The organism is Clostridium sp. CM036 (assembly GCF_055081135.1).
This window is the reverse complement of sequence record NZ_CM143652.1, coordinates 3,057,672-3,115,342: the sequence shown is the minus strand read 5'-3', so window position 1 is coordinate 3,115,342 and position 57,671 is coordinate 3,057,672. Positions and strand designations below refer to the sequence as shown.

At 32.0% G+C, this 57,671-nt stretch carries 51 protein-coding genes, 1 pseudogene, 4 riboswitches and 1 other annotated feature (2 of these 57 cut by a window edge); of the genes and pseudogenes, 11 read left to right on the top strand and 41 right to left on the bottom strand.

The window, feature by feature from the left end; translation table 11 throughout:
* The 3 genes from ACWJKE_RS14780 to ACWJKE_RS14770 form a co-directional block, all read right to left on the bottom strand.
* Positions 1-336, bottom strand: the start of a protein-coding gene (locus ACWJKE_RS14780) for a sensor histidine kinase (protein WP_462958916.1). 1,068 nt of this gene lie to the left of the window's left edge; 336 of the gene's 1,404 nt are visible here — the first part of the coding sequence; its start codon is at positions 334-336; its stop codon lies beyond the left edge, outside the window.
* A gap of 3 nt (positions 337-339) precedes the next feature.
* Entirely contained in the window at positions 340-1,020 is a 681-nt protein-coding gene (locus ACWJKE_RS14775; RefSeq protein WP_165413827.1) for a response regulator transcription factor, read from the bottom strand.
* A gap of 635 nt (positions 1,021-1,655) precedes the next feature.
* Positions 1,656-2,723 carry a C40 family peptidase gene (locus ACWJKE_RS14770; protein WP_216302410.1) on the bottom strand — a complete coding sequence of 356 codons (1,068 nt, stop codon included), beginning with the start codon at positions 2,721-2,723 and terminating at the stop codon, positions 1,656-1,658.
* 310 nt (positions 2,724-3,033) lie between these two features.
* Between ACWJKE_RS14770 and ACWJKE_RS14765 the strand changes: the two genes are divergently transcribed.
* From ACWJKE_RS14765 to thrS, 3 genes are all read left to right on the top strand, one after another.
* Positions 3,034-3,288, top strand: a complete 255-nt coding sequence (locus ACWJKE_RS14765; RefSeq protein ID WP_165413829.1) for a hypothetical protein — start codon at positions 3,034-3,036, stop codon at positions 3,286-3,288.
* A gap of 138 nt (positions 3,289-3,426) precedes the next feature.
* On the top strand, positions 3,427-4,350 hold the full coding sequence (locus ACWJKE_RS14760) for a polysaccharide deacetylase family protein (RefSeq protein WP_462958915.1): 924 nt from the start codon (positions 3,427-3,429) through the stop codon (positions 4,348-4,350).
* A gap of 102 nt (positions 4,351-4,452) precedes the next feature.
* Positions 4,453-4,655, top strand: a binding site (T-box leader).
* Positions 4,656-4,789: 134 nt separating this feature from the next.
* Positions 4,790-6,727, top strand: a complete 1,938-nt coding sequence (thrS, locus tag ACWJKE_RS14755; protein ID WP_165413831.1) for a threonine--tRNA ligase — start codon at positions 4,790-4,792, stop codon at positions 6,725-6,727.
* 53 nt (positions 6,728-6,780) lie between these two features.
* On the opposite strand, the gene ACWJKE_RS14750 is transcribed toward thrS, so the two are convergent.
* The 12 genes from ACWJKE_RS14750 to ACWJKE_RS14695 form a co-directional block, all read right to left on the bottom strand.
* Positions 6,781-8,439: a glutamine--tRNA ligase/YqeY domain fusion protein gene (locus tag ACWJKE_RS14750; RefSeq protein ID WP_216302407.1), complete on the bottom strand. Its 1,659-nt coding sequence runs from the start codon at positions 8,437-8,439 to the stop codon at positions 6,781-6,783.
* Between the two features lie 201 nt (positions 8,440-8,640).
* On the bottom strand, positions 8,641-9,678 hold the full coding sequence (locus ACWJKE_RS14745; RefSeq protein WP_216302406.1) for a Gfo/Idh/MocA family protein: 1,038 nt from the start codon (positions 9,676-9,678) through the stop codon (positions 8,641-8,643).
* A gap of 117 nt (positions 9,679-9,795) precedes the next feature.
* The gene (locus ACWJKE_RS14740; protein ID WP_216302405.1) at positions 9,796-10,026 is read right to left on the bottom strand and encodes an HAD family hydrolase; all 231 of its coding nucleotides are present in this window, start codon (positions 10,024-10,026) and stop codon (positions 9,796-9,798) included.
* Between the two features lie 197 nt (positions 10,027-10,223).
* Positions 10,224-11,129, bottom strand: coding sequence for a metal ABC transporter substrate-binding protein (locus ACWJKE_RS14735; RefSeq protein WP_258280779.1), 906 nt, complete (start codon positions 11,127-11,129; stop codon positions 10,224-10,226).
* Between the two features lie 324 nt (positions 11,130-11,453).
* The gene (locus tag ACWJKE_RS14730; RefSeq protein WP_165413835.1) at positions 11,454-13,136 is read right to left on the bottom strand and encodes a ribonuclease J; all 1,683 of its coding nucleotides are present in this window, start codon (positions 13,134-13,136) and stop codon (positions 11,454-11,456) included.
* 607 nt (positions 13,137-13,743) lie between these two features.
* Positions 13,744-14,175 (bottom strand): arsenate reductase/protein-tyrosine-phosphatase family protein, encoded by a 432-nt coding sequence (locus tag ACWJKE_RS14725; RefSeq protein ID WP_220286312.1) that lies wholly within the window; start codon positions 14,173-14,175, stop codon positions 13,744-13,746.
* Between the two features lie 96 nt (positions 14,176-14,271).
* Complete coding sequence (locus ACWJKE_RS14720) at positions 14,272-14,514, bottom strand: hypothetical protein (RefSeq protein ID WP_165413837.1); 243 nt, start codon at positions 14,512-14,514, stop codon at positions 14,272-14,274.
* A 421-nt stretch (positions 14,515-14,935) separates the two neighbouring features.
* A complete protein-coding gene (locus ACWJKE_RS14715; RefSeq protein ID WP_462958914.1) occupies positions 14,936-16,117 on the bottom strand; it encodes a cation:proton antiporter in 1,182 nt (393 codons plus the stop codon).
* A 64-nt stretch (positions 16,118-16,181) separates the two neighbouring features.
* Positions 16,182-16,247, bottom strand: a riboswitch (Fluoride riboswitch).
* Between the two features lie 89 nt (positions 16,248-16,336).
* Positions 16,337-18,079: an arsenical pump-driving ATPase gene (gene arsA / locus ACWJKE_RS14710; RefSeq protein ID WP_216302402.1), complete on the bottom strand. Its 1,743-nt coding sequence runs from the start codon at positions 18,077-18,079 to the stop codon at positions 16,337-16,339.
* 204 nt (positions 18,080-18,283) lie between these two features.
* The gene (arsD, locus tag ACWJKE_RS14705; RefSeq protein WP_216302401.1) at positions 18,284-18,679 is read right to left on the bottom strand and encodes an arsenite efflux transporter metallochaperone ArsD; all 396 of its coding nucleotides are present in this window, start codon (positions 18,677-18,679) and stop codon (positions 18,284-18,286) included.
* A 93-nt stretch (positions 18,680-18,772) separates the two neighbouring features.
* A complete protein-coding gene (arsB, locus tag ACWJKE_RS14700; RefSeq protein ID WP_216302400.1) occupies positions 18,773-19,837 on the bottom strand; it encodes an ACR3 family arsenite efflux transporter in 1,065 nt (354 codons plus the stop codon).
* 47 nt (positions 19,838-19,884) lie between these two features.
* Positions 19,885-20,229: an ArsR/SmtB family transcription factor gene (locus tag ACWJKE_RS14695; RefSeq protein ID WP_216302399.1), complete on the bottom strand. Its 345-nt coding sequence runs from the start codon at positions 20,227-20,229 to the stop codon at positions 19,885-19,887.
* Between the two features lie 317 nt (positions 20,230-20,546).
* On the opposite strand from ACWJKE_RS14695, the gene ACWJKE_RS14690 reads away from it, so the two are divergent.
* Both ACWJKE_RS14690 and ACWJKE_RS14685 read left to right on the top strand, forming a co-directional pair.
* On the top strand, positions 20,547-21,488 hold the full coding sequence (locus ACWJKE_RS14690) for a YncE family protein (RefSeq protein WP_462958913.1): 942 nt from the start codon (positions 20,547-20,549) through the stop codon (positions 21,486-21,488).
* A 73-nt stretch (positions 21,489-21,561) separates the two neighbouring features.
* Entirely contained in the window at positions 21,562-22,104 is a 543-nt protein-coding gene (locus ACWJKE_RS14685) for a DUF1003 domain-containing protein (protein ID WP_462958912.1), read from the top strand.
* 105 nt (positions 22,105-22,209) lie between these two features.
* On the opposite strand, the gene ACWJKE_RS14680 is transcribed toward ACWJKE_RS14685, so the two are convergent.
* From ACWJKE_RS14680 to ACWJKE_RS14655, 6 genes are all read right to left on the bottom strand, one after another.
* Positions 22,210-22,533 (bottom strand): hypothetical protein, encoded by a 324-nt coding sequence (locus tag ACWJKE_RS14680; RefSeq protein WP_216302396.1) that lies wholly within the window; start codon positions 22,531-22,533, stop codon positions 22,210-22,212.
* A gap of 200 nt (positions 22,534-22,733) precedes the next feature.
* A complete protein-coding gene (rbr, locus tag ACWJKE_RS14675) occupies positions 22,734-23,318 on the bottom strand; it encodes a rubrerythrin (RefSeq protein ID WP_165414776.1) in 585 nt (194 codons plus the stop codon).
* 148 nt (positions 23,319-23,466) lie between these two features.
* The gene (locus tag ACWJKE_RS14670; protein ID WP_220286307.1) at positions 23,467-24,996 is read right to left on the bottom strand and encodes an alanine/glycine:cation symporter family protein; all 1,530 of its coding nucleotides are present in this window, start codon (positions 24,994-24,996) and stop codon (positions 23,467-23,469) included.
* Positions 24,997-25,219: 223 nt separating this feature from the next.
* Positions 25,220-26,023 (bottom strand): MetQ/NlpA family ABC transporter substrate-binding protein, encoded by an 804-nt coding sequence (locus ACWJKE_RS14665; RefSeq protein WP_216302394.1) that lies wholly within the window; start codon positions 26,021-26,023, stop codon positions 25,220-25,222.
* Between the two features lie 50 nt (positions 26,024-26,073).
* Positions 26,074-26,718, bottom strand: a complete 645-nt coding sequence (locus ACWJKE_RS14660; protein ID WP_216302393.1) for a methionine ABC transporter permease — start codon at positions 26,716-26,718, stop codon at positions 26,074-26,076.
* Positions 26,708-27,715, bottom strand: coding sequence for a methionine ABC transporter ATP-binding protein (locus ACWJKE_RS14655; protein WP_220286305.1), 1,008 nt, complete (start codon positions 27,713-27,715; stop codon positions 26,708-26,710). Before ACWJKE_RS14655 ends, ACWJKE_RS14660 begins: the two co-directional genes overlap by 11 nt.
* A gap of 117 nt (positions 27,716-27,832) precedes the next feature.
* Positions 27,833-27,936: riboswitch (SAM riboswitch) on the bottom strand.
* A gap of 93 nt (positions 27,937-28,029) precedes the next feature.
* Positions 28,030-28,149: riboswitch (SAM riboswitch) on the bottom strand.
* 543 nt (positions 28,150-28,692) lie between these two features.
* On the opposite strand from ACWJKE_RS14655, the gene ACWJKE_RS14650 reads away from it, so the two are divergent.
* Positions 28,693-31,134: a transglycosylase domain-containing protein gene (locus tag ACWJKE_RS14650; protein WP_462958911.1), complete on the top strand. Its 2,442-nt coding sequence runs from the start codon at positions 28,693-28,695 to the stop codon at positions 31,132-31,134.
* A gap of 248 nt (positions 31,135-31,382) precedes the next feature.
* Here the strand turns inward: ACWJKE_RS14650 and ACWJKE_RS14645 are convergent, their stop codons facing one another.
* Complete coding sequence (locus ACWJKE_RS14645; protein WP_462958910.1) at positions 31,383-32,729, bottom strand: B12-binding domain-containing radical SAM protein; 1,347 nt, start codon at positions 32,727-32,729, stop codon at positions 31,383-31,385.
* A 350-nt stretch (positions 32,730-33,079) separates the two neighbouring features.
* On the opposite strand from ACWJKE_RS14645, the pseudogene ACWJKE_RS14640 reads away from it, so the two are divergent.
* Positions 33,080-33,901, top strand: a pseudogene (locus ACWJKE_RS14640) (sensor histidine kinase); the annotation flags it as partial.
* Positions 33,902-34,276: 375 nt separating this feature from the next.
* Here the strand turns inward: ACWJKE_RS14640 and glmS are convergent.
* From glmS to cdaA, 7 genes are all read right to left on the bottom strand, one after another.
* The gene (gene glmS / locus ACWJKE_RS14635) at positions 34,277-36,103 is read right to left on the bottom strand and encodes a glutamine--fructose-6-phosphate transaminase (isomerizing) (RefSeq protein ID WP_220286301.1); all 1,827 of its coding nucleotides are present in this window, start codon (positions 36,101-36,103) and stop codon (positions 34,277-34,279) included.
* Positions 36,104-36,582: 479 nt separating this feature from the next.
* On the bottom strand, positions 36,583-37,932 hold the full coding sequence (gene glmM / locus ACWJKE_RS14630) for a phosphoglucosamine mutase (protein WP_220286300.1): 1,350 nt from the start codon (positions 37,930-37,932) through the stop codon (positions 36,583-36,585).
* 381 nt (positions 37,933-38,313) lie between these two features.
* On the bottom strand, positions 38,314-38,727 hold the full coding sequence (locus tag ACWJKE_RS14625; RefSeq protein ID WP_165414278.1) for an SHOCT-like domain-containing protein: 414 nt from the start codon (positions 38,725-38,727) through the stop codon (positions 38,314-38,316).
* Positions 38,727-39,113 carry a DUF2089 domain-containing protein gene (locus ACWJKE_RS14620; protein ID WP_220319776.1) on the bottom strand — a complete coding sequence of 129 codons (387 nt, stop codon included), beginning with the start codon at positions 39,111-39,113 and terminating at the stop codon, positions 38,727-38,729. Before ACWJKE_RS14620 ends, ACWJKE_RS14625 begins: the two co-directional genes overlap by 1 nt.
* A 358-nt stretch (positions 39,114-39,471) precedes the next feature.
* Entirely contained in the window at positions 39,472-41,070 is a 1,599-nt protein-coding gene (locus ACWJKE_RS14615; RefSeq protein WP_216302386.1) for an NAD(P)/FAD-dependent oxidoreductase, read from the bottom strand.
* Positions 41,051-42,325 carry a CdaR family protein gene (locus tag ACWJKE_RS14610; protein ID WP_462958909.1) on the bottom strand — a complete coding sequence of 425 codons (1,275 nt, stop codon included), beginning with the start codon at positions 42,323-42,325 and terminating at the stop codon, positions 41,051-41,053. Before ACWJKE_RS14610 ends, ACWJKE_RS14615 begins: the two co-directional genes overlap by 20 nt.
* Positions 42,295-43,143, bottom strand: a complete 849-nt coding sequence (gene cdaA / locus ACWJKE_RS14605; protein WP_165414282.1) for a diadenylate cyclase CdaA — start codon at positions 43,141-43,143, stop codon at positions 42,295-42,297. The genes ACWJKE_RS14610 and cdaA overlap by 31 nt, the downstream gene beginning before the upstream one ends.
* A 271-nt stretch (positions 43,144-43,414) precedes the next feature.
* Here cdaA and ACWJKE_RS14600 point away from each other — a divergent pair, with 271 nt between their 5' ends.
* Positions 43,415-44,449: a hypothetical protein gene (locus ACWJKE_RS14600; RefSeq protein WP_216302384.1), complete on the top strand. Its 1,035-nt coding sequence runs from the start codon at positions 43,415-43,417 to the stop codon at positions 44,447-44,449.
* 78 nt (positions 44,450-44,527) lie between these two features.
* A riboswitch (cyclic di-AMP (ydaO/yuaA leader) is annotated at positions 44,528-44,649 on the top strand.
* Positions 44,650-45,204 carry a cell wall hydrolase gene (locus tag ACWJKE_RS14595; protein ID WP_216302383.1) on the top strand — a complete coding sequence of 185 codons (555 nt, stop codon included), beginning with the start codon at positions 44,650-44,652 and terminating at the stop codon, positions 45,202-45,204. It begins immediately after the preceding riboswitch.
* Between the two features lie 130 nt (positions 45,205-45,334).
* On the opposite strand, the gene ACWJKE_RS14590 is transcribed toward ACWJKE_RS14595, so the two are convergent.
* Both ACWJKE_RS14590 and trxA read right to left on the bottom strand, forming a co-directional pair.
* Positions 45,335-46,204, bottom strand: a complete 870-nt coding sequence (locus ACWJKE_RS14590) for an NAD(P)/FAD-dependent oxidoreductase (RefSeq protein ID WP_216302382.1) — start codon at positions 46,202-46,204, stop codon at positions 45,335-45,337.
* Between the two features lie 210 nt (positions 46,205-46,414).
* Entirely contained in the window at positions 46,415-46,732 is a 318-nt protein-coding gene (gene trxA / locus ACWJKE_RS14585) for a thioredoxin (RefSeq protein WP_216302381.1), read from the bottom strand.
* Between the two features lie 558 nt (positions 46,733-47,290).
* Here trxA and ACWJKE_RS14580 point away from each other — a divergent pair.
* Complete coding sequence (locus ACWJKE_RS14580) at positions 47,291-48,070, top strand: DUF3048 C-terminal domain-containing protein (protein WP_462958908.1); 780 nt, start codon at positions 47,291-47,293, stop codon at positions 48,068-48,070.
* Positions 48,071-48,244: 174 nt separating this feature from the next.
* On the opposite strand, the gene cwlD is transcribed toward ACWJKE_RS14580, so the two are convergent.
* Together cwlD and ACWJKE_RS14570 are read right to left on the bottom strand one after the other, a co-directional pair.
* Complete coding sequence (cwlD, locus tag ACWJKE_RS14575) at positions 48,245-48,958, bottom strand: N-acetylmuramoyl-L-alanine amidase CwlD (RefSeq protein ID WP_220286298.1); 714 nt, start codon at positions 48,956-48,958, stop codon at positions 48,245-48,247.
* Positions 48,959-49,182: 224 nt separating this feature from the next.
* A complete protein-coding gene (locus ACWJKE_RS14570; RefSeq protein ID WP_216302378.1) occupies positions 49,183-50,799 on the bottom strand; it encodes a Na/Pi cotransporter family protein in 1,617 nt (538 codons plus the stop codon).
* A 393-nt stretch (positions 50,800-51,192) separates the two neighbouring features.
* Between ACWJKE_RS14570 and ACWJKE_RS14565 the strand changes: the two genes are divergently transcribed.
* A complete protein-coding gene (locus ACWJKE_RS14565; RefSeq protein ID WP_220286296.1) occupies positions 51,193-51,837 on the top strand; it encodes a superoxide dismutase in 645 nt (214 codons plus the stop codon).
* A 115-nt stretch (positions 51,838-51,952) separates the two neighbouring features.
* On the opposite strand, the gene rpsI is transcribed toward ACWJKE_RS14565, so the two are convergent.
* The 8 genes from rpsI to ACWJKE_RS14525 all read right to left on the bottom strand — a co-directional run.
* Positions 51,953-52,345, bottom strand: a complete 393-nt coding sequence (gene rpsI / locus ACWJKE_RS14560) for a 30S ribosomal protein S9 (RefSeq protein ID WP_165414269.1) — start codon at positions 52,343-52,345, stop codon at positions 51,953-51,955.
* Positions 52,346-52,369: 24 nt separating this feature from the next.
* The gene (gene rplM, locus ACWJKE_RS14555) at positions 52,370-52,804 is read right to left on the bottom strand and encodes a 50S ribosomal protein L13 (protein WP_165414268.1); all 435 of its coding nucleotides are present in this window, start codon (positions 52,802-52,804) and stop codon (positions 52,370-52,372) included.
* Positions 52,805-52,968: 164 nt separating this feature from the next.
* Complete coding sequence (gene truA, locus ACWJKE_RS14550) at positions 52,969-53,709, bottom strand: tRNA pseudouridine(38-40) synthase TruA (protein WP_165414267.1); 741 nt, start codon at positions 53,707-53,709, stop codon at positions 52,969-52,971.
* A 62-nt stretch (positions 53,710-53,771) separates the two neighbouring features.
* Positions 53,772-54,575, bottom strand: coding sequence for an energy-coupling factor transporter transmembrane component T family protein (locus ACWJKE_RS14545; RefSeq protein ID WP_216302376.1), 804 nt, complete (start codon positions 54,573-54,575; stop codon positions 53,772-53,774).
* A 78-nt stretch (positions 54,576-54,653) separates the two neighbouring features.
* Complete coding sequence (locus ACWJKE_RS14540) at positions 54,654-55,508, bottom strand: energy-coupling factor transporter ATPase (RefSeq protein ID WP_165414265.1); 855 nt, start codon at positions 55,506-55,508, stop codon at positions 54,654-54,656.
* Complete coding sequence (locus ACWJKE_RS14535) at positions 55,493-56,338, bottom strand: energy-coupling factor transporter ATPase (protein WP_220319772.1); 846 nt, start codon at positions 56,336-56,338, stop codon at positions 55,493-55,495. Before ACWJKE_RS14535 ends, ACWJKE_RS14540 begins: the two co-directional genes overlap by 16 nt.
* An 80-nt stretch (positions 56,339-56,418) precedes the next feature.
* Entirely contained in the window at positions 56,419-56,760 is a 342-nt protein-coding gene (gene rplQ / locus ACWJKE_RS14530) for a 50S ribosomal protein L17 (RefSeq protein ID WP_165414263.1), read from the bottom strand.
* A 12-nt stretch (positions 56,761-56,772) separates the two neighbouring features.
* A protein-coding gene (locus tag ACWJKE_RS14525) for a DNA-directed RNA polymerase subunit alpha (RefSeq protein WP_216302374.1) crosses the window boundary here: on the bottom strand, positions 56,773-57,671 show its 3' portion. 49 nt of this gene lie beyond the right edge of the window; 899 of the gene's 948 nt are visible here — the last part of the coding sequence; its start codon lies beyond the right edge, outside the window — the gene reads right to left on this strand; its stop codon occupies positions 56,773-56,775.

Here is a 57,671-nt window from a genome sequence, read left to right as displayed (position 1 = left end):
GTCATTAGCGTTCATTCCCCAAACGGCTTTTTTATTTTCATCCTTAAGAGTAAGGCAGTATCTACTCATATAGGCTTCATGCATAATTTCTATTCCTGAAGTTTCTGACCACTTACCATTTTTTTTATATACTTCTTCTAAATATTTTACTATTCTAATATCCCTCTTATTTTGTATTTCGACTAAGTACCTGTTGAAGGTTCTTGATATTGTTATATTCACTAAAAGTGTAGATAAAAAAAGTGCTAATATAGAGGTGCATACCAAAATAATACTTAACCTTTTTCTTATGCTTTGCGTAAATTTTATACTTCGCATAAAGTTTATGATTCTCATAAATTAATCACCACCAAATTTATAACCAATTCTAGTTACGGTTATTACATATTTAGGATTTCTACTGTCTTCTTCTATTTTTTTACGTATATTTTTAATGTGTACATCTATCGTTCTATCAAAACCTTGAAAATCTATTCCCATTATTCTCTCAATAAGCTGCTCTCTTGTGAATACTTTTCCCCTGTTAGATGAAAGAATATGCACTATGTCAAATTCATTTGGTGTAAGAGCTATTTCTGTCCCGCGTACCTTAATTATTCTTTTGTCATAATTAATTTCTAAATCTCCATTATTATAAACTTTTGTTTCAAACTTATTTACATTAATCCTTCTAAATAAAGCATTTACTCTTGCTGTTAGTTCTCGCGGGCTGAAAGGCTTAACAAGATACTCATCTGCTCCAAGGTTTAATCCTTGTATTCTATCTTCTAATGTACCCTTTGCCGTAAGCATAAATATATGCACTTCAGAAATTTTTCTTAGCACACCGCACACCTCTTCGCCAGATATGTCCGGTAGCATTAGATCCAAAATAACTAATCTGAATTCAATTTTTTCGAAAAGTTTTATGCCTTCCAGTCCCTTTGTGGTGCAATGTACTCTATAGCCTTCTTTTTCAAGATATGCTTTTAATATTTCTGAAACCTTTTCTTCATCTTCAATAATCAATATATTATCCATGTTTAATTACCCCTTCTTTAATCCTAATAGTTGATAGTTACACATTTTTATATTATAAAAGCTAAAAGGTTGTTAACCGTCCCCACTTATTTCTTCTATTAAAAGACAAATGATTGTTAACCGTCCCTACTTGTTTCAATTAAATTCCGACCATTATTATATTCCCCTAAGGTTTAGCATAATCGATATATACAGGAATTGATAACATGAAAGTGAAATTCTGCAAGAAAAATCAATTGTCTAATGCTGTTATTACTATGATAACCGAAACTCATCCTAATATAAAGATATCCAAATAAAATGCGTTTAAAAATACCATAAATTCAATATTCATCCTATTTCAAAGGTTAATAAAGAGCTATTAGTAATCATGGATACTAAGATTTGTAATATGATAAAGTAAATTATAATCATAGAAAAAATTTATCAAAAACTTATGTAGTTGTTATGAAGATTATCAATTTGGAATTATTTTGTGAAAATAAACTCCTCGTAAAACTTCAAAAACGGTTAACAATTATAACTAATAATTGTTAACCGTCCCCACTATGTTGTATGGTAAACATAAAATTCTCTTTCGTTTGCACGTCACAAAGTAGAAATTTTATGCTTTACTATTTTTAATTATGTATTTTCTATTTCACTCGTCTAGCTGATATAAAATCTGATCTTGTCATAGCTGAAACTTTAACCACATCTCCTGTACTAGGAGCATGTATATATGTATTATTCCCTACATATATACCTACATGATGGGGATTACCAACGCTTCCAAACAGCACCAAATCTCCAGATTGAAGGCTATTTCTAGACACTTGTACGCCATCCTTTATCTGATCAAAGGTTGTCCTTCCTATAGATACCCCAAAATGTGCATATACATATTGCGTAAATCCTGAGCAATCAAATCCCGCTGGCGATGAACCGCCCCATAAATATGGTGTGCCAAGAAAGTTAGAGGCATAGGCTATTACAGCATTACTTGATGGAGTAACTGCGCCTCTTGAAGGTGTAAATTTAGGTGATGCTTCATTTGCTTTTGTTATGTTTTTAGTTGCTAATATTTGTGGATTGCTTGTCCCTCCTGGAAGAAGATTTTCCTTGCTATTTCGCTCAGCCAGTAATTTGTTTTGTGATTCTTTAGTTGCAATCATCTTATTTAACTTCTGCTTATTTTCTACTTGTAAACTCAATAATACCTTCTTTGTCTTGTTTAAATTTTGCTGTTTTTCATTTAATTCTTTTCTGGTATCTTCAAACTCATCCATTACTTTTTTATCATATTCTATAACGGTTTTTATATTTTCTACTCTTGATACAAAATCACCGAAACTCTCTGAATCAAGTATTATGCTCGCATATCCATTAAACCCGTTTATGTACATGGTTCTCATCCTACTATTAAATACCTTCTGTTCTTTTTCAGCCTCTTTTTCAACCTGATTAATCTCCACTGCGGCACTTTCAATTGCCTTTTCAGTTTTAGATATTTTATCTTTATTCTCTTCTGTTTTAGCCATGTTTTGTTGAATTTCATTATCAAATTCTTCTATTTTCATTTCGATTTTTTCTCTTTGTCCTTCAATTTTAGATAATGAGTCATTCTTCTGCACCTCTGCATTTGGTCCAACAGCTAATACAGTTACGTTTGAATTAAAAATTAATATCATCATAACTGCAAGATTTCTTAATGCATTCTTCATTAGTACATCCCCTTCATTTGTTTAGAATTTATAACTTCCTAAGAAATATACCACAGTTTTATGTATTTGTTATGAAAATTGTCCATTTTTATGCAATTGGGAAACATTACATAAAATAAACTTCTCGTGAAACCTGACAAAACGGTTAACAATTATATTAATAATTGTTAACCGTCCCCCACTTTGTCTGCAAAAACATTACCTTATTTATTAAAAAAATCCATTATTTATTAATGCAGAAGTTGAGTTATAACACATTGCAGTGTATAATATTGTCGATTGGTAAGTTTTACAAGGAAGGAGAGTAAGAATGAAAAAGAAAAATATTATTTCCATAATGCTTGTTAGTGCCCTATTTTTAAATTCAATATTTTTTTATTTCTTTAATAACAGTAAAATAAATGCTAATAAACTCAAAATTGAATCTTTAAGAATCGAATTTGATTCTCTAAAAGGTGAAAATCAGACTTTAACAAAGACAAATTATCAATTGATTGAAACAGCTTCTAGCGTTTCAGAAAAAGTTAATAGGTTTAAATCATCTCCTTCGGAGCTGAAGTATTAACGACTTCAGAAGGAGCTTTATACTTCCACTGAAGTCCTCTGTTTGTTCGGGGGGTGTAACTCCCACTTATAGAAGTTGGAGACTTCCTTCTGAAATGTCGTTAAACCTATTACAAACTGATATAGATAATATATGTACATGAATATAAAAAAGGAAGGTATTACTATGAGAATTTCAATCATAGAAAAAAAGCACTCATTAAAATTCCTAATAGTAAAAATTTCTATTTTTACTTTATGCATTACTTCGTTTTTAGGAGTCGCAGTTAGCCAAGTAACCGTAGTTTCAAGTGAACATCAACATAGTTTATTGTCGCATCAAATAGCTCAGATTCATGAGGACAATAAGAAGTTAAAATCACAAAATAAGATCCTCGAAAGTACTATCAAAAAGGATGAAGTCTTATATAAATCCAAATTAGATAATACTAAAATAGCTTATTTAACCTTCGATGACGGGGTATCTAGCAACACTTTACAAATTTTAAAAGTCCTAAAAAAATATAATATTAAGGCTACTTTTTTTGTAAATGGTCACCCTGAATCAAGATTTTTGTATAAACAAATTTCTGACGATGGGCACACTTTAGCTAATCACACTTACAGTCATGATTATAATAGTATTTATGCATCGCCAGATAATTTTAAAAAAGACGTAAAAAAATTAGATTCGTTCCTTACTGAAATTACAGGTAAAAAGCCTAGTCATATTTTAAGATATCCTGGTGGCTCTAATAATACTATTAGTCACAGTTACGGTGGCATGGAAATAATGAACTCTGTAATTAGTGAAATGAATAAGGATGGTTATAAATACTTTGATTGGAATGTTGATTCTAGTGATGCTTCCGCTTTTTGTCAGCACAAACATAAGATTATAGAATCAGTTTTAACTCAATCTAGTCGGACTAAACACGCCATTATATTAATGCATGATTTAAATCCAAAAACCACAACAGTTGAAGCCTTACCTGAAATTATTGAGGGTCTTACAAATCAAGGTTTCATCTTTGATGTACTCTCTGAAAATACTTATCCACCACAATTTAAAGTAGTAAAATAGAAAATCTTACCTACTATTTATTTTGTTGAAAACGCCTAAATAACTTTATTTGCTACCTTGACATCTTTAGTGCAAGTGCTATAATTAATATAAATATAATAATTTAATTCTACGAAGAGAAAAGTAAGCCATGGCACATTTACAGAGAAAGGATACCTTAGCTGGAAGTATTCTTAAATGAAATTGGCTGAAGACTGCCTCTGAGTGACTTCAATAAAGTCCGGTAATTCCGTTATAATTATTAAGTGGTTTATTTTATAAACAATTTGGGTGGAACCGCGGGAAATTATAATCTCGTCCCAATTCTATAATTAGAATTGGGACGGGTTTTTTTTGTTTTATAAAAATATAGGTTTAAAGAATTGCGCATAATATTTATGCTAGTGTTATTTCTCAAATATGACTTAACCCTATAAGATAAAAGAAAGGAGCAATACATATGATAAACATTAAATTAAAAGATGGTTCAATTAAAACTTATGAATCTGAAATGACTGTAATTGAAATTGCGAAAGATATTAGTGAGGGCCTTGCACGAGTTGCTTGTGCTGGAATGGTGAATGATGAAATCGTAGATTTACGTTATAAAATCACTAAGGACTGCGATGTTAGTATATTAACTTTTGATAGCGAAGAAGGTAAAAAAGCCTTTAGGCATAGTGCTACTCATATTTTAGCTCAAGCAGTAAAGAGATTGTTCCCTAGTACAAAACTTGCCATCGGACCTGCTATAGATGGGGGTTTCTACTATGATTTTGATAAACAAGATTCTTTCTCAGCAGATGAAATTAAACAAATCGAAGTAGAAATGAAAAAGATTGTTAAAGAAGATCTTCCAATAGAAAGATTCGAGCTTGAAAGAGATGAAGCTATTGCTTTTATGGAAGAAAGAGATGAAAATTTCAAAGTTCAATTAATTGAAGACCTACCAGTTGACGCAAAATTATCATTCTACAAACATGGCGAATTTACAGATCTTTGTGCGGGACCACATTTAATGTCTACAAAGTATGTAAAGGCATTTAAACTTACTCAAGTTGCAGGAGCTTACTGGAGAGGTAACGAGAAAAACAAAATGCTTAGCCGTATATACGGAACTGCCTTCACTAAAAAATCCGATTTAGATGCTCATATAGAGAAGATGGAAGATGCTAAAAAAAGAGACCATAACAAGCTTGGCCGTGAACTAAAATTCTTTACAACATCAGATGTTATAGGTCAAGGTTTGCCTCTACTTATGCCTAATGGCGCAAGGGTAATCCAATTATTACAACGTTTTGTTGAAGATGAGGAAGAAAAAAGAGGTTATGTTTTAACTAAGACTCCTCTTATGGCTAAGAGCGATTTATATAAAATGTCTGGTCACTGGGATCATTATAAAGATGGAATGTTTGTCCTTGGTGATGAATCTAAAAATGAAGAAGTCATGGCACTTCGCCCAATGACATGCCCATTCCAATTTACAATTTATAATGCAGATCAAAAGAGTTATCGTGACCTTCCAATTAGATATGGGGAGACTTCAACTTTATTTAGAAATGAATCTTCCGGTGAAATGCATGGTCTTATGAGAGTACGTCAGTTCACTATTTCAGAGGGTCATTTAGTTGTTACCCCTGAACAATTAGAAGAAGAATTTAAAGATGTTATAAATTTAATTAACTATGTAATGAAAACACTTGGAATCGAAAATGATATTACTTACAGATTCTCTAAATGGGATCCCAAAAATAAAGATAAGTATATTAACAACCCTGAGGCTTGGGCAGAAACTGAATCGAAGATGAAAGATATACTAGATCACTTAGGAATAAATTATAAAACAGCTATTGGTGAAGCTGCTTTCTACGGTCCTAAGCTTGACCTTCAATTCAAAAATGTTCATGGTAAAGAAGATACTATAATTACAGTGCAAATTGACTTCGCACTGCCAGATAGATTTGACATGACTTATATTGATAAAGATGGAGTTAAAAAGCGTCCATATGTTATCCATAGAACTTCTATTGGTTGCTATGAGCGAACACTTGCAATGCTTATCGAAAAATATGCTGGTGCTTTCCCAACTTGGCTTGCACCACTACAAGTTAAGGTATTACCTATTTCTGAAAAATATCATGATTATGCAGAAAAGGTAGTTGCAAAGCTTAAGGAATCAAGAATCAGATCCTCTGCAGACTTTAGAGCAGAAAAAATTGGCTACAAGATTCGTGAAGCTCGTAATGAAAGAGCCCCTTTCCTATTAATAGTTGGTGAAAAAGAGGCAGAACTAAATGAAGTCTCTGTTAGAAGCCGCAAAAATGGTGATGAAGGTGCAACTTCTTTAGACTCATTTATTTCAAGAATTAAAGAAGAAATAGAAACTAAGCTATTATAATTAAAAAAAGCAAGTACATGATAAAATCTTGTACTTGCTTTTTTTATTAACTTTTATTTATTAATTTTAAATGAACTTTTTAAAGATGCTATTCTGTTAAACACTATTTTATCATCGGTTGTGTATCTAGAATCTACATTAAAATATCCATGTCTGAAGAATTGAAATTTATCTTGTGGTTTTGAATTCTTCATATTTGGTTCTATAAACCCTTGTAATATTTCTATAGAATCCGGATTTATTTGATCTATGAAAGTTTTTCCTTCTTCTTGCTTCTCATCTAAAATTAAAGGCTCATATAACCTAAATTCTGCAGGCACTGCATTTACTACATCTACAAAGTGAATTGTTCCTTTAACTTTTCTCCCTGTAAATCCACTACCACTCTTAGTCTCTGGGTCATAAGTACAATGAATTTCACATATATTTCCGTCAGCATCTTTAATCATTTCATTACATTTTATAAAGTATGCTCCCTTAAGCCTTACTTCGTTACCTATGAACAATCTAAAGTATTTCTTAGGTGGATTTTCCATGAAATCTTCTCGTTCTATATATATTTCTCTTGAGAATGAGACTTGGCGAGTTCCCATTTCTGGATTTTCTTGATTATTCTCAATTTCAAGCATTTCCACTTGAGCTTCTGGGTAATTTGTAATAACTACTTTTAATGGTCTTAAAACTGCCATAGTTCTAAGCGCCTTTGGACTTAAATCTTCTCTTATAAAGTGCTCTAGCATTTGTCCATCTACAGTGCTGTTACCTTTTGCAACGCCAATTTCTCTGCAAAAATTGCGTATAGCTTCTGGTGTGTAGCCACGACGCCTTAGTCCTGCTATAGTTGGCATACGTGGGTCATCCCAAGCATCTACAATTCCTTCGTCTACTAATTGCTTAAGATTTCTTTTACTCATTACTGTATTTGTTATATTTAATCTTGCGAACTCTATTTGTCTTGGCTTACTTTCCATTTCGCATTGATTTACTACCCAATCATATAATGGACGATGATCTTCAAATTCTAAAGTACAAATCGAATGTGTAATACCCTCAATTGCATCTTCTATTGGATGCGCATAATCATACATAGGATAAATACACCATTTATCTCCTGTATTATGATGCACCGCATGAGATATACGATAAATTATTGGATCTCTCATGTTTATATTAGGAGAACTCATATTAATTTTAGCTCTTAGAACCTTAGATCCATCAACGAATTCACCTTTTCTCATACGGTCAAATAGATCTAGGTTCTCTTCCACAGTTCTATTTTTGTATGGACTTTCTTTACCTGGCTCTCTTAAAGTACCTCTGTACTCTTTCATTTCCTCAGCTGTAAGATCGCACACATAAGCCATATTCTTTTTTATTAATAATACAGCACGTTTATACATTTCATCAAAATAGTTTGATGCAAAAAATAAATCATCCCACTTGAATCCAAGCCATTTTACATCTTCTTCTATAGATTTAACGTACTCTTTGTCTTCTTTTGCTGGGTTAGTATCATCAAAACGTAAGTTTGTCTTACCTTTAAATTCATCTGCTAATTCAAAATTTAAAATAATTGACTTTGCATGCCCAATATGCAAATATCCGTTTGGCTCTGGTGGAAAACGAGTAATTATTTTTTTGTGTTTTCCGCTTTCTATATCTTCCTTAACAATATTTCTTATAAAATTTGATGAAGTCGTTTTATTTTCCATATTTGACACCTTCCTTTTAATCTAGCATACTTTATGCTAATCATATCTTGTATGCTTATCATACCTTGTATACCTCACATACCTTGTAAGTTTTACCTATATGCTAATAAATATATCACAAAAACAGTTTTTTTTCTACGTAGCGCGGTATTAAATGTTATGCTTTTTAAGTATCCCGTTTTGTTTATAGTGGTTTAATGCCTATCTCCCATACACCTTATCAATTATTCTCTGGCATTTTAATGCATCTGAGAAATCGCCATCAATGCCATCGCTGCAATTATTATAAATTTTATTAGCAAAATTTATAAGTGAAGCTGTATGACAATTTTGGAAAAATCCTAGGGAGTTCCTTTTGTCAGCATAATATTTTAATAGACTATCTCCTGATGCTACATTTTTAATTTCTGTTGAGCTACTTTCATATCTATATATTTCAATTTCATAAGGATTATTAAAATTAATTTTTATACTACCTTTGCTACCATAAACTACGAAATCATCTGTTTGTTCTCTTTCAGTAAATACTCTTGAAACCTCTAGACTTCCGAAAGTTCCATCTTTTAATGTAAAATCACAATTTGCAATTTCATCAACCTCTGCTCTTTCCTTAAAATAAATCCTAGTCTTCGCTTCTACTTCTTCTATATCTCCCATAGTAAATTGTATCATGTCAATTAAATGAACACCTAAATCCAGTAGTGCTCCTCCGCCAGAATTTTTCCCAGTTCTCCAAGTGCCCTTTTTCTTTTCATTTAAATAACTGTCATGATAAGTTCTAACTTTAAAATCTATAATCTTCCCTATGGTCTCTTTTTCAAGTTCTCTTTTTAATAGAGAGAGAGCGGGCATAAATCTATAAACTAAGGCTACAGAATTTATTATATTATTTTTCTTAACAAGTCTCTCCATTTCCATAGCATCAAAAATATTCGTTGCTAGAGGCTTTTCACAGTAAATAGCTTTTCCATACGCAGCTGCTTTTTTTACAATATCAAAATGTGAATCATTCGGGGTACATATATCTATAAAATGAACTTGTTCATCCTTAAGGACCTCTTCAATGTCCGTAACATTTCTCACACAACTTATGGGTATGTTTGTAGGCTTTCTAGTTACAATATGTGTTAAATTTAACTCATAAGGGAGTGAAAACCTTACGTTAGCGTCGTAAACTGCTAATAAGTGAGTTTTTGCTATACCACCATATCCTATTATCGCAAAGTTTATTTTTTTCATAGATTTATACCCCGCTTTCATTTTATGTAAGCTCTACGTTTGTCTTTTCTACAATTTCCTCTGCAAACATAGTATCTCCACCTTACTATATATAATGTATACATAATGTAGCTCATATTATTTTTGATAGAACTTGTCTATCCCAAGATAGAACTGATCAATTATCACATAATCAGCGTTTTTTTTAATTTCCACAAAGGCATTCCCCATTACCACTCCAAGTCCTACATACCCAATCATTTGTTTATCATTCCCTAAAGCCCCTATGCATATAATTTCATGTGGCTTTATTTCTAATTCCCCTGCAAGCTTTTCTATGCCTGACCTTTTACAAGAGCTTTTGTTCATAACTTCTACAATAAAAGGTGCTACTTTTCAAACAGTGAATTTTGTAATTATATATTAAATTCTTGTTAGTTTAATTATACAATAGGAACAAACAATAGACTATAGACATCAAATAGTATATAAGGTTATCTGCTGATAACATTAAGAAATTAAAATTAATTAACCCCACCTTAATTAATCTAAGATGGGGTTAATTATTATTTTAAGCTATTATATATATTGGATAGATTTTCTTTCATACTCTCTATATATGTTTTATTTCCTTCATTACTTTCTATTGTGTATATTTTTTGCACCTTAGCACCTGAATCTTTTGCAATGGCTTCAGATACTCTTGCACTTGCAAGTTCTTCCATAAAAATAACTTTTATTTTATTTTTCTTGGAAAAATCTATTATCTCCTTTAATTTTTGAGGGGTAGGCTCACCTCCTGCAAATACACCTTCTACACTATTTTGCTTTAAACCAAAATCTCTGCACAAATACCCAAAAGCAGCATGACTTGTAACAAAATTCTTATTTGTTACCGCATCAAATTTTACTTTATATTCGTTATAAAGCTTATCAAGTTCACCTGAGAATTCTTGGAAATTTTTCTCATAAAAATCTTTATTTTTTGGATCAGCCTTAACTAATGCTTCTTTTATGTTTTTAGTTTGAATTTTCGCTTCTCTTAGACTCAGCCATATATGTGGATCATATTGACCATACTCCTTAATTTTTTCGCCCTCGTTTTTTATTGGATTTACCCCAATAGATGAATCAACTACAACTAAATTTTTATTATCTATAGCCGTTAAAGTTTTATCTACCCAGGATTCCATTCCAAATCCCGTATAGACGAACAAACTAGCTTTACTTATGTTTTCCATATCCTTTATTTTCGGTTCAAATTCATGTGGTTCAGAACCTTCCGGTACTATTGTTCTCACTTCTACTTTATCTTTTCCAATAGCCTGCACAAATCCCTTTAATGGATTAAAAGACACTACCACTTGTAGTTTTGACTGGTCACTTTGCTTACTGCTTGTAGCATTTGAACACCCAACTAATGTACCTATCATACATGTTAAAAGTATGGCATTAATAATTTTTCTCAATATTTTTTCACTCCTTAAACCTTCACCTGTAGTGCTGTTATATTATTGTTGCTTGTTGCAAATGATTTGCATTTACCTTTATACTATATCCAAGTATTTGCAATCTGTCAACATTTTATTCGACTTTAACAAAAAGTATATAAAAAAAAGTATGTATTATTATAATACATACTTTTTTACTTATTTAAATCATCTCCTGCGAAGCTGAACAGCTGCAACGGAGCTGAATTAACGACTTCAAAAGGAGATTTATACGCCCACTTATAAAAGTGGGCGACTTCCTTGTGAAATATCGTTAAAAATAAAGAACATAAAAATTTAGTTTTCTTAAATTTCCATTATTATTGGTATAATTATAGGTCTTCTCTTAGTTTTTATATATAAGAACTGGCCTAAAGCGTTTCTGATACTAGCTTTTATTACTACCCACTCTTTAATCTTATTATTTAAGCACTGTTCTAATTCTTTTCTCACAATGTCTCTGGCCTCATTAATAAGTTCATTGGATTCTTTCATATATACAAACCCTCTAGTTATTATATCTGGTCCTGCTACTATACTATAAGTTTCTCTTTCTATAGTAACTACCACGGTAAGTATACCTTCTTCTGCTAAATGCTTTCTATCTCGAAGAACAATATTGCCAACGTCCCCTACTCCAAGTCCATCTACCATTACGGCTCCCGTTTGAACTCTTCCTGCTATTCTACATTCGCTTGGGGATACTTCTAATATTTGTCCTGTTTCTGCAATAAAAATCTTTTCAGAATCCATTCCTAATTTCTCTGCAAGCAACGCATGTTGTTTAAGATGTCTATATTCACCATGAACTGGCATAAAATATTTAGGACGAACTAGCGTATGGATTAATTTTAATTCCTCTTGACACGCATGCCCGGAAACATGAATTTCCTCTGTAGTATTATATATTACATTAGCTCCCTTTTTGAATAGTTCATTTATAACATTGTATATGAACTTTTCATTCCCTGGAATAGGAGATGCAGATAAAATAATCAAATCACCTTTTTGTATTTGGATACTTCTATGAGTTGATGATGCCATTCTTGTTAATGCAGCTAGCGGTTCACCTTGACTACCAGTAGTTACTATTGTTACCTTATCATCAGGGTAATTATGAAGATCTGATACAGTAATTATAGCTTCCGGCGGTATATGTAAATATCCGAGATTCATAGCTACTTCAGAAATTCTCTCCATACTTCTTCCACTAAATGCTATTTTTCTTCCATTCGAAACTGCAGCATTAGCAATTTGTTGTATTCTATGAATATTTGATGCAAATGAAGCTACTATTACTCTGCCTTCTGCCTTATAAAATATTTTATTTAGAGTTTCTCCAATTACTTTTTCAGATATAGTAAATCCAGGGCGTTCTACATTAGTACTATCAGCCATTAGTAGTAGTACTCCTTGCCCACCTAATTTTGCAAATCGCTCTAAATCGATAACTTCTCCATCAATTGGAGTATAGTCTATCTTAAAGTCACCTGTGTGTATAATTCTACCAATAGGCGTGTGTATACAAATGGAGCAGGCATCTGCTATGCTATGACTAACTCTTATAAATTCTACACTGATTTTATCTAGCTTTATAATATCTCCCGATTTTACTACATTTAGGGTGCAATCTGCCAATATTCCATGTTCTTGCAACTTATTTTCTACAAGTCCGAGCGTTAGACGTGTTCCATACACTGGAACATTCATTTGTTTTAAAACATATGGTAATGCGCCTATATGATCTTCATGGCCATGGGTTAGAAAAATCCCTTTTATCTTATCTTTATTCTCTAAAAGATATGTTATATCAGGAATTACTAAATCCACTCCATACATATCCACGTCTGGGAATGCTATTCCACAATCTATTATGATAGTTTCTTCTTTGTATTCTATCGCAGTAATATTTTTTCCAATTTCTCCAAGTCCACCTATTGGAATAACTCTAATTTTATTTTTACCTTTACTTTTATAATTATTATTCAATACTTCCCTGATTCCTAAATATTTGGCAATCTATCCATCCAATATTTTCGTTTTGTCGACTAAACATAATGACAGTATCACAGGACTCAACTACTTAGGTCAGTACCACTATACTAATATTAACTTACTATTCCAAGTATTCTCTTCCTATTACCTAGCCATAAATCAGGTTTTTCACCTACCTTTTCTTTTATATTTTTAATAAAATTATATTTCAAAGCGCCGCTTATTATATAAACACCACTCTCTTTATTTAACTATATATTTTATAACACTTTTCTTATCATACTAAACGTTAAATCATCTCCTGCGAAGCTAAACATCTTTGAAGAAGATGAATCGTCGACTCCGGAAGGATATTTATACTCCTACTGAAGTTTTCTATTTGTTAGGGTACGTAACTTCCACTTATAGAAGTGGGAGCCTCCCTTTTGAAATGTCGTTAAAATAATAAAATGTTTGTAATTTCCTAATAAATACATTAACCAATGTTACCTTTACTCTAGTTAAATATAATTATACCATATAACAATTGATTATATCCAATTATTATATAAAAAAGGTTGAGAAGTAATTTCTCAACCTTAAATCATCATCTACGGTGCTATTAAATTATCATCTTTAATGCTGTTAGATCAATTTCGTTATTTTCTATTCTTTTCTTTAGGCTTTTAACCTTTTCTTCGATTATTTTCGCCACTATTATAAATTCTTCATCAGCTTTCCCAGTGGGATCTTCTAGACCCCAATCTTCTTCATACTTGTGTGCCATAATTGGACATGATACATTACATCCCATTTTTATTACAATATCAGCTTCTGGTATATCATCTATTAATTTTGATGCATGAGTTTCATTCATGTCTACATTGTATAAATTCTTTATTATTCTTACCGCATCTTGGTTAATTTGGGGCTTAGTTTCAGTACCTGCTGAATAAGCTTCAAACACAGATGACCCAAATATCTTTCCGAGCGCTTCTGCCATTTGTGATCTACAAGAATTATGAACACATATAAATGCTACTTTTAGTTTCATAACATCATTCTCCTTCTAAAATTTCTATATATAAATATAAGAAAATAACTAGCATAATCACTAGTCATTTTCTTAAAAAATTTTATTCTAAGTTAGTTATTTATCTAACATTATTTGCTTTTTAAATATACCGCCTTGCTTAGTGTAGTGCAAAATATATTCTTTGTCATAAACATTATGTATTTCTAAATTAATAATTCCTTTTGTTACTAGGACTAATTTTATTTTTTTAAATTCATCAAGTTCTTCTTTTTCAAGCATAGTGTAGATAAGCTTTTGTGAATACATAGCCCATGTTTTTAACAGGTCATCTGTTGGCGTGTTTACGTCTATATTCATTTACATTCCTCCTCGTATAATACTAATAATATTATTATATATATTATGATTTTTATCCTACACTCTATTATATATAATTGTTCATATATAATCAACTTTCATTGATATATTATATTGTATTTATTATAATATTTTTTTATAAAGTTAATAGTTATGGTACCCATTTATAATTATTAACCATATTTTTAAAAATAAAACAATTATTATTTAATTTTTATTCTAAAATCTATAAATAGGACGTCTTTTAAGGACATTTCAGAAGGAAAGTTTTCCACGTCTATAAGTGTGGGTTACCTACTCTAACAAATAGAAAACTTCAGTGGGATTATAAATCTCCTTCTGGAGTAGTCAATCCATCTTCTTTGAAGCTGTTCAGCTCCGCAGGAGATGATTTAACACAGTAGTAATATAAATATGAAATCTAGTCGTCTGGCAATAACTTTTCCCCTGCTACTTTAATACCTATAGCTCCAAGTGGTGCGGTTACAAATATGGACAATACAGCAATTGCCAATATAAGTTCTCCGGATTTAACTCCAGCAGCTAATGGTACTGCGCCCATGGCCGCCTGCACAGTCGCTTTAGGAATATATGAGATCACACAAAACAGTCTCTCTTTTGCATTTAAATCAGTACCCATTAATGATACTAATACCCCTATACTTCTTGCTACTAGTCCACCTGCAATAATAATTAAACCTAATACACCTGATGATGAGGCAACATATATATTGACCTCCGCTCCAACTAATACGAAAAGTAAAATTTCTGCAATTACCCAGACCTTATTAAGTTTTAATGACATTCTATTAGCTACTTTAGCGTATTTTTCTAAAAGGATAAAACCAATAGTCATTACGCCTAAAAGACTTGCAATGGGTACTATATTTTTAAAAACATCTTCAATTCCTGTTAGCATAATTGCTGCAGCAATTATTATTAAAGTTTTTTTAGTATCTCTCATGTGATATTTTTTAAATGTCACTACTAATAAAGCTCCTACAATGACACCAATTGCTATTCCAATAAAAATAGATATGGGAATATCCAATATTTTCATTGGTATATTTACATTTTTACCGCCATATGAACCTAAGAAAGTTGAAAATATAGTTATCGCAAAAACATCATCAATAGAAGCTCCTGCGAGTATTATGGTTGGTATGCCTTTTTTTTCTCCTTTCCCTCTGGATATAAAATTAAGCATAGGTGGAACAACTACTGCTAGTGAAACTGCAGCTATTATAAATCCAAGCATTCCAGCCTCAACTTTTGTTATTCCAAGTACATAGCTTGCTATAAACATAATACTAAGCCCTTCAAAAATACCAGGTATGCAACTCATTTTTAAGGCAGGAACCCCGACTTTGTTTAAAGTATCCTTTCTAATCCCAAGGCCCGCTCTTAGCAGGATAATAATAAGTGCAATTTTTCTTAAATCTGGTGAAATTCTAAGTATATCCGAACTTATTATATTTGTACCATAAGGTCCTAGTAACACCCCCAAAATTAGCATTCCAAGCAGTCCTGGAAGTTTTAATTTTTCAAATAATTTATTGGCCATTAGTCCTAGAATAATTATAATCGCTAAACTCATTGCCATATTACAATCCCTCCCTTTTCTTTGATGTTTTTTACAAAACAAAAGACTCCTACTTAGCATAAACCACTAAGTAGGAGTCATTAATTGCAAAATTGCAATGGTTAAGGTGAACTCCATCACCTATCTTATAAATATATTATACTCCACAAATAAATTAAATCAATAGTTAGACAAATGAAAATGAATACCAATCCCACCGAAGTTCCTGCTATCTAGAATTTATAGTAATAACTCATTTAACTTGTCACCTTTAATTTCATCAGGACTCCACGCGATGAGCGCAAATTTACCGTTTGCATGCGCATCAACCTTGTTAATCCATTCAATTTCATTGCTTGCCTTTGCGGCTAACAATTTATTGGTTGTACCTGTCGCATGTAGTGATGAGTTTATAACCCACCATTTTGTCGCAATTTTTGCACGTTTTAAATCTTCTTCAAGACGAATTGCTTCATATACAGGTGTAGCTTCAGCAAGAGTTACAATGATGACTTCAGTTTCATCAGCATTTCGGAGCCTTGGCAACAGTTTTTTCACAGATTGTGGAATATCGCCTTGTGAGCGTTTGATTTCTTGGTTATAGCTTTGAGTTGACTCAAGTAGCAGTAAAGTATGCCCTGTTGGAGCGGTATCGATGACAACGATCTGATCGACCGCCTTTTCTACTATTTCTGCAAAGGCTCTAAATACTGCAATCTCCTGTGTACATGGAGATCGGAGGTCCTCCTCAACATAAGCAATATCATCATCTGCCATAGTTTCTCTTGCCTTAGACAGCACTTCATCCTTATATTTTTCAAGTTCAGCCTGCTCATCAATGTGGCTCATCGTAATATTACTACTCTCATTAATAACAAATTTGAGATGGGCTGCAGGGTCAGTTGTGGTAAGATGTACTTTTTTGCCCTTTGCCGATAATCCCAAAGCAATGGCCGCCGCAATTGTAGTTTTACCTACGCCACCCTTGCCCATAGCGAAGATTACCTTTTTGTTGCTTTTATACAGTTCTTCAATAACATCTTTTAACTGAGGAATGGTTTCAGCGTTTATCTTTTCATTGCTGACACTATAATTATCTTTGGTAAGAAGTGCCCTGACATTTTCCATCCCTGTTATATTGTAAGCTCTGAGGGGTACCATGTAGGCAGTAATTCCCTTAAGTCCCTGTGGCATTTCCTTAAGTGACTTTTGCTGTTTTTGATACAGCCTTTCGGACACACTGTCATCATAAGAACTCATCACACCATTAATTATCATTGTTTGATTGTTTACACCAATCTGCGAAAGTTCTTTTGATGCTCTTTCCGCTTCTTTAAGCGGTGTCATTTCAGGCCTAGAGATAATCATAAGTGTTGTTAATTCTCCATCGGATAATGTTTCTACTGCTTTTTTATAGATTTCTCTTTTACTCTCTAGACCAGAAAGCTGGCCTAAACAGGATGCACCATGTGTGTTTTCGCTAATAAAATTACTCCACGCCGATGGTAATTGAAGCATTCTAAGTGTGTGACCAGTAGGCGCAGTATCAAATATAATATGGTCATATTCCTCCTGCAATCTTTCATCGGTTATGAATTTTGAAAATTCATTGAACGCTGCGATTTCAACAGTGCAGGATCCAGAAAGTTGTTCTTCCATGTTTTTAAGCACCGCATCTGGCAACTTACCACGGTAAGGTGCGATTACGCTCTCTCTGTGCTGGGCTGCCGCTTGAATTGGGTCAAGATTAGCAACAACGAGATTTGGAACTCCCTTAATTGGGATACCTTTATTGGTCAGCTCAGTGTTAAAAACATCCTGCAAATTTGATGCAGGATCAGTGCTTATAAGAAGCACCTTTTTCCCACTGTCTGCAAGGATGACTGCTGTAGCGCAAGCGGTTGAAGTTTTACCTACACCACCTTTGCCTGTGTAAAATAAATATTTTGTAAGTTTAATATTTTGCGGATTAAAAATTCCCATGTTTATTTACCTCCAGCTTCATTATTAAGTACTTTTGTAATTTGGCTTGTATTTGATATGCTTCGGTTACATTATTAAATCATCTCCTGCGGAGCTGCATATTAACGACTTCAGAGGAGATTTATACTCCCGCTGAAGTTTTCTATTTGTTAGGACATGTAACTCCCACTTACAGAAGTGGGAGACTTCCCTTCTAAAATGTCGTTAACAGCATTTCCCACCAGAACAGCCACAATCCCCTGATTTAGGAGTTACTTTTATTTTGAAAGTCTTTCGCTCTTGACCTAAAAAGCTAAATTCTATATTTAGAAATTTAACTAGTTCTTCATTGCTTGGGTACTTACCTATTAACACGATTTCACCGTCCAAAACAGTAACCGGCAACCCATCAATGCCTTTTTCATTTATAAAGTCATTAACTACTTTGTTATTCACAAATTCCTGTGGTGAACTTGTGAGGTTAAACCTCTCAACCTCAACTCCATTTTTCTTTAATGCACTAAGGACAGTCGAAATCCTAAGAAGCTCTGGATCTACGCCTACGCCGCAAAGTCCTGTTGAGCAACACATAGCTGGTTCAAATATTTGCATTTTTTTCATTAATAATCTCTCCAATCATTTTTATTATTTTAATACTTTTTATTATTTTATTACTTTTTATTATTATTATCACTTTTAATATTTTTAATATTCTTAATTATTATGAACTACTGGTTGTGGAAACCAATGCTTGGTTTTGTTTGCTATTCTTACAAGAATCAGCATTACTGGCACTTCAACTAACACTCCTACCACTGTAGCTAGAGCTGCAGGAGAATCCATGCCAAACAGAGAAATGGCAACAGCAACTGAAAGTTCAAAAAAGTTTGATGCCCCAATCATTCCAGCAGGTGCGGCAATATCATGCGTTAGTCTTAATTTTTTACTTGTTAAATAAGCAATAAAGAAAATCAAAAATGTTTGAATAGTTAGTGGTACAGCAATTAGTAAAATGTGCATTGGATTGTTTATTATAGTTTCACCTTGGAATGAGAATAACAATACCAACATAAGTAGCAATCCAACAGTAGTTGCATTATCAAACTTGTGGAGGAATGTATTTTCAAAGTACTCTGTGCCTTTTTTCTTTGTTACCGTAATTCTAGTTAAAATGCCCCCAACTAGTGGAACAACAACAAACAAAACAACTGATAAAATGAGTGTATTCCAAGGAACTGTGATGTTACTGACACCTAAAAGAAATTTCACGATAGGTATAAATGCAACCAGAATGATTAAATCATTTGTGGCTACTTGCACAACAGTATATGCAGGATTACCTCTAGTAAGGTGGCTCCACACAAATACCATGGCAGTACATGGAGCGGCCCCAAGTAATATGGTTCCTGCAAGATATTGTGTAGCTAGTTCCGGTGTTATAAATGCTTTGAATACTACAAAAAAGAAAAATGAAGCTATTGCATACATACTAAATGGTTTTATAAGCCAATTCGTTATCCATGTTACATATAACCCTTTAGGGTTCTTTCCTACATTTTTAACGCTTTGAAAGTCTACCTTCATCATCATGGGATAAATCATTACCCAAATGAGTATAGCAGTGGGGATGGAAACCCTGGAGTACTCAAACTTATTTAAGAATTCCGGAATCCCTGGAATAAACTTGCCAATAAGCACACCTACGCTCATACAAATAGCTACCCAAACAGTCAAGTATTTTTGAAAAAATCCAATCTCTGGTGTTTTAACTTCACTCATAATTAATCACTCCTCCTAAGATCATCACCTATGGTACTGAAATGTCGTTAACTTTGTGTTTTACAATCACATAAATTTTGTAGTTTACATTTATCCCGTTTTTCACAATCGCTATTATAACAAGATATCTGTTTGAGTTCCTTTATTAAATAAGCAAATAAGTCTGGGTTTTTCTCTATAAATTTATTATCTATTTTGTAGTATGTCCATTGTGCCTTTTTGTAACTTTCTAATATCCCACACTTTTTAAGTGATGTTAAATGCCGTGAAACATTTGACTGCGTCATATTTAGACACTCTTCGATTTCGCATACACACATTTCACCTTGAATAATAAGTGCCATTATACGAAGTCTGTTTTCTTCCGCTAATGCTTTAAATATATCAACCACTCTTTTCCCTCCTACTATTTCTTGTATCTTTATATGTTCCTATAATCATATAGTATGTCTCTAAAACCCCATTTGTTACAATGGGATCTAACCGAATATTATTTTGTTACTAATTCTTACATGAACATCTACTCATATACTATACCAAATAGAATTTATTGTCAATAGCTTCTATGTGATTATTTAATATTTTTCATTATATAGAAGCGGGAGGCTTTCCTAACATTCCCACAGTTGTCAATTATTTAACAATATAGTATAATCTAATATTGTCAGCATCGCTAAGCAAACCCAAAGCAAAAGGAAGGGGTTTTTAAATGAAAGTTTGTAAAATATGTATATTTATCTTAGCTTTATTTTTTATTATAATAGAATGTTCTATTAAGCCAAAAGAAGCACTAAAAATGACGGCACAGGTAGCTGTGCATACAACGGATCCCATTAATTGTAAGGTAAAAAAATTAGACTCATCAAATGCTATTTACGATAAGCCATTATCTAACCATATTCCTATTACAACTAAAAAAAACAAATATGAACTACTATTTGATTTACCAGATACAGGTGTTATGCAAGGGCTTACATTCCATAATGGATATTTTTATTGTAGTTTTGATTTAAAAAATGGAAGTGGGAAAATAGTTAAATATAATCTAACAGGAAATAAAATCTCTGAAACAGACCCTATGGCTATGGGTCATTCTGCCGAAATTGCATATAGAGCTAGTACAGGAAAAATTTATGTTGCAAATGGAGGCGGCATTAATCCAACTCATGTTTATGTAGTTGATTATGATTCAAGTACAATACAAGCTGATTTAAATTATTCAAGTTTAGGAACATCGGCATTACTTGCAATAGATAATGTCCATGATTATTTAATATTGCATACCGTTTTAAATGGTGGTGATAATGGAACCCCTATGTTTACTATTATAAATTTAGCTGATATGAGTACAGTGACTACCTTTCGTATTCCTAATCAAGGCGTTCCACAAGGTTTAGATGTTGATGGGATGTATATTTATTTATATACAGATAATAAAGTTACAGTATTTAACTATGAGGGTAAAATAATTACCTCTTATCCTATAAATAAAGCAGGAGAAAGTGAAGGCTTAACAATGGCAACAGATCACGGAACTTCATATCTAACTATGGGATATAATCACCCAAATAGAATTTATATTCTAAGAAGCAACGAAAATAAAAAACTTCATAATTCGCAAATACTTAATAAATCAACGCGAAAAATCTAAAGGAACATATCTTTAATTTATATCAATTTCCCTATTAAAATAGGGGTACTTAGACAACTAAGGGGGTATTACTATGTCAAATGGAAATGATACTTTAGATACAGAAATAATTGTAAACGAAATATTAGAGCAAGGAGAGATTTTTAACGATATTGAAGAAGATCTATTGCATGACTTAATAGGAAATAAGATATCCAAAGATACTACGATTACTCATAAACAAACTCTTACTTTTGGAAACAATATGGCTGATAAAATAGCCGCATCAGTAGGCAGCTGGGGTTTTATAATTGCAGCATTAGCAATTATAGGAATATGGATAGTATTAAATATCATCTTAAAGAATTCATTTGATCCCTTTCCATTTATACTTCTTAATCTAGTACTATCGTGTACTGCCGCTATACAAGCACCTGTAATAATGATGAGTCAGAATAGACAGGAAGATAAAGATAGAATAAAATCAAAAAATGATTATAAAATAAATCTGAAATCAGAGTTGATCGTTCAAGATTTGCATAAGAAAATAGATTTATTAATTGAAGATCAAAAAATGTTAGTTAAGAATCAATCTATAATGCTTGAATATATTGAAAGTTTACAAAAAACAAAATAACTGAGTAAAAACCCAAAATTTCTTGAAAGCGATACTCGCATTGTTGATACAAGTTTAGTTCAGTGTTTACTTTAAATCTATTGAATTCATATTTTGAGTTATATTTTAATTTTTAAAATCTTCATCAGATCTATTTTTTATAATTTTTTCAAGTTTGTCTGCACGTTCATTGTAATTACTACCAATTGTGTTTTTAACATAATAAGCAAACCGTTTTTTCATGCCTTTCTCATAGCCAATTCCATCCTCTGGATATTTATGATTGGTAATTTCAATTCCATTCTTACCATTCTTGATATATAGAACTACGGGAATTGCTATTCCACTTTCTAGGATTAGCTTATCTCCCTCTTTAAAATAACCTTCCTTTAATAACCAAATATATATTTTATCTTTATCTTTCCCCAGAACCGTAAATGCACTGTACATTTTCCCTTCTCTTGCTACATTAATATATGTCGTTAAATAATTTACACTGAATATTTATACATTACAACTACCAAGTCAAAGCGTGATATAGAACAACCCCCAAATTAATTAAATCAAAATGGGGGTTGTTTTTATTTTTTATATTAAGAATCCACGAAGGTTGCTACGGCATTTTTAATACTGCATCATTTGAAATGCTATTAATATTTTTCAGAGAATATTTCAAAATATGCTTGAGGATGTACACAAGCTGGGCATATTTTCGGAGCACTTTTTCCCTCAAAAATATAACCACAGTTTCTACATTTCCAAATAACTGATTCTTCTTTATTAAATACTGTATTATTTTCTATATTACTTAATAGTTCTCTATATCTTTCTTCATGATGCTTTTCAACATCAGAAATTTTTCTAAAAACAAACGCGATATCATCAAAGCCTTCCTCCTGCGCAACTTTCGCAAATGCTGGGTAAAGATCTGACCACTCTTCATTTTCTCCATTTGCTGCTGACAATAAATTTGCTTTAGTATCTCCAAGACCTACAGGATATGTGGCATTAATTTCTACCACTTCTCCATTTAAACTTTCATTTAAAAACTTAAAAAATCTTTTAGCGTGTTCTTTTTCATTATCTGCTGTTTCTATGAATATATTAGCTATTTGTACATACCCCTCTTTTTTCGCTATAGATGAATAATAAGTATATCTATTCCTAGCTTGTGATTCACCTGCGAATGATTTCATAAGATTTTCAGCTGTTTTTGTACCCTTTAATGTTTTCATAAAATGCCTCCTTGTTTTTCTACTTAAAGAAAATAATTACCTCTATTAGAGTATACCCTAAATAGTATACTTTGCTTCTTTTAATCCATACTATTTTAAGAAAGTTTACTAAATTACCTATTAATTAAGTTTATTCTAAGTATGTACCTTATTTCCAAACATCAGTATCAACACCAATAGATTTTGATTTGAATTTAGTTCCATCGGTTTTTTTATAATTTTTCAATATTTTTAATGCATAGTTAGACCCAATTAATATAATTGGAACATTTACATAAACTAAAACAATATTTACAAAATCACCTATGTACCATAAATTTGTAAGTTCTAAACCAGCAAGAACTGTTAATGCGCCAAATGGAACAAAGAATAATGCACCAACCAAACGTATTCCCATAATAAATTTCTTATTTCTAGATATTAAATTTGCGGAGACTTCTGCAAACAATATTAAACCGAGCAATGTTGTAAATGCAAACATTCCATAGCATAGCGAAACAATAATTGTAACTGTTCCATCTAATGCAGTACCAGGAACTAAGTATTTGATTGAGGATAGGTAAACTGTAAGTTTCGACGCTTCTATACTTTCCCATGAAACTCCAGCAGTGCCTGTCCAAACATGTGCCATAACAATAACAAATCCAGTCATACTACATATTACCATTGTGTCAAGAAAAACTCCTAGACATTGTACAAAACCTTGTTCTGCAGGATGTTTATTCTCCGCTGTAGCAGCCGCCATTGTAATTGTTCCTTGCCCAGCTTCATTGGACATTAACCCACGCTTAATTCCTTGAGCTAAAGCTACACCAAATGCCCCACCAAATAATGCATTGGGCTTAAATGCTCCACCAATCACTTCTTTAAAGAAATACGGAACTTTATCTAAATTAACTAATATTATTAAAATAACTATAAGTGTATAAATAACTGCCATAATAGGTACTAGTATATCTGTAACTGCAGTAACTCTTTTTATTCCTCCAATTACAGTCAAAAGAACAGTAATTATTAAGACTATTGCTATACCATAATAAACTGTAGATTGACGTCCAAAGGTTTTTCCAGCTATAGTATCAGCTATTGAACCGAAACTTGTAAATAAATGAAAAGCTTGAGATGGGATAACAAACAGTGCATATATTATAAAAAGTGAAGACAGTACAATACCTACCCACCGTTTATTGCCCAAAATCTTTTGACCATAAAATGGAAGTCCACCTACGAACTCCTTGCCATTTTTCTCTTTAAAAAGCTGTGCAAGTACAGATTCTACAAAAGCCGTGGACATACCAAAGAAAGCTGAAACCCACATCCAAAATAGTGCCCCTGGTCCGCCAACAGATATTGCACCTGTAACCCCCATAATATTACCTGGACCTACACGCATAGCAGAACTTAGTAAAAATGATGCTAATGAACTAACCCCAGTATCTGTTTCCTTTTTTGTAGCAAGAATCTTAATTCCTTTTTTAAATGCCATAACTTGAATAAATCCAGTTTTAAATGTAAGATAAATTCCTGTTCCTAAAAGTAAAATAACTGCAAAGGCAAAATTACCTAAAACCGGGATGTTTTGATACCACTTAAAATTAGTTGGAAATTCCCATAGAAAATCCGCAATAGGAACTATAAAATCAAAAAAATTATTTATTGCTTGAAATAATACACTCATTTTTAAACCTCCATATTATAATGTTATCCTTATTTGCATTTTAGAATTAATTACTCCAAAAATTATTTGCATACGGTAATTATACACTAATAAGGTATAAAATGAATTTTTAAAAAAATAAAAGTATAAAAATGTCGTTAAACTTTATGCTTTACTATAAAAAAATCATCTTACTTTCGACTATTACGCCCAAAGCAAAATGATTAATGGTTTTATATTTTTTTTAGAAAGCAGGAATTATATCTCCTTTATATTTATCTTCAATAATTTTTTTAACTTCTAGAGAATTTAATGCCTTTGAAAGTGCTTCTATATGAGGTTTAGTTTTATCTTCTTTTCTAACTGCAAGCACATTTGCATAAGGCGAATCTTTTGATTCAATTGCTAGTGCGTCTTTTGTCGGATTTAAATTGGCTTCTATTGCAAAATTTGAGTTTATAACTGCTGCATCCACATCTTTTAAAATCCTTGGAAGCTGAGGAGCGTCTAATTCAGTTATTTTAAAATTCTTTTTATTTTCAGTAATATCAAGTTTAGAAATAAGATCTCCACTTTTTAGTTTTAATAGCCCTTCCTTCTCAAGCACTCTAAGTGCTCTTGCTCCATTTGTAGGATCACTTGGAATGGCTATTTTAGCTCCATCTTTTAAATCACTTAGCTTTTTATATTTATTAGAGTACACACCCATAGGTTCAAGATGAACCTTTACAGTATAGTCTAGGTCCACTCCCTTTTCCTTACTAAAGGATTGCAAATAAGGAATATGTTGAAAGAAATTAGCATCTAATTGTCCCTCGGCTAGTGCAGTGTTTGGTGTTACATAGTCAGTAAATTCTACTATTTCGAGAGTATATCCCTCTTTTGCGAGAATCGGCTTTATAGCCTCTAATATTTCTTTATGAGGCACTGGTGACGCACCTACTTTAATGATTTTTTTCTCAGTTACATCCGCCTCTTTTTTTGCTCCACATCCACTCAGTGTAAAAATCACAACTATTGTTAATAATATGCTTAATATTTTTTTCATTTTTAATTTCCTCCTCTTATTTTTCTTTTAATATTTTTATAATTCAAAACTTATTTAATCATTTTTCTGTACAATATATTTCCTAAGGCTTGAATTACTTGCACAACTGCAATTAATATAATTACAGTGTATATCATGATATCTGACTTAAATCTATAGTAACCATATTTTACGGCTACATCTCCAAGTCCCCCTCCACCAATTGTCCCAGCCATAGCTGAGTAACCTATAATGTTTATTATTGTTAACGTAACTCCAAGAACTATAGACGGCATTGCCTCTTTTAACATAACCTTAAATATAATTTGATAGGTTTTTGCACCAAATGACTTAGCTGCTTCAACAATTCCATAATCCACTTCTAAAAGTGCAGATTCTATTATTCTTGCAGCAAAAGGTGCTGCACCAAGCGTTAGAGGAACTATAGCTGCATTAGTACCTATTGTTGTTCCAACTATAAGCTTAGTTAAAGGGAATATAGATATCATTAGTATAATAAACGGAAAAGACCTAAGTACATTTATTACTAAATTTAAGATTTTATAGATTAAAGTGTTTGGCCTTAGGCCAATAGGTCCAGTTATAATTAATCCTACTGCTGAAATAAACCCTAAAATAACTGTAAAAATCGTGGATAATGTTACCATATATATAGTTTCTTTTAGTGCAGGTAATAAAATATCTTTAAATAGCATTTATACTCTCTCCCTTGTGCTTCTCAAGCTGCACAGAATAATTAATGAGCTCCCACTCTATAGATTTTTCATCTAAATAATTTAATATCTTCTTCTTATTCTCTTTACTTGCATTTATTATGAGACTTCCCATTACGTTATCCCTAAATTTTTCAAGCCTGCCCCATACTATTGAAAAATCAATATTTAACTCCCTGGCAATTGATGTTATAAGGCAACTCTGGGTAATTTCCTTTGTAAAAAATATTTTAATGTTATATCCCGTGCTAGGCAGTAATTCTTCCTCTCCCATAAGTGTTTGCATTTCCTTTGTTGGCCTAATAAATAGTTCATCGGTAATGCCATGGCTTTTAATTTCCCCTCCTTCTAAAAGAATAAATTTATTACAAATTTCTTTTACCACTTCCATCTGATGGGTAACTACAATAATTGTTATATTAAATTTGTTATTGATAGCCCTTAAAAGCTCTAATATAGATTTTGTAGTTTTAGGATCTAGTGCAGAGGTAGCTTCATCACAAAGTAATATTTTCGGATTAAGTGAAAGCGCTCTTGCAATTCCAACTCTTTGCTTCTGCCCTCCGCTAAGTTGTTTTACATTGGTGTTTGCTTTATCCTTAAGTCCTACTAACTCTATTAAGCTATCTACTCTTTTTTTAATAAAATTTTTATCGTTTCCCCATATTTCTAGTGGAAATGCTATGTTTTCAAAAACATTTTTACTGTTAATAAGATTAAAACTTTGAAATATTATGCCTACATTTTTCCTAAACTCGCGAAGTTCTTTCAAACTTAGCTGTTTCACCCCTTTTTCCATTATATTAATGGTACCTGTATCATAGGTTTCAAGCCCATTAAAGCATCTAAGTAAAGTGGATTTACCAGCTCCACTGTGACCAATAACACCATAAATATCACCCTCCTCCACTGTAAATGAAACATCATTTAACACTTTAACCCCTGAAAAACTTTTACTTACACCTCGAACTTTAATCATGATATCCCTTCTCCTTTTCATTTCTTATAATTCATCTTTACCTTTTGATCCTTTCTTTAAACATCACTCTAAAAAAATAGAGCCCAAGAATAAACTTGGGCACTACTTCCAAACTTATTCTTATCTTGCAGCAATGCTGCAGGAATTAACACCATGTATCATAATATGATACTGGTTGTCGGGGTTCATAGGGCCAGTCCCTCCACCTCTCTTGATAAGACACTATTAAATTTTATTTACATCTATTCAAAAAAACAAAAACCTCTTTCATCATTATATAATGATGAAAGAGGTATAAAATTACAAAGACACCTCTCTCATCTTCCGCTAATTTACAATGAAATTAACGCAGGATTTAGCACCTATTCAGACAATAACGTCTGATGGTTGCCGAGATGTCATCGGGCCAGTCCCTCTATCTCTCTTGATGAGAATTAACTTATTTATTAAATCAGATTTATAATATCACTATATGAATGCTATGTAAAGAAGTTTTTATATACACCTTCTCCAAACATCATACAACTGTCTAATGATGTTTCATCATAATATATATTTTGTTCATACTTTATATATAACATAAATATTCATGTTACATTATTTATGTTATAATATATTGTAATAATTATATTGTTCTAGGAGGATACATTGTATGGCTAATGTTTGAAATGCCAATAAGAAATAATTAACATCAATAGAAATCACATCATATAACTTAGTGTTATTGACAAAATTGTAAAATAATTGTATTATACACACATAAACTAAGCACTTTTTTAATAGTATAAGAGAGACCCATAAGGTCTCTTTTATGTGACCTAGTATTAGAATTCAGTAATAACAATTGAATATAGGACTAAAAACAGGAAATACTTATGGCGACCAAGTAAGCCCCCCCTTTACAGTATGTATGAAGCGTGGTCATTCAGGGCTAACCCTGGACATTTTTTGTATAATAAAAAAAGGAGGAGATATTAATGGATGATAATAAAAATGTAGAACCCATAAAAACAGCACCGGTTAAAAAGAAACTTTGGAAAAAAATCGTTAAAGGTTTATTGATATTTTCTGCAATAATTTTCGTATCGGCTACGATAACTTTAGGATATGGTTATATTAAATATGGGCCTAAAATAGAGGCAACTATAAAAGATGCTAACAATATAGCACAAACCATAAACGAAACCTCCTTTAATACCCGAAAACCGACACAATTTTTTGATACTAATGGTAAACTATTAAAAGAATTTAAGACCAATACATATTATTACACAAAAGAAGCAGACTTAAATCCCTATGTAGGTAAAGCTGTCACTTCAATAGAAGACCAAAGATTTTATAAACATGGTGGTATAGATTATAAAGGTATAAGGAGAGCTGTCTGGGTATATATAAAATCCAAGGGAGCTATCGTACAAGGTGGTTCAACAATAACGCAACAACTTGCAAGAAATGTATTCCTTACATTTGACGTAACCTTGTCGAGAAAATTGGAAGAGTCTGTTATAGCAAATAAATTAGAAGAAAGATATTCAAAAGATCAAATATTAGAGTTTTATGTAAATAATATAAACTTCGGCAATGGATGCTATAGTATTGAAAGTGCTTCACAATTTTACTTTCAAAAGAATAATAAGGATTTAGATTTATCTCAAATAGCTATGCTTGTTTCAATACCTAATAATCCATCTGTTTATAACCCCGTGACTCAGCTGGACAATGTTATAAAGAGGAGAGACTTAGTCTTAGATAAAATGCTAAGCTTAGAACAAATTTCACAAAATGATTTTGATACAGCAAAAGCAGAAGTTATTAAATTAAATATTAAACCTCGTACAGCACCTGAACCTATGAGCTATGATATTCAATATGCTGTTCACAATGCAACCTTAAAGTTAATGGAGCAAAATGGTTTCGTTTCTAAATATTCTTTTAGTAATGATAATGATAGAAACACTTATTTCACTAAGTATAATGATGAATATGAGTCTAAAGAAAAACAACTTCTTAGTGGAGGATATAGAATAGATACATCTATTGATACTGCAAAACAAGAAAAATTACAAAGTGTAGTAGATAGTCATTTGGCTCAATATACAAGCACCAATAACAAAACAGATTTATATGAAAAGCAAGGTGCAAGCGTTACTATAGATAATAATACTGGAGAAGTAGTAGCTATAGTTGGAGGTAGAAGCCAAGATGGTAACACCTTTAACAGAGCCTTCTTAGGTGTAAGGCAGCCAGGTTCCGCTATAAAGCCATTAATCGCATATACCCCTGCATTTGAAAAAGGCTACATTCCCGCTAGTGAATATGAAGACAAAGCCTTTGATAATGGTCCCGCTAATGTTGATTTTAAATACAGAGGTTCTGTATCTTTAAGATATGCAGTTGAGATATCTATAAACACTATCCCGGTTAGATTAGTGGGAGAAATGGGCGTAAAGAATTCGTTGAAATATTTACAAAACATGGAGTTTAAATATACAACTCCTCAAGATATTTACCCTATAATTGCTATAGGTGGTTTTACAAAGGGTGTTACGCCAGTTGAAATGGCTTCAGGTTATTCAACCCTTGCAAGAAACGGCGAATTTATAAGTCCGACTAATGTACGTAAAATAACAAATACAATAGTTAATGAAGTATTATTTGAAAATAAACATAAGCAAACTACAGTGTATGATAGTGGTGCCTCTTATCTTATGACAGATACTTTAAAGGGTGTACTAACAAAAACAGAAAGTCATGCAAATTTAGCCCTTAGTAACTATCCCTTTACTGCAGGTAAAACAGGAACTACAGATCAATCAAAAGATGCTTGGTTTGTAGGATATACACCTTATTATACAACCTCTGTATGGGTAGGAGATGATATTCCAGCGCCACAAAACATGTATGGAGCTCAAGAACCAGGTCAGATATGGAAAGAATATATGGAGTACCTACACCAAGGTCTAGAACAAAAAGACTTTACTCGTCCTAATACAGTAGTTGATAGAAATGGTGTATTAATGAATACTCTATATATCAAATTAAATGAAAATGGTAAAATAAAAGCAGAAAAGAAAGTCATAGAAAAACCAAGTGATGATGATGTAAAAAAAGCAAGTGATGATGCTGCAAAAAAAGCAAGCGATGATGCTGCAAAAAAGACAAGCGATGATGCTGCGAAAAAAGCAAGCGATGATGCTGCAAACAAAGCAGCTGCGGATAAAGCAGCAGCAGACAAAGTAGCTGCTGACGCAGCAGCTGCAAATGAAGCCGCAGCAAAAGCAGCTGCAGACAAAGCAGCTGCAGACAAAGCGGCTGCAGACGCAGCCGCAAATGAACAACCACCAGCCCCAACCCCAGCTCCAGACCCAGCTCCAGCCCCAACCCCAGCCCCAGACCCAACCCCACCCCCTGCACAATAAACCAGCGCGAACGTTAAATCATCACCTACGCTGCTGCACTATTAATGACTTTCCTTCTGAAGTGTCATTAATCAGTAATTATATTTTATTTTAAAAGAGGGGAAGTATTTAAAAATACTTCCCCTCTTTTTTTACCGCTATATTTAAGCATACCGTTGATATCCTATATACAAATCCTTTCTTAAACAATCGTATTGGAAGATTATGAGTTTGCCTTCTTTTCTCAAAATTTTATTAGTTTCCGCCACCTACTTTGTTCTATAAGCCAACCAGCTAGAAAATCTTCCTATATTTTTAAAAGAAACTATATTGCACAAGATCTCAGTTAGTTTTCCAAATTTTCTATAACAAAAATTAAATGTTAAAAATGGAATCCATTGTTTTTTGGATTTCGGCAGTCTTTTCATTATGTTTTTAAACGTGTACACCTCTTTATATATCCATAGATAGCCATTATATAATTCTTCTGCTGTCATACTCTTGGGTTTATATACAACTTGGGCAGTATTATAATTAGACAAATTAAAATCTACTATTCTATTTTCCTCGAATAATGATAAGTATAACTTTGTACCAGGATAGGGGGTAAGAATATGGGATGTTACCGTTTCTATTTTATTTTTAACTACCCATTCTAATGTACTCTTAAATATTGAGGCATCATCTTCATCTAATCCGAAAACAAAACTAGCATTTATCATTATTCCTCTTTTATGAATTTCATCCACAAGCTTCTCATATCTATTCACACTATTTTGTACTTTATGAACACTTTTTAATGACTTACTATTTATACTTTCAAAACCTATAAAAAGGCTTTGACAGCCTGCCGCCTTCATTTCATCTAATAGTTCAGGCATGTCAACTATATTAGAAGTAACTGCTGCATTCCACTTTAATTTAAGAGGTTTCATTTCCTTTAATAATTTTTTTGTCCATTTTGGATTTCCAACAAAATTATCATCAATAAACATTATATGTCTTGTTTTTAATTTATTTATATCTTTAATTACATCATCTATAGGTCTATTAATATAGGTTTTAAGTACATTTTTGCAACTATTATAGCAGAAATCACATTGAAATGGGCATCCCCTGCTTGTGCTAATTATATTAGTATATAAATATTTTTTATTATCAATAATATCATAATTAGGTGATACTATTTCTTCTCCCGAAATATTTTCCATATCATAATATATCTTTTTAAGCGAATTGTTTTCTTTATCCTTAAGTATCTTTACCCAAACTCTCTCAGCCATTCCCACACTTATTGCGTCAAAACTATCAACAGTTCCCTCTGGATCTGATGTTATGTGTATCCCCCCCGCAATTACTGTTACACCACGCTTTTGGAACTCCTTTGATATTTCTACTGCTCTATTCATAACATCTACAGTAACAGTTATAACCACCAAATCTACCAGCTCATTGAAATCTATCTTTTCAACATTTTCATTCTCAATATTAACTTCATGCTCTTTTGGCGTAAGATTTGCTATTGTTAATAAAGCTAACGAAGGAGACATTCTTGTTTTTAATTTTGTATCCATAGGTCTTTGTACCATTGCAGGTTGAATTAATTTGATTTTCATATAATCCTCCTCAAATAAAGCGATATCGCATAATATTCTACGCTAGTGAGACGACTCTAATAAATTATACCATTACATACCATAATTAACTTACTATTTTTTCTATTTTCCCCGCCCGTATAACGTTCTCCTGCGTGACTCCAAATAAGAGATTGAAACGTGGAATTTCCACTCTTCTTATTTGGAGTCACTTCTTGAGTATGTATTAATCTTGTTTTCAAAGTTAAAATAGGGATAAGTCTTTAGAAAATCTTTAGAATTACCCCAACATTATCTTTAAAAGTTAAGAGTGTCATAAAGATATGAAATTGAGAGAGGTGGTAAGAAAAATTTATAATGAGATGACCTACAAATATAATAAGCTTTTTGAAGCTACAAATAAAATAGCGGAAGGCAATTTAGATGTAACTATTGAAGAAAATTTAGGTGTATTCAATGATTTTAAGAAAGAAATCGAAAGTATACAAAAAGGCTTTAAAAAGGCAGTTATCGAAGAGGTAAAGAGTCAAAAAATGAAGACAGAGCTTATTTCCAATGTATCTCATGATTTAAAAACTCCTTTAACATCTATTATTACTTATACAGATTTATTAAAGGATGAAAATCTTTCAGCAGAAAAGCATAAGGAGTATTTAGATACATTAGATAGGAAATCACAAAGATTACAGGAATTAATTGAGGATTTATTTGAAGTGAGCAAGGCTACAAGTGGAAATATAAATTTAAATTTAGTTGATGTGGATGTTGTGGCCTTAATGAAACAAACCTTATTAGAACTAGATGATAAAATATCAGCAGCATCACTAGTAGTAAAAACAAAGTATCCAGAAGGAAAAGTAATATTGCATTTGGATAGCCAGCGTATGTTTAGAGTGTTTGAAAACCTTATAATCAATATAACAAAGTATTCTATGAAAGGTTCTAGAGTTTACATTGATATTGTTTCTAGAGAAGATAAAATTGAAATAACATTGAAAAATATGACAGCTATTGAAATTGAATTTAATGTTAATGACATAGTGGAAAGATTCGTAAGAGGAGACAAAGCACGTAACACAGAAGGTTCGGGACTTGGACTAGCCATAGCCAAAAGCTTTGTAGAACTACAAGGTGGACAATTAAATATAACTGTGGATGGGGATTTATTTAAGGTTACAGTTACATTTAATTAGATCATCTCCTGCGGAGCTGAACATCTTTGAAGAAGATGAATTGACGACTTCGGAAGGAGATTTATACTCCAACTGAAGTTTTCTATTTGTTAGGGCAAGTAACTCCTACTTATAGTAGGTACTCCCACTTATAGAAGTGGGAGGCTTTCCTTCTGAAATGTCGTTAAATGAAGAACAAGTGTAATAAAATATATACTTTTTTTGCTCATAAAAATAAAGCATGAATAAAAATATATTTATCATATATTTTTTCATGCTTTATTTTTAAAAATTTATACGTTAAATCATCTCCTGCGGAGCTGCAATGTCGCTAAACAGCAATCAGTTTAAGACTTTCTTAAAACATACACATGTTTGTGTATCATCTATTTTTTCTTATTCCACCGTTACTGATTTTGCAAGATTTCTTGGCTTATCAACATCGCAACCCTTTTGAATTGCCATGTAGTAAGATAATAATTGTAGTGGAATTACTGAAATTACTGGTGCTAATATATCCATTACTTTTGGTATATAAGTTACGGAGTATACTGATTTTTCAATTTCAGTGTGTCCTTCTGGCGCAAAAGCAAATACTTTTGCTCCTCTAGTAGCTACTTCTTTTATATTACTTACCATCTTATCAAATAATTCTTCTTGAGTAGCTAGTGCTATAACTATAGTTCCTTCTTCCATAAGCGCTATAGGACCATGCTTTAACTCTCCTGCCGCATAGGCATCTGAATGGATATATGATATCTCTTTAAGCTTTAATGAACCTTCCATTGCAACTGCATAGTCAAGTCCACGGCCTATAAAGAACATATCTCTATGCATATAAGTTTTCGCTGTGAATTTTTGAACAGTTTCCTTATTTTTAAGCACCTGCTCTGCCTTTTCTGGAAGCTCTAGCATAGCTGCTTTAATTTCTTCTAATTCATCTACGCTTAATGTTTCGTTATTCTGAGCAAAGAATAATGCTATTATATACATCGCTATAAGCTGAGTTACATAAGCTTTAGTAGATGCAACTGCTATTTCTGGTCCAGCCCAAGTGTATAGTACGTCGTCTGCTTCTCTTGAAGCTGCGCTACCGACTACATTAGTTACTGCTATAACTCTAGCACCTTTTGACTTTGCAAGCCTTAAAGCGGACATAGTGTCTGCAGTTTCTCCTGATTGACTAATAACTATCATCAATGTATTTTCGTCCATTATTGGGTCTCTATATTTAAACTCAGAAGCTATATCTAATTCTACTGGTATTCTTGCAAGTTTTTCTATAACATATTTACCTACAACTCCTGCATGGTATGCAGTTCCACATGCTACTATATATATTTTATTTAAATTTTGAATTTGCTCTTTAGTTATAGTTATTTTATCTAGAGATATTGGCTCTCCTAGAACTACTCTTGAAGTCATTGTGTCTCTGATTGCCTTTGGTTGTTCATGGATTTCTTTTAGCATAAAGTGCTCATATCCACCTTTTTCAGCGGCTTCTGCATCCCAAGTTACATGGAATACTTCTTTCTCTATAACTTCGTTTTCAGCATTAATAAGCTTTATTCCATCACTTGAAATTACAACAAATTCGTTATCTTCCAATAAATATACTTCTCTTGTGTGGTTTAATACTGCTGGTATATCTGAAGCTACAAAAAATTCATCTTTGCCAATACCTACTATTAACGGACTATCTTTTCTTACTGCCACTAATTTATCTGGTTCATCACTTGATATTACTGCTATTGCATAGCTACCTTCCATTTTAGTAGTAGCCTTCATTACCGCTTCAACAATATTTCCATCAAAGTAGAAATCTATAAGATGTGGTATTACTTCTGTGTCAGTTTCAGATGTAAATTTATATCCTTTTGTCATTAACCATTCTCTTAAACGTATATAATTTTCTATGATCCCATTGTGAACTACACTAATAGTTCCTTTTTCATTAGTATGTGGGTGAGAATTTTCATCTGATGGTTTACCATGAGTGGCCCATCTAGTGTGTCCTATACCCACTTGTCCAATAAGCGGCTCTTCTAATAATTGAGCCTCTAAATTTGCAAGTCTTCCTTTGCACTTTGTAACGCTTAAAACTCCATCATTTATAATTGCGATTCCTGCTGAATCGTATCCTCTATATTCTAATTTACTAAGACCTTCTACCAAGATTGGTGAAGCCTGTTTTTTTCCAAAATATCCAACTATTCCGCACATATTCATCTTCCTCTCAAATTTAAAATTTTACACAAATCAACACTAAAGTGCTTTATTACCTTTAGTGCTATTCGTAATATTTATAAAGGTTTTAACACCAGATTGATCTTGTAACGAAAATCACTAATCGCTTTTATCAACCATTAACGGTAGTGCGCTACCGCGGGGCATCCGCCGAAGATTCGATACTCCCCATCCTCGTCAACTCATAATGCATAATAACTACTAATGCTCATTATGAGTCCTGGCGCTTTAAAATCATCTAATTCTCTCTATCCTCCTTTACCATAATATTTACATTCACAAATACGTAAACTGAAAGCTTATGAACCTTTCACATAAGCTTTCAGTCTATTATATTCATTTTATAGCCTAAACGTCAATGCTTTTAATGATAAGTTAACTTAATAGTTACTTTTTTCTACTATAATTTATGTTATTTACCATATTATTTAGTAATCATGAAATTTTATACTATCTTACTTATTTGCTTTTTCCTGGATTAATTTCGCAAGAGCATGCGCCATTACATCTAATTCACTTTGTACTTTACCCTCGAGCATTACTCTCACTAAAGGCTCTGTACCTGAAGGCCTTATAAGCACTCTTCCACAACCATCTAATTTTTCTTCTATTTTTCTAATCTCTTCAACTATTTCACTATCAGTTTCATGTATGTCCTTTTTATCATTAGGTACTGTTGCGTTAACTAATACTTGCGGAAGTTCTGTCATCATTGCTGCAAGCTCCGATAATGGTTTTCCTGATTCTTTAATAACAGTGGCTAATTGAAGTCCTGATACAAGTCCATCCCCTGTAGTATTAAAATCCAGGAAAATTACATGTCCTGATTGCTCTCCACCTAGGCTATAACCCTCTTCTTGCATTTTCTCAAGTACGTACCTATCTCCTACTTTAGTTTTAACTGTAGTTATGTTTTCTTCCTTCATCGCAATATCAAGGCCCAAATTACTCATAACTGTTACTACTACTGTATTTTTAGTTAATTTACCAATATCCTTTAAGTGTTTAGCACAAATAGCAATTATAAAATCTCCATTTATGAGATTTCCTTTCTCGTCTACAGCTAAACATCTATCTGCATCACCATCAAACGCTAGTCCTAAATCGCAATTATTTTCTTTAACAAAAGCCATTAAATGCTCAGGATGAGTAGATCCACAGTCTCTATTTATATTTATGCCATCTGGATCATTGTTAATAACTAAAACCTCAGCTCCTAGATCTCTTGTAGCTTTTACTGAAGTAATATGCGAAGCCCCATTAGCACAATCTAATGCTATTTTAAGTCCTTTTAAGTCTCCTGAAATAGTAGATTTAGCAAATTCTATATAATCCTCTACAGCACTGTGATTAACTGTTTTCTTACCTAAATCACCTGCTATTGGTGATGGTACTCCTTTAAAATCACTTTCTATGACTGCTTGTATTGTATCCTCTAATTCATCAGACAGCTTGAACCCATTGTTGTTAAAAAATTTTATTCCATTATATTCTACCGGGTTGTGAGAAGCTGAAATAACAACCCCTGCATCTGCTCCATATTTTCTAGTTAAATATGCTATAGCGGGTGTAGGAACTACTCCAAGACATATTGCCTCAGCCCCTACCGATAAAATCCCTGCAACTAAGGCCGATTCTAACATATCTCCCGAAACTCTTGTATCCATTCCTACTAAAATTTTAGGTTTATGAGCTCCGCTTGTTAATACAAACGCTCCTGATCTTCCTAACTTATATGCAAGCTCCACTGTTAATTCTGTATTTGCTATACCACGTACTCCATCTGTCCCGAACATTCTACTCATATTTTTCTACCTCTTTCTCAATATTATATGGATTTATTACAGGTCATCCTAAACAAAACAACTAATCAATTTGCTAGTGTTTTATTTTTAAACCCTCATTGGCCTTTTTTTATTTATATTAATTCACTGAAAACTACTTTCTAACTTAAATTATATTTATGCGGAAAATTCATTGTTTTATTTTACTATTTATGTACATATATATCAAAGCTTTTTTTGCATAAATGAATAAAACTTAATCATATTATACTACAGGTATAAGTATTTGTAAAAAAAGTCTCAGTATTTTACAATATACTTATCAAAAAAATAGCCCAACTCACTTATTTGGGTTGGGCTAAATCATCTCCTGGGTAGCTTCACAGCTTCTAAGAAGCTGACTTATTCTATAACAATCTCAACTGCGTCTCCATCTCCACTTTTTATATCTACAATTTTCCCATCCATTCCATTATCTATGGCATCTAATATACTTTGAGTCATTGCATCCATATCTACATTTTCCATGCCATCTACATTTACGTTTGGAATTCTTCCAAATGTTTTTATCATACCGCTTACAAATTTCAGTGGAATGTTAATATTTGCATTGTCATTTCCCTTAGATTTTATCCTTATTTTAAGCATTTTAGCATGTGTTCTGCCTTTAGTGTGGCTATTATTTGCTGCTACTTTATCCAAAATAATAAATTCTTTACTTTCTCCATTTAAAGCGTCTATAAGCTGCATAGCTTCTTCTGAATTAATTTTACCTTCTTCAACCATTCTTAATATTCTTGAGATTTCTTCATTCATTATTTCCCCTCCTTTTTCTGAAATGTTGTTAGCATTATTAATGCTTCATCAGCAGTAATTTCACCTTTGTCTAACATATCTAATACATCCTTTTTATCAGTGGCTGGTTTTTGCTTTAAAAAAGTATACCCAAGTGCTTCAATAACCTCATCTAGCTTTGCTGTAACTGCCTGATATGCTATGCCAAGCTCTTTTTCCATATCCTTAATGTTTCCTCTAGCTTTTAAGAATACTTCAACAAAATTTAACTGTTCACTATTTAAATAATCAAATCTAGATAATTCAAATTGGTTTTCTACCACAGTATTACATCCATCACATTTCAATCTAGTTGCTTTTAATCTAGAGCTACAAACTGGACATTTACTTAATATTTTGCATGCCATGTTTTACCACCTTCTTCCATTGTATTCATTATATTATCATTAATTGAAATATTCAACATAGAAATTAATTATTCCAGTATTTTTAACGATATTTCAGAATGAAAGTCTCCTACTTCTATAAGTTGGAATTATATGCCCTAACAAATAGAAAACTTCAGTGGGAGTATAAATCTCCTTCTGAAGTCGTTAATTCATCTTCTTCATAGCTGTTCAGCGACCCAGGAGATGATTTAAGGCAGGTGTTACAAAAAAATAACTAGCTGGTATGCTAGTCAATTTTTTTGGAGCTGCCTATATAGATTATTTTATAAAGCTAGAAAACAAACCACGCTCTAAGCCACTTACTAAGGATGAGCTCTTATTCAGGTTTCCATTTCTTCATTATACTTTCTGCTGTTTTTAATCCATCAACTGCCGCAGAAATTATTCCACCCGCATATCCCGCTCCTTCTCCTGCTGGGTATAATCCTTCTAGAGATATACTTTGTAATTCCTCATTTCTATCAATTCTTACTGGCGCCGATGTTCTTGTTTCAATACCAGTCATAACTGCGTCTTCTCTTGCAAAACCCTTTATTTTATAATCAAATTTAGGTAAAGCCTCTTTTATAGCATCTGTTACATAACTAGGCAAACACCCAGTAAGATCAGCAAATTTATATCCCGGTGTATAGCTTGGTTTTATACTCCCTATTTTGTTACTGTCTATTCCTTTAAGGAAATCTCCAACTAATTGCACGGGTGCATTATAGTTTGATCCTCCAATTTTATAAGCTAGTGCTTCATAATGCCTCTGAAACTCAATACCAGCAAGTGGGTCGTCTGTTCCAAAGTCTTTAGGTCCTACAGATACCACTACAGCTGAGTTTGCATTAGCCTTATCTCTCTTATATTCACTCATACCATTTATTGCAAGGCATCCCTGCTCTGAAGCTGCCGAGACTACTTGTCCGCCTGGGCACATACAAAAACTATATACTGCTCTTCCAGATTTTCCACTTGTATAAGTAAGCTTGTAATCAGCACCTTTTAACCTTGGGTGGTTAGCATATTTTCCATATTGATTTTCATTGATCATATCCTGAGGATGCTCTATTCGAACCCCCATTGCAAATGGCTTACTAGACATAAATACGCCTTTTTTATATAACATTTCATATGTATCCCTGGAACTATGTCCTGGAGCTAAAATTAAGCTATCACAAGGCAACTCTTCCCCATTTACTATTATGCTTTTCACCTTTTTATCTTTAATTTTTATATCGGAAAGCTTACTATTAAATCTTACTTCTCCACCTAGTTTAATAATACTTTCCCTTATATTTTTCACAACTTCTTTTAACACATCTGTACCTATGTGAGGCTTGCCAATATACAATATTTCCTCAGGTGCACCAGCTTTCACAAATTCCTCTAATATGTAGTCACATCTAGTGTCCTTTATTCTTGTAGTTAGCTTTCCATCTGAAAAGGTTCCCGCTCCACCTTCACCAAATTGCACATTTGATTCTGTATTGAGCACCGCCCTAGTCCAAAATTTGTTTATGCTTTTTGTTCTAAGCTCTACCTGTTCTCCTCTTTCAATAATTAGAGGCTTGTATCCCTTTTGCGCCATAAGAAGCCCAGCAAACATACCTGCTGGACCCATTCCTACGATTATAGGTCTATGCTGCATCTCACTCGTTCCAAATTCAAACTCAGCATTATACTTAACTTCTTCAAGTTTAACATCTTTATGATTTGCCCTCTCTACAATTTTTAATTCATCATCCATTTTAATACAAGCAGCATAATTAAATTTAATGTTATTTTTTTTCCTAGCATCTATGGATTCTTTAGCTATTCTAAAATCTTTTATTTCGTTCTCATCAACTCTCATTATTTTTGCTGCCTTTGTTTTTATAGTATCTATAGTATCGTCTATATCTAGGACTATGTTATTCACTCTTATTGTCATTTCCTGTCATTACCTCCGTTTGTTTCTTCGTAATAGTTACTAATATTTTATCTTGGTCTTGTGATATTAAATTTACTCCTTCTGGCATACTTGCCACTACTTTCACAGAGTGTTCTCCTTCTACTAAATTAGCTAAATCTACTACGGCGCTAATTTTTGTCAAATCCAAAGAATCCATAACGGCCTGCGTACCTGAAACCAGTAGTGAGTCATTATTTTTTTCGAGTTTCACTTGATATTTTTCATCTAAATTAATATATTTGATGTCTTGACTTAGTTTTTTTTGCACTACCTCATCTATATTCTTTTTCACTACCTCATCTAAATTAATCTCAGCCTTAACTAAAGCAGTACCACTAACTAAACTTAATCCACCTGGAATTAATACTTTAACATTCATCGTAGTACTTTTGTTTATTTTACTTAGGTCAATAGCTTCCGTGTTTAAATTTTCCACTTGTTTAAGTGCATCTACACTTCCTGTTACATCAAACCGTTCTGGTTGCACTTTTATGCTCTTTAGCGTAAAATTAGGATTCAAAACTCCTATGGTTTTCACCGTTACTCCTACAGACTTAGTCTTCCTTATAGGAATCTTAACATCTATCTGAACTGGGTTTACAACCACTCCTTTTACTTCCTTACCTTCTTCATCTACTGGTTTAAGCGTGTATGTTTTTGCAATATTTGATTCCACGTCTTGTATATTAACTTCTACTAATATTTTTTTCACTACATTTACAAACTTTGACCCACCTACTACTTTAGCATTACTTTGGGATATTTCTGGTTCAGATGCATAGAAGCCTTCTTTGGGTTTTCCACTTGTAATTACATTTATAGGTAGATTAGATTCAATCCGTTTATCTAAGTTTACCTTTATAAAAAGACCATTACTATTTACCACTGTTATATTATTAGGGCTTTTTCTTATTTCAATAGGAATCATTTGTTCTCCAGTTTTAAGAGCATATGCACTTAAATCTGCAACTAATATGAAATCTTCTGCTTTCTTACCCAAAATTATACTAGTACTAGCCCCTTTGATATTTATGGATGTTGTTAAATCTTGCCCTGGTACTAAAACGAGATTTGACTGGGTTAATACATTTGTATTTAAAAGCTGTACAGGTATGTTTTGAAGCTTATAAGCAGTAAGTGGATTTTCTGTGCTTGATATAAAAAGCCATAAAGCAAAGGCAGCTATTACGCAGCAAATTTTAATTATAAATTCTTGTTTTCCGTTTTTATCCATGCCTTTACTCTCTCCTTTAAGGTTATTTTTTTAGTTTGTCTTCTTTTTATTATTTGAAGAAGTATTTTTTTAAGCTTATCCTTGTCATAGTTCCTTAGCAATCTTCCATTCATTGCTATAGATATAGTTCCTGTTTCTTCTGATACTATTATTGTTAGAGCATCTGAAGTTTCTGTTATTCCTATTGCCGCTCTATGCCGCGTCCCTAGTTTCTTACTTATTACATCATTATTTGTTAAAGGCAGAAAACATCCTGCCGCGATTATTCTATCATTTCTAATTATTGTAGCCCCATCATGAAGGGGGGTATTAACTACAAATATATTTTCTAGTAAAGCTGTAGATATTACAGCATCCAATGCGGTTCCTGTTTTAATAATTTCTGCAATACCTGTCCTTTGTTCTATTACTATTAGTGCCCCTGTTTTACTTTTTGATAAAATTTCAACGGCATTGACAATTTCAGTTATAACCTTCTCCATTATTTGTTCATCTTCAAATACGTGTTTATCAGCAAAAGCGGTCCTTCCGATGTGCTCTAACGCCCTTCTTATTTCTGGTTGAAAGATGATAACAATAGTCAAAACACCAATTGTTATTGTCTTATTTAAAACCCAATTTAATACTGTTAAATTAAGCAATTGGCTTATCGGAATAAGCACAAAAATAAAAATCATTCCTTTTAATAACTGTATAGCTCTTGTTTCTTTCATTAGCATGTAACTTTTATAGAATATAAACGCCACCACTAATATATCCAAAATTGAAAATATGCTTATATTTTTGATTGTGCTTATCATTAATTTAAATACTTCCATAAAGCCCACACCCCTCTACTAAAACTCCTATTTACAATTATACACCATGATTTGCTTTATTAGTATATATTATAATTTAATTTTATTATAACAATTAAGCACACATTTCAAAGTAATTTTATTATAACAATTAAGCACACATTTCAAAGTAATTTTATTCAACATATACCACTTTTACATTCTAAGAGTATAATTCTGTAACTAAACTAGAATAATATATGTATTAAATTAATATATGAATACAAGACAAATAATAAGGGAGTGAGTTTTTTTGAACGAGCAAAAAGAAAATGTAGATATTATAGATACTAATAACAAAAGAAAAACATTTAAAATCATACTTTTTCTATCTATTATCATGATCTCCATAGGTATTTCCTTAACTATCTATTACAAATCTATAAATAAGGTATATGATTCCTATAAAACTGCCTTAATAACTAATATTAATATTATTAATACGGTTAATAACAATACAGGACGGTTTAATAGTGGCCAAACAATAGATGTTGGTTATGCCAAAGAACAATTGCCTAGTATTATTAAAGATTTAGCTAAGCTCCGCGATAATTTATCAAATTCAGAACCTACCGCGAAATATAAAAAAGATCATGAAAATTTAAAATCAGGCTTAGACAAAAACCTATTAATATACAGACAAACACTAGCAATTTTAAATAATCCTTCTGGTCGAGATGTAGAAAAATCCGTGGAGGATCTTAAAACCTTTAGAAATGATTGCATGAATTTTTACTCCTTAGTAGATATTCGTAATATTGAAATAACACTGCCAAGAACATCTTTAGTCTTCATTGATAATGTACTTAATTACAGTTATAGCGCCGTAATGATAAGAAAAGAAACAGATATTAAATCGGAACAAACTCAGGAATTTATCAATAAAACTGATAGCTTATCCGTGGATTTTTTAGATGCTAAAACTGATTTTTACTCAAATGTAATAAAAGCGAGAAAAAAAGAGATATCCTATGATGACCTTTTGTCGCTAGTAGATAGTGATTTTACAAAATTAAGCGAAATGCAAACTACATTTAAAGGTTTATCTGTGCCTCCTGCGGCTATTACTACTTATGAATCCTTCAAACTTTTATTAGATAACCAGGAAAGCTATTTAAGGGATTTTAAACTTGCGCTAACAAGTGAGAAAGTTCAAACTTTAAGTACGGCTGTAGACACCGCCGCATTAGATGCTCTATACAATTCTTCTAATGTGCTATTTACACAAGTGGAACGTTCTTATAATGATTTTATTAAAGTCTATACTCAGCTAAAGAATAATAAATAAATACGTATATATTTTATAACTTCATTGTTTTTCGTTATAATATAAAAATTTAGCGTATTATTTTCGTACTCTTGGTCACACTATTATTAGCCGAAGTAAAAAATACGGAGGAACCAAGCATTTGGGGTGAATCACTTATTGTGTAGGTTAAACCTTTCCCGAACCCGTCAGCTAACTCCGTAGGCAAAAGGAGAGATACTATGAAAAAATTTGCTTTTTTATCTTGTATGCTAACATTATTATTAGTATTGCCTAGTTTAAGAGTAAATGGTAAAAATTTATACTCATTTGATTCAGAAATTAAAGATTTATATAACGATAAACTAGAAGCAGTCGCAGTATTTAAACAGTCAAATAGCTCAATTTACATTACTGATAACGACATTTATTTAATGTCGCAAGTTGTATACGCCGAGAGTTGTGGTGAACCTGATATCGGCAAACTCGCAGTAGCATCCGTTATACTAAATCGTGCTCGTGATGGTCATTTCCCAAAATCTATTTCTGGTGTTATAAATCAAAAAAACGCTTTTTCTTGTGTTAAAGATGGGAAAATAATTCACAATGGCAAAGCGAATGTTATTCCCGATTCTGCTTGTTACACTGCTGTATTAGATGCATTAAAAGGTAAAGATCCTACATATAATGCTGTTTTCTTTTATAACCCTGAAATATCTACTTCTCAGTGGATGATAGGTATAAAAAAAACAAATGTAAAAACTATAGGAAATCATGTTTTCTTTGTAGTTAAATAAAAAAAAACTGTAGTTATAAGCTACAGCCAGGTAGCTCACTTTAGTTAATTCTAGCTACAGCTAGTTCTAACTACAGTTAGCTACCTAATTTTATTGTTAATAACATAAAAATAAATAGTCAGCATCTATCTTATTTATTTTTATGTTCTTTATCTAAATAGGTAACTGCACTTAATGCTGCTACTAATCCTTCACCTGCAGCCTTAATATACTGATATGGCTTACCTATGCAGTCGCCTGCTGCAAAACATCCTTCTATATTGGTTTTCATACTTCTATCAACTTTTATATGTCCCTCTTCGATTTCAAGACCTGGCACCAATTGACTAGGAGACACACTATCTCTTAGCATGAAAATTCCATCTGTAGTTATCTCGCCCTTCTCTAAAATAACCTTAGTTACCACATCCTCACCAACTATTTCTAAAGGCTTATTTTTTATTATCTCCACGTTAGAATTTAAATCGTATTCCCCTTTGTACATAGGGATATAATATGTTTTTCCACTCAATTCACTTACATAATTAGTTTCTTCTTCACTTTCTTTATTATATCCGACTATAACAACTGTTTTTCCTTTATATAATGGAGCATCGCAAGTAGCACAGTACCCTACTCCTTTTCCTAAAAACTCTTCTTCTCCTTTTAATGCTTTCGTGTATTCTATCCCCGTAGCTAAAATTATTGCTTTAGCCTCATATATTTTTTCATTTACCATCAAAGCAAAATAATCCCCCATGGCATAAACATTATTTATTCTCTCATTTACAATACCTATCCCCATGGCAGCAACATGTGCTGCAAATTCATTCTTAAGGTCCTTTCCTGAAACGTTATAGAACCCTAAAAAATTGTTTACCTTTGCTGCTTTTACTAGCTTTGGACTTAATTCTTTGCTTCCAAAAATTATTATGTTTTTATTTCTAATTTTAGCACTAATAGCTGCTTCAAGGCCTGCTGGGCCTGTTCCAATTATAGCTATATCATATCTCTCACCCATAATTTCTCCTCCTTATGTTTTTATCCTAGTATCTGCCATTCTACTTATTTGTCCCTATGATAAATAAAAATTCTTCACTTAGAAAATGGAGATATTTATTTAAATTATAAAAATTTAAAATATCTATCTCCAAACATTTCTATTTAATACTTACATTACTTTATTTAACTTTATTACCATATCAATCATCATTTTTAGTGCTGTAATATTTTATATATGATTTTCTATTATTTTCTTTAAGTCTGCTTTAGGTCTGAATCCTACCATAGTTTCTTTAACTGCTTCTTTGCTAAATACCATAACTGTTGGAATACTTGAAATTTTATACTTTGATGATATCATAGGACTCTCATCTACATTTACTTTTGCAAATTTAACTTTTGTTCCCATTTCCTTTGCTAATTCTTCAATTACTGGAGTCAACATTTTACAAGGTCCACACCAAGGTGCCCAAAAATCAACTACAACTATATTATCTGAATTTCCAATTTCCTCATTAAAATTTTTATCATTAACTTCTTTAATCATATTATTACCTCCAATTATTATACCCCACCAGGGTATATTTATAGCTTAATTGTATACCTTATTATTTTACTAGTCAATAATATTTCAAACTTAAATCTGTTGAATTTAAATTTTTTTTGTATAACTGTCATTGTTGTAAAATTTCTAAATTTATATACACATTTCAGAATTAGTATACCCAAACCAAATCTTAAAAATGTCCGAAATACCTTTGTATTGTTATTTATTTTTATGTTCCTAATATCTTTTTCACTATAGCGTTATTATATTGTGTTTTTTTATTCTTACTTATACTTTGATTGTACTTATGATTAATCTAATTATATCACAGGATTTATTTTTTTTAATATAATTAGATTAATAATAATACAAAATATATTATTATTTTGTATTAAAATTTTAATTATTTCATATTATGATATTAATGCCACTAATTATAAAGAGGTTCTCTGAATAAAGAAAATCTCGTTAATCTTCTAATAATTTTACTACTTACGACCTGTTCCTAGTTAAATAAGACTATTAAAATATTATATATAGACACTATGGGAGGACCTTATGGCAAAGAAAAATTTTACTTTTATCATATATTTTTTAAGTTCTATTTTAGTATTAGTTCTTTCACTATTTGTTTATAGGTTTACTATGCATATTTGTTACCTTAATTTACATGATCAAATAACTACACCAAAATATACAGGTGAAAGAGTTTCTAAAACTTATTCTGCCCAGCTCAAAAAAATTGCAACTTTTATTAATACTACTAATGAACCATCTATTAAGGGACTTAGTAATGCAGATTTGATCCTTGAGTTTTTAAGTAAGTCTAATGGCCTTACTTATAAAGCTATGTTTAGCCAAGAAAGTGCTAAAAATGTTAGTTCAACAATTAATTTAAAAGATTATTGTAATTCATATTTACCAGTATTAAAATTTTCCAATAACGTTGAAACAAAAGCCCTTAAAGGTATCAATGCAACTTCCATTTTTATAAGTTTTAATGAAGATTCATCTTCAAATTTTTTATATCAAAATGGAGAGTATTATCATTATAGAGGCTTAAACATTGATAATGATAATAATACTCCTGTAAAGCTAACTAATGTTATTGTGCAATTTGTACACGGTAACATTGTAAATGATGAAACCTTAGCTTCATCTGAATCTTGTGGCACCGGATTATTGTTTTGTAGCGGAAAAGCTCAAGATATTAAATGGGATAGGAAGAATAATTCTAAAATAAATATTACAGACCGAAAAGGAGACCCTATTTCACTAATGCCAGGCCCTACATGGTGGACTTTTATTGATGAAACCTCTTCTATAGCCTACGATTAGCAATTAAATTATCCTTTTTAAATCTGTTCATCGTCATCTTCAAAGCTGTATTATTATGAAAATTTAATTACAAACCAAAAAGCATATTTCTAAAATAATATGCCTTTTTAGGTTACCCACATTTAAATAAGTATTATTATTCAAACTAGTCCAAACTTGCTCCATTATACTTATTTACTCTTTTGGATTACTTTTAAAAAACTCGTCTACAGATTTGCTTATGGAGTCTGCAATTTTTCTTTGATATTCATCTGACTTTAATTTTTGTTCTTCTTCATTGTTTGATAAAAATCCACATTCCACTATAACGCTTGGCATATTGTCATTCACCCTTAATAACTTGTAAGCATTTTTAGCAGGCTTCTGTATTCTCTTATTATTGGGATCCAAATCTACCCTAAGGTTTTTTTGAATTGTACTAGCTAATGTAACGCTATCTTTATAATCTGAGTACCATACTTGTGCTCCATAATATTTACTCTGTGAAAAATAATTTAAATGAACGCTAATTAACATATCACAATTACTTGATTTCTTTAAATCACATCTATTTTTTAAATCTTCATTGTAATTTGACCTTATAGTTCCACTTTTTGAATAAGATCCTGTATCTTCTTCTCTTGTCATAACTACCTCATATCCTGCTTTTTTTAAGCTCTCTTTAAGCTTTTTTGCTATACTTAAATTTATATCTTTTTCTACAGTACCATTTTGAGAGCTTGTGCCACCATCCATCCCTCCATGTCCGGCATCGATGAGTATTTTTTTATTCCCTTTACTAGCATTCATAGTTTCTTTTGAAAAGCTTAGATTTACGCCTATAAAGCCTACCATCCCTACAATGATTACTATGATAATAGCTACTAATTTGTTATTTTTATACCTCAATTCATCCACCCTTTTATTTATTAATATATGTTAACTTTATTCAACTTGCAGATGATTTATTAGTATTTTCATATTTGCTTTAGATCCTTTTTTATAAAAATCTATATACAGTATTTATATTTACAATTTAACGGAAAACAAAAAGCACCCGCTAAAAATTATAGCGACTGCTTTCTGCTTTCCTCAAGTTCTATGTAAATATATTTCACTTATATAAATTATGATTATTTGTTTATTACCACTTCTGCGATATTGGTTGCATGATCTCCTATTCTTTCAAAATTGCTAATAATATCTAGGTACATTGTCCCAACTGTAGCCCCGCATCCGCTACTATTTAATCTTCTTATATGTGATGATCTTAATTCGTTTTCTAAACTGTCAATTCTACTTTCTATTGCCATAACGGATTCTGCTTTCATAATATCATTGTTTTCAAAACTCTCAATACTAATTTCTAGGGCATTTACTATGTATTTATACATTCCATCTAACTCTTCTATAGCTTCTTTTGAGAATTTCAAATTCTTTTGAATCTTTTCACTAGTTAAATCCACTAAATTTTCAGCATGATCTCCTATACGCTCTATATCATTTACTACATTGAACATAGAAGTTACTATTTTAGTTTGTTCCTCCGATAATTGTGTTGATGAAAGCTTTACTAAATATGATGTAATTTCATCTTCAAGTAAGTTTATTAATTTTTCATTTTCATAAACAGTTCTTATATTACTTTCGTTATTGTTAGTAAAACACTCCATAGCAAGCTGTACATTTTCTTTTGCTAAGTTAGCCATTCTAACTACCTCTTGCGATGTTTGCCCAACCGCAATAACTGGTGTCTCTAGTAATCTATCATCTATATACTTAACCCCCATTATTACAACTTCATCTTCTCCAGGTATAATCTTGTTAACAAGTAAAACGAGATATCTAATAAATGGCACCATAATTATGGTATTTGTTATATTAAATATTGTATGGGCATTCGCAATTTGTCTTTTTATACCTATACTCCCACCCGGTGTTATAACTTGTACAAGTTGTATTACTGGGTTTATTAGTGGAATAAAAATTAATGTACCAAATATATTAAAAAACAGATGTATTAGAGCTGCTTTCTTTGCTGTTTTAGACGTTCCTATACTCGATAATAAAGCCGTTATACATGTGCCTATATTATTACCAAATAAAATTGGTACCGCCACTCCGAGTGGCAGTGCTGATGTAGAAGCTAATGCTACTAAAATACCCGTGGACGCAGAAGAACTTTGGAGTACTGAAGTCATAAGTACTCCTGTTAAAATTGCTAAGATAGTATTTCCTTCCAATTTCATTATTAAAGTTGCAAAAGCTGGCGAATTGGCTAGTGGAGACATAGCATTCTTCATTAATTCCATTCCTAAGAAAAGAATACCAAAGCCTAATATAATATTGCCTGTTTCCCTACCCTTTTTATCTTTTGAAAATAATATTGTTAAAGAACCTATTCCTAAAAATACTGGCATTATATTATCAAGTTTAAATGCAATTAGCTGCGCTGTTATAGTGGTTCCAACATTCGCTCCCATAATTACCGCCGCTGCCTGATATAGGTCCATAAGTCCTGCATTAACAAAACCAACTACCATTACTGTAGTTGCACTACTGCTTTGAATAACTGCTGTTATTGCAGCTCCTGTAGCTACACCTTTAATAGGATTAGATGTTATTTTATCAAATATCTTTTTGAGTTTTTCACCTGATGCATTTATTAACCCATCACCCATCATTTTCATTCCATATAAGAATAACCCGACGCCTCCAAAAAGGCCTATAACCATATTTATAGCCTGCATAAAATTCCTCCATGTCTAATGTATTATAAGTATTTTAATCATTCACACAAATAATACTATAGGTTTATACTTTATGTTAAGTAATTTACGACATATTTAACATAGACTTTAAAAAACTTAACACAAACATAACATATGAGGTATTTACTTTTAACGACATTCCAGAGGGGAAGTCTCCCACCTCTATAAGTGGTAGTTATATACCCTAACAAATAAAAACTTCAGTGGGAGTATAAAGCTCCTTCTAAAGTCGTCAATGCAGCTTCTTCAAAGCTGTTGAAGCTCCACAGGAGATGATTTAACTATCCATATAAAATAATATTATAATAAATTTCCATTACATATCATATAATTAAAATATAATGGAATAAAATATTTTATAGAGGTGATCTAATGTACAATTTAAAGCCTTACATTTTTGATTTTAAATCGGTGAATGGCTTTTCCAAGAAGCAGCTAGATGAGCATTACAAACTATATTCGGGTTACGTAAGCAAATTAAATGAAATTTGGAACATTCCCTATATACCCGGTAATTATACTGATAGCAATGCTACTTATTCCAAAATGCGCAGTTTAAAACTGGGCGAAACATATGCACTGAATGGGGTAAAGCTTCACAACCTTTATTTTGAAAACATGACTGGGGGAAGTAACACCCCTTATGGTCCCATATTTAATGCTATAATAAATCAGTTTGCGACCTATGATGATTTTATCTCCTATCTTACAAATGTAGGATTATCCATGAGAGGTTGGGTAGTTCTCTCTATTGATTCGCTTGATAGCAAATTACACATAATAGGAAGCGATTCACACGATACTGGAGCAGTATGGCAATCTTTCCCCATATTAGTAATGGATGTTTATGAGCATGCATATTTCATGGATTTTGGAACAGATAAGAAAAAATATATTTCTACGTTTATTGAAAATATAAATTGGAGTATTTTAAATGACAGATTCGAAAAATACGTTTTTTCAATGAGATCGGCGAATATGAACCAACATAGATATTATCCATATAGTCTTTTTTAATAGATAACTTTCTAAACATTTGTAAGTTATAGGTGATTTTAAATCATTTTATAAGTTTAAAAGAAATAAAATCCCCCAAACATGATTGTTTGAGGGATTTTTGACTTTATAAAGACTATCTCTTTGAGAACTGAGATGCTTTTCTTGCTTTTTTAAGGCCGTATTTCTTTCTTTCTTTCATTCTTGGATCTCTTGTTAAAAATCCTGCTTTTTTAAGCTCTGGTCTTAAAGTTTCGTCAGCTTTTAATAAAGATCTAGAAATACCGTGTCTTATTGCTCCAGCTTGACCTGTATATCCACCACCATTTACATTAACTAGAATATCAAATTTATCTTTAGTTCCAGTTAATACTAAAGGTTGGTTAACTATAAGAATTAAAGTTTCTAATCCAAAATAATTTTCTATGTTTCTTTTGTTTATAACAATTTTACCTTCGCCAGGTACAAGTCTTACTCTAGCAACTGATTTTTTTCTTCTTCCTGTTCCTATATATTGAACCTTTGCCATTATGTATCCTCCCTCCGAATCTAATTAGTATTTAAGCACTAGTGGTTCTGGATTTTGTGCTTCATTTTTATGTTCTGATCCTCTGTATACAGTTAATTTTTTAAGTGTTTGACGACCTAATGGTCCCTTTGGAAGCATTCTTCTTACTGCTTCTTCAAAAATAAACTCAGGTTTTTTAACTATTGCTATTCTATATGGAACTTCTTTTAATCCACCTGGATAAAAAGAGTGATGTCTTAACATTTTTTGGTCTAATTTCTTACCAGTTAAAACTATCTTATCAGCATTTATTACAATTACAAAGTCACCTGTATCAACATGTGGTGTAAATGTTGGTTTGTGCTTTCCTCTTAATATAGCTGCTATTTGACTAGCTGCTCTTCCTAAAACTTTTCCTTCTACATCTACAACGAACCATTTTCTTTCTACTTCTAGTGGTTTTGCTAAGTATGATTTCATTATTTTCCCTCCCTGAACTTTTAACAATTAACTTCCTATGCTAAAGATCCGGGGCTAGTGGATCTTATACACGATATTTTATACAAACATTAATAAGTATAATACATTCTACCGGGTGTGTCAATGTTTTTACACGTGCTGTTTGAATTTTATTGATTTTTATTTTAATAAAAAACTTCCTCCAAACATAATCCCCCGGGTGGAGCAGATTTTCCAGCCTTTGCTCTCTCTTTTGACTCAATTATATCTTTAATTTCATTAGGTTTAATTTTTCCTTCTCCAACCCTAATTAGCGCTCCAACTATTATTCTAACCATATTATAAAGGAATCCGTCAGCAGCAATATATATTTTTATAAGTTCTTCATCCTTTATTATATCTAGTTGCGAAATAGTTCGTACAGAAGTTTTAACCGAACTGCCCAGATTTTTGAATGCAGAAAAATCATGAGTACCTATAAAATATAACGCCCCTAGTTTCATAGCATCTACATCTAATATCTCTTTATGGTTATATATGTAATTACGTCCTACGGCAACAGACTCTCGCCTATTAAGTATAGTGTAACTGTACCGCTTCCCTTTACTATTATACCTTGAATGAAACTCATATGGAACCTCAATAGAATGTAAAATCACAATATCTAAGGGGAGCTTACTATTTATAGCTCCTGTGAATTTTTCCGCAGATATTTTACTATCAGTATAAAAGTTTCCTGTATACCCTTTTGCATGAACTCCGGCATCTGTTCTACTAGACCCCGTAATTTGAGTTTTTTCACCTGTAATCTCTTCAATAGCAAGCTCTATTTTTTCTTGAATAGTTCTAACATTATTTTGCTTTTGCCTTTGCCAACCTGAATAGTTTGTTCCATCGTATTCTATTATGAGCTTTATATTTTTCACTATTCCACGTCCTTTTCTATTTATACCTAGGATTTAATAATCCTTTGCACTTTAGTAGAATATTATGTTCTACTAACAATAGTAATAATAAACAACAGTGTAAAAGCAAAACTTGCAACATAATCTTTTTTTGTTATCTTTAGTTGTTTCATTCTAGTTCTTCCTTCTCCACCTTTGTAACATCTTGATTCCATAGCCATTGCTAATTCATCAGCCCGCCTAAAAGAACTTATAAACAAGGGTACTAAAATAGGGATTAAACTTTTTGCTCTACTTATCAAATTCCCAGACTCAAAATCAGCACCTCTTGCCATTTGTGCTTTCATAATTTTATCAGTCTCATCCATAAGAGTGGGAATAAATCTTAATGCAATAGTCATCATCATTGCTAACTCATGGGCTGGCACGCCTATTCTTTTAAATGGATTTAAAAGATTTTCTATGCCATCTGTTAACTCTATTGGGGATGTAGTTAATGTCAATATTGATGTTCCCATAATTAAAAACACAAGTCTAAGAATCATAAACGCTGCAACTATTAGACCTTCTTTATAAACATTTATAAACCCATAGTGAAAAATTAAATTTAACTCTTTCCCGCTAGTCATAAAAATGTTTAATACTGCTGTAATAAGTAATAAAACTAAAATAGGCTTTAACCCATTATAAATGTACTTAAATGACAAATTAGCTATTATTATTGTGGCTAAAAGAAATATAATTATAAATAAATAGCCTATAAAATTATTTACCAAAAATAGGTCCACAATAAACAAAAGGGATATTAGTATCTTAAATCTTGGATCTAATTTATGTACAAAAGACTCCCCTGGTATATATTGACCTATTGTAATATCTTTGATCATACAAATTCCTCCACTGTGCTGAAAGAAGCACATATTACTGCTTTATATATGATGTCTTCTTAATACAAAAAATTTATACTAATTCTTTTTTAATATTCTAAGCAATTCTTGTTTAGCTTTTTCTAAGGTAAATATATCTTGTGATAAATCGAATCCTTTATTACGTAGTTCCCTAATTAAGTATGTTGCCTGTGGCACTGCTAGACCTACACTTTCTAATAATTCTATTTCACTAAATACCTTCTGTGGCGACCCGTCTAGAATACACTTTCCTTTATCCATTACTACAATTCTATTTGCAACCTTGGCCACATCTTCCATACTATGCGATACTAAAATTATAGTCATGTCATTTTGGTTGTACAATTCAACAAGCTTGCTTAAGATATCGTCTCTTCCTTTTGGATCGAGTCCTGCAGTTGGTTCATCTAAAATTAAGACCTTTGGCTGCATAGCCACTACTCCTGCAATAGCTACTCTTCTCTTTTGACCACCACTTATTTCAAAAGGTGATTTGTCCTTATACTCTTCATAATCCAGTCCAACAATTTTCATAGCTCGCTGAACTCTTTTGTTTATTTCATCATTATCTAAGCCTAAATTTTGTGGCCCAAAAGCAATGTCTTTTTCAATAGTTTCTTCAAAAAGTTGATATTCAGGATACTGAAATACTAGTCCAACCTTTTTTCTTATGTTTGTCAATTTCACATTTTTGTTTGTTATATCTATGTCGTCTACTAATATTCTACCTGATGTTGGTTTTAACAGTCCGTTTATATGTTGTATTAGGGTAGATTTCCCTGAACCTGTATGCCCAATTAGTGCTACAAATTCCCCTTGCTTTATTTCTATAGATACATTATCTATAGCTTTTTTTTCAAAAGGAGTTTTTGGCATATATATATACGTTAAGTTTTCTATTTTAATTGACATAATGCATTCACCATCTCATTTATAGTTAATATATCTGTTTCTATATTAATACCACTTTGCTTAAGTTCATACGCTAGTTCTGTCACCATTGGAACATCTAAACCTATTTTTTTCATAACAGGTACATTTCTAAATATTTCTTTAGGTTTTCCATTCATTACGATTTTGCCACTATCCATAACTACAATTCTATCAGCTTCTACTGATTCTTCCATGTTGTGGGTTATTAAAATTATTGTTATGCCATGTTTTTTGTTTATTTCTTTAATAGTTCTAATAACTTCTTTTCTCCCAAATGGATCAAGCATAGCTGTTGGTTCATCAAAAACAATACACTTCGGCCTCATAGCAAGAATACCAGCGATAGCTACCCTTTGTTTTTGACCACCTGAAAGTAAATGTGGAGCATGTTTTGTATATTCGTACATTTTTACATTTTTTAATGATTCATCCACTCTTTGTCTAATTTCTTTAGGATCTAGGCCTAAGTTCTCTGGACCAAATGCTACATCTTCTTCTACAATCGTTGCAACAATTTGATTATCTGGATTTTGAAATACCATGCCAGCTACATTCCTAATTTTCCATAGATTAGATTCTACAGAGGTTTGCAATCCATCTACATAGATTTCCCCTTCAGTTGGTATTAAAAGTGCATTTACATGTTTAGCAAAGGTAGATTTTCCTGAGCCGTTATGACCTAATACTACTAAAAATTCACCCTTGTTAACCTCTAAATCTAATCCATCTATGGCTACTTTAGGTTGTTCATCTTCACTTCGAGGGTACTTATAAACAAGTTTATTACATATAACCATTTTTTCACCCATAAGTGTCACTCCCTACGTTTATAAATATGAATATGAAAATGGGGATTAAGTTTGTTCCCACTTAATCCCCTTTTCTCAAACTATACTAATTCTATTATGCTCATTTCTGCTGCGTCGCCTCTTCTTGGACCCATTTTCATTATCCTAGTATATCCGCCGTTTCTCTCAGCATACTTGGGTGCAATATTCTCAAATAAATCTTTAACAACGCTTTCTTCAGTAATAAATGCAAGTGCTTGCCTTCTAGCATGAAGATCTCCTCTTTTTCCAAGAGTTATCATTCTTTCAGCAAATTTTCTAGTTTCTTTTGCTCTAGTTACTGTAGTTTCAATTTTTCCATATTTCAACAAATTAGTTGCAAGACTTCTAAACATTGCAATTCTTTGATCAGTGGCGCGTCCTAATTTACGATATTGTGCCATGTGTTCTCCTCCTTACTCTTCAGTTAGTTTTAAGTTCAAACTCAAAGCTTGAAGTTTCTGTTCAACTTCTTCAAGTGATTTCTTACCTAAATTTCTAACTTTCATCATATCATCCATTGATCTTTCTGTTAGTTCTTGAACTGTATTAATTCCAGCTCTTTTTAAGCAATTATAGCTTCTAACGGAAAGGTCAAGTTCTTCAATAGTCATCTCAAGAACTTTTTCTTTCTTATCTTCTTCTTTTTCAACCATTATTTCAACATTATCAGCATGATCTGTTAATGTCATAAATAACTTAAAGTGTTCGATAAGGATTTTAGCTGATAAACCAATAGCTTCATCTGGTCTAATTGTTCCATTAGTCCAAATTTCAATAGTTAATTTATCATAATCAGTAATCTGGCCTACTCTAGTGTTTTCAACAGCAAAATTTACTCTCTTAACTGGAGTGTAAATTGAATCTACTGGTATTGTAGCTATTGGCAATTCATCTGTCTTGTTTTTACTCATAGACACATATCCTCTACCTTTGTTAACAGTTAGTTCCATGTATAATTTAGCATCATCATCTAATGTTGCTATATGTAAATCGGTATTAACGACTTCTATATCTCCATCAGTATTAATATCTGCTCCAGTAACTACTCCAGGTCCTTTAGCATCAATATAAATTGTTTTAGGACCTTCTCCCTCCATTTTAAGTGCTAAGCTTTTGATGTTTAGAATTAATTCTGTAACATCTTCTTTAACACCTTTAACAGTGGAGAATTCGTGAAGTACTGTATCAATCTTAACTGCACTTGTAGCAACTCCAGGTAATGAAGAAAGAAGAATTCTTCTTAATGCATTCCCTAAAGTTATACCATAGCCTCTTTCCAATGGTTCAATTACGAATCTACCATAAGAACCAT

Excerpts from the sequence above, each read along its gene's own strand:
- ACWJKE_RS14545 (WP_216302376.1), bottom strand. The coding sequence starts at position 54,575 with ATGATCAAAGATATTACAATAGGTCAATATATACCAGGGGAGTCTTTT.
- ACWJKE_RS14765 (WP_165413829.1), top strand. The coding sequence starts at position 3,034 with ATGAAAAAGAAAAATATTATTTCCATAATGCTTGTTAGTGCCCTATTT.
- ACWJKE_RS14725 (WP_220286312.1), bottom strand. The coding sequence starts at position 14,175 with ATGAAACTAAAAGTAGCATTTATATGTGTTCATAATTCTTGTAGATCA.
- ACWJKE_RS14655 (WP_220286305.1), bottom strand. The coding sequence starts at position 27,715 with ATGATTAAAGTTCGAGGTGTAAGTAAAAGTTTTTCAGGGGTTAAAGTG.
- ACWJKE_RS14670 (WP_220286307.1), bottom strand. The coding sequence starts at position 24,996 with ATGAGTGTATTATTTCAAGCAATAAATAATTTTTTTGATTTTATAGTT.
- ACWJKE_RS14660 (WP_216302393.1), bottom strand. The coding sequence starts at position 26,718 with ATGCTATTTAAAGATATTTTATTACCTGCACTAAAAGAAACTATATAT.
- ACWJKE_RS14615 (WP_216302386.1), bottom strand. The coding sequence starts at position 41,070 with ATGACAATAAGAGTGAATAACATAGTCCTAGATATAGACGATACTATA.
- ACWJKE_RS14720 (WP_165413837.1), bottom strand. The coding sequence starts at position 14,514 with ATGAATATAGACGTAAACACGCCAACAGATGACCTGTTAAAAACATGG.
- ACWJKE_RS14685 (WP_462958912.1), top strand. The coding sequence starts at position 21,562 with ATGTCAAATGGAAATGATACTTTAGATACAGAAATAATTGTAAACGAA.
- thrS (WP_165413831.1), top strand. The coding sequence starts at position 4,790 with ATGATAAACATTAAATTAAAAGATGGTTCAATTAAAACTTATGAATCT.
- ACWJKE_RS14595 (WP_216302383.1), top strand. The coding sequence starts at position 44,650 with ATGAAAAAATTTGCTTTTTTATCTTGTATGCTAACATTATTATTAGTA.
- ACWJKE_RS14610 (WP_462958909.1), bottom strand. The coding sequence starts at position 42,325 with ATGGATAAAAACGGAAAACAAGAATTTATAATTAAAATTTGCTGCGTA.
- ACWJKE_RS14620 (WP_220319776.1), bottom strand. The coding sequence starts at position 39,113 with ATGGCATGCAAAATATTAAGTAAATGTCCAGTTTGTAGCTCTAGATTA.
- ACWJKE_RS14645 (WP_462958910.1), bottom strand. The coding sequence starts at position 32,729 with ATGAAAATCAAATTAATTCAACCTGCAATGGTACAAAGACCTATGGAT.
- ACWJKE_RS14625 (WP_165414278.1), bottom strand. The coding sequence starts at position 38,727 with ATGAATGAAGAAATCTCAAGAATATTAAGAATGGTTGAAGAAGGTAAA.
- glmS (WP_220286301.1), bottom strand. The coding sequence starts at position 36,103 with ATGTGCGGAATAGTTGGATATTTTGGAAAAAAACAGGCTTCACCAATC.
- arsD (WP_216302401.1), bottom strand. The coding sequence starts at position 18,679 with ATGAAAAAAATGCAAATATTTGAACCAGCTATGTGTTGCTCAACAGGA.
- ACWJKE_RS14650 (WP_462958911.1), top strand. The coding sequence starts at position 28,693 with ATGGATGATAATAAAAATGTAGAACCCATAAAAACAGCACCGGTTAAA.
- rbr (WP_165414776.1), bottom strand. The coding sequence starts at position 23,318 with ATGAAAACATTAAAGGGTACAAAAACAGCTGAAAATCTTATGAAATCA.
- ACWJKE_RS14665 (WP_216302394.1), bottom strand. The coding sequence starts at position 26,023 with ATGAAAAAAATATTAAGCATATTATTAACAATAGTTGTGATTTTTACA.
- cdaA (WP_165414282.1), bottom strand. The coding sequence starts at position 43,143 with ATGGAAGTATTTAAATTAATGATAAGCACAATCAAAAATATAAGCATA.
- ACWJKE_RS14580 (WP_462958908.1), top strand. The coding sequence starts at position 47,291 with ATGGCAAAGAAAAATTTTACTTTTATCATATATTTTTTAAGTTCTATT.
- ACWJKE_RS14775 (WP_165413827.1), bottom strand. The coding sequence starts at position 1,020 with ATGGATAATATATTGATTATTGAAGATGAAGAAAAGGTTTCAGAAATA.
- arsB (WP_216302400.1), bottom strand. The coding sequence starts at position 19,837 with ATGAGTGAAGTTAAAACACCAGAGATTGGATTTTTTCAAAAATACTTG.
- arsA (WP_216302402.1), bottom strand. The coding sequence starts at position 18,079 with ATGGGAATTTTTAATCCGCAAAATATTAAACTTACAAAATATTTATTT.
- ACWJKE_RS14570 (WP_216302378.1), bottom strand. The coding sequence starts at position 50,799 with ATGCAGGCTATAAATATGGTTATAGGCCTTTTTGGAGGCGTCGGGTTA.
- ACWJKE_RS14770 (WP_216302410.1), bottom strand. The coding sequence starts at position 2,723 with ATGAAGAATGCATTAAGAAATCTTGCAGTTATGATGATATTAATTTTT.
- rplM (WP_165414268.1), bottom strand. The coding sequence starts at position 52,804 with ATGAAATCATACTTAGCAAAACCACTAGAAGTAGAAAGAAAATGGTTC.
- ACWJKE_RS14535 (WP_220319772.1), bottom strand. The coding sequence starts at position 56,338 with ATGGGTGAAAAAATGGTTATATGTAATAAACTTGTTTATAAGTACCCT.
- ACWJKE_RS14690 (WP_462958913.1), top strand. The coding sequence starts at position 20,547 with ATGAAAGTTTGTAAAATATGTATATTTATCTTAGCTTTATTTTTTATT.
- ACWJKE_RS14540 (WP_165414265.1), bottom strand. The coding sequence starts at position 55,508 with ATGTCAATTAAAATAGAAAACTTAACGTATATATATATGCCAAAAACT.
- ACWJKE_RS14740 (WP_216302405.1), bottom strand. The coding sequence starts at position 10,026 with ATGAACAAAAGCTCTTGTAAAAGGTCAGGCATAGAAAAGCTTGCAGGG.
- ACWJKE_RS14745 (WP_216302406.1), bottom strand. The coding sequence starts at position 9,678 with ATGAAAAAAATAAACTTTGCGATAATAGGATATGGTGGTATAGCAAAA.
- ACWJKE_RS14715 (WP_462958914.1), bottom strand. The coding sequence starts at position 16,117 with ATGGCAATGAGTTTAGCGATTATAATTATTCTAGGACTAATGGCCAAT.
- rpsI (WP_165414269.1), bottom strand. The coding sequence starts at position 52,345 with ATGGCAAAGGTTCAATATATAGGAACAGGAAGAAGAAAAAAATCAGTT.
- ACWJKE_RS14565 (WP_220286296.1), top strand. The coding sequence starts at position 51,193 with ATGTACAATTTAAAGCCTTACATTTTTGATTTTAAATCGGTGAATGGC.
- ACWJKE_RS14760 (WP_462958915.1), top strand. The coding sequence starts at position 3,427 with ATGAATATAAAAAAGGAAGGTATTACTATGAGAATTTCAATCATAGAA.
- trxA (WP_216302381.1), bottom strand. The coding sequence starts at position 46,732 with ATGATTAAAGAAGTTAATGATAAAAATTTTAATGAGGAAATTGGAAAT.
- ACWJKE_RS14750 (WP_216302407.1), bottom strand. The coding sequence starts at position 8,439 with ATGGAAAATAAAACGACTTCATCAAATTTTATAAGAAATATTGTTAAG.
- glmM (WP_220286300.1), bottom strand. The coding sequence starts at position 37,932 with ATGAGTAGAATGTTCGGGACAGATGGAGTACGTGGTATAGCAAATACA.
- ACWJKE_RS14590 (WP_216302382.1), bottom strand. The coding sequence starts at position 46,204 with ATGGGTGAGAGATATGATATAGCTATAATTGGAACAGGCCCAGCAGGC.
- ACWJKE_RS14680 (WP_216302396.1), bottom strand. The coding sequence starts at position 22,533 with ATGTACAGTGCATTTACGGTTCTGGGGAAAGATAAAGATAAAATATAT.
- rplQ (WP_165414263.1), bottom strand. The coding sequence starts at position 56,760 with ATGGCACAATATCGTAAATTAGGACGCGCCACTGATCAAAGAATTGCA.